General features: G+C 72.3%; 51 protein-coding genes, 1 tRNA gene and 1 pseudogene (1 of these 53 only partly in view). 20 read left to right on the forward strand and 33 right to left on the reverse strand.

Annotated elements, in window-relative coordinates; translation table 11 throughout:
- The 3 genes in view from ACWDX7_RS12815 to ACWDX7_RS12825 are tightly spaced (at most 28 nt apart) and all read left to right on the forward strand, a layout consistent with a single transcriptional unit that may run on beyond the window.
- On the forward strand, positions 1–500 hold the 3' portion of the coding sequence (locus ACWDX7_RS12815; protein WP_451490451.1) for a peptidoglycan DD-metalloendopeptidase family protein. It extends 1,639 nt beyond the left edge of the window; the window shows 500 of its 2,139 coding nt (coding positions 1,640–2,139); its start codon lies off the left edge, out of view; its stop codon occupies positions 498–500.
- A 28-nt stretch (positions 501–528) separates the two neighbouring features.
- On the forward strand, positions 529–2,001 hold the full coding sequence (locus tag ACWDX7_RS12820; protein WP_451490450.1) for a PQQ-binding-like beta-propeller repeat protein: 1,473 nt from the start codon (positions 529–531) through the stop codon (positions 1,999–2,001).
- Between the two features lies 1 nt (position 2,002).
- Positions 2,003–3,739 carry a type IV secretory system conjugative DNA transfer family protein gene (locus ACWDX7_RS12825; RefSeq protein ID WP_451490449.1) on the forward strand — a complete coding sequence of 579 codons (1,737 nt, stop codon included), beginning with the start codon at positions 2,003–2,005 and terminating at the stop codon, positions 3,737–3,739.
- 91 nt (positions 3,740–3,830) lie between these two features.
- On the opposite strand, the gene ACWDX7_RS12830 is transcribed toward ACWDX7_RS12825, so the two are convergent.
- Positions 3,831–3,908 (reverse strand) — tRNA-Thr (locus tag ACWDX7_RS12830).
- 314 nt (positions 3,909–4,222) lie between these two features.
- Between ACWDX7_RS12830 and ACWDX7_RS12835 the strand changes: the two genes are divergently transcribed.
- The 3 genes from ACWDX7_RS12835 to ACWDX7_RS12845 all read left to right on the forward strand — a co-directional run bounded on the left by ACWDX7_RS12835 (position 4,223) and on the right by ACWDX7_RS12845 (position 6,815).
- Entirely contained in the window at positions 4,223–5,311 is a 1,089-nt protein-coding gene (locus ACWDX7_RS12835; RefSeq protein ID WP_451490448.1) for an ABC transporter ATP-binding protein, read from the forward strand.
- 220 nt (positions 5,312–5,531) lie between these two features.
- Positions 5,532–5,945, forward strand: a complete 414-nt coding sequence (locus ACWDX7_RS12840; protein WP_451490447.1) for a hypothetical protein — start codon at positions 5,532–5,534, stop codon at positions 5,943–5,945.
- A 54-nt stretch (positions 5,946–5,999) separates the two neighbouring features.
- Positions 6,000–6,815 carry a nucleotidyltransferase family protein gene (locus ACWDX7_RS12845; RefSeq protein ID WP_451490446.1) on the forward strand — a complete coding sequence of 272 codons (816 nt, stop codon included), beginning with the start codon at positions 6,000–6,002 and terminating at the stop codon, positions 6,813–6,815.
- A 118-nt stretch (positions 6,816–6,933) separates the two neighbouring features.
- Here ACWDX7_RS12845 and ACWDX7_RS12850 read toward each other — a convergent pair whose 3' ends face one another.
- From ACWDX7_RS12850 to ACWDX7_RS12875, 6 genes are all read right to left on the reverse strand, one after another.
- Positions 6,934–8,448, reverse strand: a complete 1,515-nt coding sequence (locus tag ACWDX7_RS12850; protein WP_451490445.1) for a DoxX family membrane protein — start codon at positions 8,446–8,448, stop codon at positions 6,934–6,936.
- 133 nt (positions 8,449–8,581) lie between these two features.
- Positions 8,582–9,553 (reverse strand): 23S rRNA (guanosine(2251)-2'-O)-methyltransferase RlmB, encoded by a 972-nt coding sequence (gene rlmB, locus ACWDX7_RS12855; RefSeq protein WP_451490444.1) that lies wholly within the window; start codon positions 9,551–9,553, stop codon positions 8,582–8,584.
- Positions 9,554–9,675: 122 nt separating this feature from the next.
- Entirely contained in the window at positions 9,676–11,076 is a 1,401-nt protein-coding gene (cysS, locus tag ACWDX7_RS12860; protein ID WP_451490443.1) for a cysteine--tRNA ligase, read from the reverse strand.
- Positions 11,077–11,171: 95 nt separating this feature from the next.
- On the reverse strand, positions 11,172–11,774 hold the full coding sequence (gene ispF / locus ACWDX7_RS12865) for a 2-C-methyl-D-erythritol 2,4-cyclodiphosphate synthase (RefSeq protein ID WP_451490442.1): 603 nt from the start codon (positions 11,772–11,774) through the stop codon (positions 11,172–11,174).
- Complete coding sequence (gene ispD / locus ACWDX7_RS12870) at positions 11,764–12,528, reverse strand: 2-C-methyl-D-erythritol 4-phosphate cytidylyltransferase (RefSeq protein ID WP_451490441.1); 765 nt, start codon at positions 12,526–12,528, stop codon at positions 11,764–11,766. The genes ispF and ispD overlap by 11 nt, the downstream gene beginning before the upstream one ends.
- Positions 12,529–12,825: 297 nt before the next feature.
- Positions 12,826–13,308: a CarD family transcriptional regulator gene (locus ACWDX7_RS12875; RefSeq protein WP_003953493.1), complete on the reverse strand. Its 483-nt coding sequence runs from the start codon at positions 13,306–13,308 to the stop codon at positions 12,826–12,828.
- 741 nt (positions 13,309–14,049) lie between these two features.
- Between ACWDX7_RS12875 and ACWDX7_RS12880 the strand changes: the two genes are divergently transcribed.
- Positions 14,050–14,751, forward strand: coding sequence for a DUF461 domain-containing protein (locus ACWDX7_RS12880; RefSeq protein WP_451490440.1), 702 nt, complete (start codon positions 14,050–14,052; stop codon positions 14,749–14,751).
- Between the two features lie 156 nt (positions 14,752–14,907).
- On the opposite strand, the gene ACWDX7_RS12885 is transcribed toward ACWDX7_RS12880, so the two are convergent.
- Together ACWDX7_RS12885 and ACWDX7_RS12890 are read right to left on the reverse strand one after the other, a co-directional pair.
- Complete coding sequence (locus ACWDX7_RS12885) at positions 14,908–15,588, reverse strand: response regulator transcription factor (protein WP_355409496.1); 681 nt, start codon at positions 15,586–15,588, stop codon at positions 14,908–14,910.
- On the reverse strand, positions 15,585–16,823 hold the full coding sequence (locus ACWDX7_RS12890; protein ID WP_451490439.1) for a sensor histidine kinase: 1,239 nt from the start codon (positions 16,821–16,823) through the stop codon (positions 15,585–15,587). Before ACWDX7_RS12890 ends, ACWDX7_RS12885 begins: the two co-directional genes overlap by 4 nt.
- Positions 16,824–17,056: 233 nt before the next feature.
- Here ACWDX7_RS12890 and phoU point away from each other — a divergent pair, with 233 nt between their 5' ends.
- Positions 17,057–17,734 (forward strand): phosphate signaling complex protein PhoU, encoded by a 678-nt coding sequence (gene phoU, locus ACWDX7_RS12895; RefSeq protein ID WP_451490438.1) that lies wholly within the window; start codon positions 17,057–17,059, stop codon positions 17,732–17,734.
- A gap of 180 nt (positions 17,735–17,914) precedes the next feature.
- Positions 17,915–18,064 carry a hypothetical protein gene (locus tag ACWDX7_RS12900; protein ID WP_451490437.1) on the forward strand — a complete coding sequence of 50 codons (150 nt, stop codon included), beginning with the start codon at positions 17,915–17,917 and terminating at the stop codon, positions 18,062–18,064.
- 84 nt (positions 18,065–18,148) lie between these two features.
- Here the strand turns inward: ACWDX7_RS12900 and ACWDX7_RS12905 are convergent, their stop codons facing one another.
- Positions 18,149–18,910: a phosphoglyceromutase gene (locus tag ACWDX7_RS12905; protein WP_451490436.1), complete on the reverse strand. Its 762-nt coding sequence runs from the start codon at positions 18,908–18,910 to the stop codon at positions 18,149–18,151.
- 152 nt (positions 18,911–19,062) lie between these two features.
- Here ACWDX7_RS12905 and ACWDX7_RS12910 point away from each other — a divergent pair, with 152 nt between their 5' ends.
- Positions 19,063–20,457 (forward strand): MDR family MFS transporter, encoded by a 1,395-nt coding sequence (locus ACWDX7_RS12910; protein ID WP_451490435.1) that lies wholly within the window; start codon positions 19,063–19,065, stop codon positions 20,455–20,457.
- A 48-nt stretch (positions 20,458–20,505) separates the two neighbouring features.
- Here the strand turns inward: ACWDX7_RS12910 and ACWDX7_RS12915 are convergent, their stop codons facing one another.
- Together ACWDX7_RS12915 and mshA are read right to left on the reverse strand one after the other, a co-directional pair.
- Positions 20,506–21,057 carry a YbjN domain-containing protein gene (locus ACWDX7_RS12915; protein WP_451490434.1) on the reverse strand — a complete coding sequence of 184 codons (552 nt, stop codon included), beginning with the start codon at positions 21,055–21,057 and terminating at the stop codon, positions 20,506–20,508.
- Positions 21,050–22,432 (reverse strand): D-inositol-3-phosphate glycosyltransferase, encoded by a 1,383-nt coding sequence (mshA, locus tag ACWDX7_RS12920; RefSeq protein WP_451490433.1) that lies wholly within the window; start codon positions 22,430–22,432, stop codon positions 21,050–21,052. The genes ACWDX7_RS12915 and mshA overlap by 8 nt, the downstream gene beginning before the upstream one ends.
- A gap of 241 nt (positions 22,433–22,673) precedes the next feature.
- On the opposite strand from mshA, the gene ACWDX7_RS12925 reads away from it, so the two are divergent.
- From ACWDX7_RS12925 to ACWDX7_RS12935, 3 genes are all read left to right on the forward strand, one after another.
- Positions 22,674–23,492 (forward strand): class I SAM-dependent methyltransferase, encoded by an 819-nt coding sequence (locus ACWDX7_RS12925; protein ID WP_451490432.1) that lies wholly within the window; start codon positions 22,674–22,676, stop codon positions 23,490–23,492.
- A 268-nt stretch (positions 23,493–23,760) separates the two neighbouring features.
- Positions 23,761–24,882, forward strand: a complete 1,122-nt coding sequence (locus ACWDX7_RS12930) for an NlpC/P60 family protein (RefSeq protein ID WP_451490431.1) — start codon at positions 23,761–23,763, stop codon at positions 24,880–24,882.
- An 865-nt stretch (positions 24,883–25,747) separates the two neighbouring features.
- Positions 25,748–27,130 (forward strand): PP2C family protein-serine/threonine phosphatase, encoded by a 1,383-nt coding sequence (locus ACWDX7_RS12935; protein WP_451490430.1) that lies wholly within the window; start codon positions 25,748–25,750, stop codon positions 27,128–27,130.
- 162 nt (positions 27,131–27,292) lie between these two features.
- Here ACWDX7_RS12935 and ACWDX7_RS12940 read toward each other — a convergent pair whose 3' ends face one another.
- The 6 genes from ACWDX7_RS12940 to ACWDX7_RS12965 all read right to left on the reverse strand — a co-directional run bounded on the left by ACWDX7_RS12940 (position 27,293) and on the right by ACWDX7_RS12965 (position 30,728).
- Positions 27,293–27,631 carry a DUF2516 family protein gene (locus tag ACWDX7_RS12940; protein ID WP_451490429.1) on the reverse strand — a complete coding sequence of 113 codons (339 nt, stop codon included), beginning with the start codon at positions 27,629–27,631 and terminating at the stop codon, positions 27,293–27,295.
- Between the two features lie 143 nt (positions 27,632–27,774).
- On the reverse strand, positions 27,775–28,356 hold the full coding sequence (locus ACWDX7_RS12945) for a hypothetical protein (RefSeq protein WP_451490428.1): 582 nt from the start codon (positions 28,354–28,356) through the stop codon (positions 27,775–27,777).
- Between the two features lie 23 nt (positions 28,357–28,379).
- Entirely contained in the window at positions 28,380–28,754 is a 375-nt protein-coding gene (locus tag ACWDX7_RS12950; protein WP_451490427.1) for a helix-turn-helix domain-containing protein, read from the reverse strand.
- A 111-nt stretch (positions 28,755–28,865) separates the two neighbouring features.
- Positions 28,866–29,666, reverse strand: coding sequence for a putative protein N(5)-glutamine methyltransferase (locus ACWDX7_RS12955; RefSeq protein WP_451490426.1), 801 nt, complete (start codon positions 29,664–29,666; stop codon positions 28,866–28,868).
- A gap of 91 nt (positions 29,667–29,757) precedes the next feature.
- The gene (locus ACWDX7_RS12960) at positions 29,758–30,060 is read right to left on the reverse strand and encodes a hypothetical protein (protein ID WP_451490425.1); all 303 of its coding nucleotides are present in this window, start codon (positions 30,058–30,060) and stop codon (positions 29,758–29,760) included.
- Positions 30,061–30,152: 92 nt separating this feature from the next.
- Positions 30,153–30,728: an RsiG family protein gene (locus ACWDX7_RS12965; protein ID WP_451490424.1), complete on the reverse strand. Its 576-nt coding sequence runs from the start codon at positions 30,726–30,728 to the stop codon at positions 30,153–30,155.
- Between the two features lie 136 nt (positions 30,729–30,864).
- On the opposite strand from ACWDX7_RS12965, the gene dtd reads away from it, so the two are divergent.
- Positions 30,865–31,290 carry a D-aminoacyl-tRNA deacylase gene (dtd, locus tag ACWDX7_RS12970; RefSeq protein WP_451490423.1) on the forward strand — a complete coding sequence of 142 codons (426 nt, stop codon included), beginning with the start codon at positions 30,865–30,867 and terminating at the stop codon, positions 31,288–31,290.
- A gap of 41 nt (positions 31,291–31,331) precedes the next feature.
- Here the strand turns inward: dtd and ygfZ are convergent, their stop codons facing one another.
- The 13 genes from ygfZ to ACWDX7_RS13035 form a co-directional block, all read right to left on the reverse strand.
- Positions 31,332–32,297 carry a CAF17-like 4Fe-4S cluster assembly/insertion protein YgfZ gene (gene ygfZ / locus ACWDX7_RS12975; protein WP_451490422.1) on the reverse strand — a complete coding sequence of 322 codons (966 nt, stop codon included), beginning with the start codon at positions 32,295–32,297 and terminating at the stop codon, positions 31,332–31,334.
- Between the two features lie 39 nt (positions 32,298–32,336).
- On the reverse strand, positions 32,337–32,747 hold the full coding sequence (locus ACWDX7_RS12980) for a Fur family transcriptional regulator (protein WP_451490569.1): 411 nt from the start codon (positions 32,745–32,747) through the stop codon (positions 32,337–32,339).
- 281 nt (positions 32,748–33,028) lie between these two features.
- On the reverse strand, positions 33,029–33,601 hold the full coding sequence (locus tag ACWDX7_RS12985) for an FABP family protein (protein WP_451490421.1): 573 nt from the start codon (positions 33,599–33,601) through the stop codon (positions 33,029–33,031).
- 281 nt (positions 33,602–33,882) lie between these two features.
- Positions 33,883–34,893, reverse strand: coding sequence for a hypothetical protein (locus ACWDX7_RS12990; protein ID WP_451490420.1), 1,011 nt, complete (start codon positions 34,891–34,893; stop codon positions 33,883–33,885).
- The gene (locus tag ACWDX7_RS12995) at positions 34,890–35,726 is read right to left on the reverse strand and encodes a hypothetical protein (RefSeq protein ID WP_451490419.1); all 837 of its coding nucleotides are present in this window, start codon (positions 35,724–35,726) and stop codon (positions 34,890–34,892) included. The genes ACWDX7_RS12990 and ACWDX7_RS12995 overlap by 4 nt, the downstream gene beginning before the upstream one ends.
- Complete coding sequence (locus tag ACWDX7_RS13000) at positions 35,723–36,607, reverse strand: hypothetical protein (RefSeq protein ID WP_451490418.1); 885 nt, start codon at positions 36,605–36,607, stop codon at positions 35,723–35,725. The genes ACWDX7_RS12995 and ACWDX7_RS13000 overlap by 4 nt, the downstream gene beginning before the upstream one ends.
- Positions 36,608–36,720: 113 nt before the next feature.
- Positions 36,721–36,984: a DUF3099 domain-containing protein gene (locus tag ACWDX7_RS13005; protein WP_451490417.1), complete on the reverse strand. Its 264-nt coding sequence runs from the start codon at positions 36,982–36,984 to the stop codon at positions 36,721–36,723.
- A 141-nt stretch (positions 36,985–37,125) separates the two neighbouring features.
- Positions 37,126–37,416 (reverse strand): DUF1416 domain-containing protein, encoded by a 291-nt coding sequence (locus ACWDX7_RS13010; RefSeq protein WP_451490416.1) that lies wholly within the window; start codon positions 37,414–37,416, stop codon positions 37,126–37,128.
- A gap of 54 nt (positions 37,417–37,470) precedes the next feature.
- Entirely contained in the window at positions 37,471–38,319 is an 849-nt protein-coding gene (locus tag ACWDX7_RS13015; RefSeq protein ID WP_451490415.1) for a sulfurtransferase, read from the reverse strand.
- A gap of 223 nt (positions 38,320–38,542) precedes the next feature.
- A complete protein-coding gene (locus ACWDX7_RS13020; RefSeq protein ID WP_350206375.1) occupies positions 38,543–38,626 on the reverse strand; it encodes a putative leader peptide in 84 nt (27 codons plus the stop codon).
- Between the two features lie 192 nt (positions 38,627–38,818).
- On the reverse strand, positions 38,819–39,535 hold the full coding sequence (locus tag ACWDX7_RS13025) for an LmeA family phospholipid-binding protein (protein ID WP_451490414.1): 717 nt from the start codon (positions 39,533–39,535) through the stop codon (positions 38,819–38,821).
- 64 nt (positions 39,536–39,599) lie between these two features.
- Positions 39,600–41,264, reverse strand: a complete 1,665-nt coding sequence (locus tag ACWDX7_RS13030) for a hypothetical protein (protein ID WP_451490413.1) — start codon at positions 41,262–41,264, stop codon at positions 39,600–39,602.
- 10 nt (positions 41,265–41,274) lie between these two features.
- On the reverse strand, positions 41,275–41,529 hold the full coding sequence (locus ACWDX7_RS13035) for a MoaD/ThiS family protein (RefSeq protein ID WP_451490412.1): 255 nt from the start codon (positions 41,527–41,529) through the stop codon (positions 41,275–41,277).
- Positions 41,530–41,944: 415 nt separating this feature from the next.
- Between ACWDX7_RS13035 and ACWDX7_RS13040 the strand changes: the two genes are divergently transcribed.
- The 5 genes and pseudogenes from ACWDX7_RS13040 (at position 41,945) to ACWDX7_RS13060 (ending at position 47,758) form a co-directional block, all read left to right on the forward strand.
- The gene (locus tag ACWDX7_RS13040; protein WP_451490411.1) at positions 41,945–42,778 is read left to right on the forward strand and encodes a response regulator transcription factor; all 834 of its coding nucleotides are present in this window, start codon (positions 41,945–41,947) and stop codon (positions 42,776–42,778) included.
- Between the two features lie 24 nt (positions 42,779–42,802).
- Positions 42,803–43,825, forward strand: coding sequence for a LacI family DNA-binding transcriptional regulator (locus ACWDX7_RS13045; protein ID WP_451490410.1), 1,023 nt, complete (start codon positions 42,803–42,805; stop codon positions 43,823–43,825).
- A 305-nt stretch (positions 43,826–44,130) separates the two neighbouring features.
- Positions 44,131–45,445: pseudogene (locus ACWDX7_RS13050) on the forward strand (S1C family serine protease).
- 76 nt (positions 45,446–45,521) lie between these two features.
- Positions 45,522–46,253 (forward strand): response regulator transcription factor, encoded by a 732-nt coding sequence (locus ACWDX7_RS13055; protein WP_451490409.1) that lies wholly within the window; start codon positions 45,522–45,524, stop codon positions 46,251–46,253.
- Positions 46,250–47,758, forward strand: coding sequence for a sensor histidine kinase (locus ACWDX7_RS13060; protein ID WP_451490408.1), 1,509 nt, complete (start codon positions 46,250–46,252; stop codon positions 47,756–47,758). Before ACWDX7_RS13055 ends, ACWDX7_RS13060 begins: the two co-directional genes overlap by 4 nt.
- Here ACWDX7_RS13060 and ACWDX7_RS13065 read toward each other — a convergent pair.
- Positions 47,738–48,619, reverse strand: coding sequence for a phosphatidylinositol-specific phospholipase C (locus ACWDX7_RS13065; RefSeq protein WP_451490407.1), 882 nt, complete (start codon positions 48,617–48,619; stop codon positions 47,738–47,740). The genes ACWDX7_RS13060 and ACWDX7_RS13065 overlap by 21 nt on opposite strands.
- Positions 48,620–48,784: 165 nt before the next feature.
- Entirely contained in the window at positions 48,785–49,354 is a 570-nt protein-coding gene (locus ACWDX7_RS13070) for a TetR/AcrR family transcriptional regulator (protein ID WP_451490406.1), read from the reverse strand.
- A gap of 136 nt (positions 49,355–49,490) precedes the next feature.
- On the opposite strand from ACWDX7_RS13070, the gene ACWDX7_RS13075 reads away from it, so the two are divergent.
- Positions 49,491–50,285 (forward strand): alpha/beta fold hydrolase, encoded by a 795-nt coding sequence (locus ACWDX7_RS13075; RefSeq protein WP_451490405.1) that lies wholly within the window; start codon positions 49,491–49,493, stop codon positions 50,283–50,285.
- Positions 50,286–50,441: the final 156 nt, after the last annotated feature.

Below are 50,441 nucleotides of genomic sequence, written 5' to 3' on the forward strand. Positions count from 1 at the left end.
CGGTTCCCCCGGACGGCGCCGGCGTGACCGGCGTACTGCCGGCGGCCGACGACCCGGTGGTGCGGGCGGCGCTGCGCTGGGCGCAGCGCGGCATCGGCCAGCCGTACGTGTGGGGCGCGCCGCGGCTGCAGGGCGACAGCCCGGTCTCCTTCGACTGCTCCAGCTATACGCAGTGGATGTACTACCAGGCCAGCGGCGGCAAGATCAACATCGGGGCGACCACCTACGAGCAGGAGGACAAGCTCCGCGCCTACAAGATCGACATCAGCAAGGCCCAGCCCGGCGATCTGATCTTCTTCCGCCCCAGCAGCAGGGGCTCCGAGCACGTGGGCGTCATCTGGGACCCGGCCGGCAAGAAGATCCTGCACGCCCCCCGCGTCGGCAAGAACGTCGAGTTCAGCACCTGGGACGTGCAGGACCCGGTCACCGCCGTGTACCGGGTGCCGATCCCGCCGGGCACCGAGGCGGGCGAGGGCGACGGCGGCCACAAACATGCATGAGACATGCACAAGAGGAGCACGACTCAAGATGCACAAGCGCAGTGCGCTCTCGTTCGCGACCGGCGCCGTACTGGCCCTGACGCTGGCCACGGGATGCGGGCCCGAGGACAAGGACGGTTCCGCGTCAGCGCCGAAGCCGGCCGAGCCCACGGCCTCCGCCTCCGCCTCCCCGAAGGGCCCGGTCTACGAGGGCAAGCCCGTCCCGGGGCTTGCTGGGCAGCCCGTGTGGGCCCACGACACGAGCGGGGAGAACCGGCCGAACTGCCCCGGCGCGGCGGAGAGTACGGAGTCGGGCACCACCGGGGCGGCCCATTGCGTGGTCGGTGACGCCGTGGTGCTCACGGAGGAGGTACCGCATCGCGGCGCGAGCGACGATGCCGATACCCGCCGGTTCGTCACCCGTCTCCTCGACGCGGCGACGGGCAAGCAGCGCGCGGAGTTCGAGAGCCTGCTGCCCGGGCCGGGCCAGTCCGGTTCGGGCCCCGCACCGGGCACCGCGCCGGCCACCCTGTCGAACGACAGTCCCTCGGCCGTCGGCCGCTGGAAGGACGGCTCCCCGGCGCTGCTGATCCGGTCCCTGCCGGTACCGGCGGGGCCGTCCGCTGCGCCCGGGTCCGCGGGCTCACCGGGGTCGTCGCCGTCGTCGGGCGGGCAGGACGCGTCCACCGCCGTCTACACGATGTACAGCCCGGCCGGCGAGAAGCTGGGCAGCTCCGTCGTCCAGGGCGAGGCAGCCCTGCGCCGGCCCGTCGTGGACGGCCTCGTCCTCCAGCTCCGCGCCGAGTTCGGCAAGGTCACGTACGCCCCGATCGGAGGCGGCGCCGACGTCACGGTGGCCAAGGCCAGCACCTCCCCGGAGCCGGTCGGTCCGGGCTTCGGCTACGCCACCGCGTTCAAGGACGACTACGACGGCAAGGGCGTCTACCTCGTCGTCACCGACCGCCGTACCGGCAAGACCGCCTGGTCGACGCGGGATATGACCGCTCCCGCGGCGGTCGCGGCGGCGAACCGGCCGGGCACGCATGCCACCGCCCAGCTGCGCCCGCTCAGCGGCGGCAAGGGCATCCTGATGTGGAACGCGTCCACCTCGGACGAGGCGGTGATCACCGTCGTCGACCTGGCCACCGGCAAGCGTCTGACCGAGGGTCCCAAGGTCATGCTCGACATCACGATGGACGATGACCGCACCGCCGTGTCCCCGGACGGACGCAGCGCGGTCAGCCAGTTCGGCGAAGGGGTGGTGGCCTGGGACACCGAGACCGGTCGCGAACTGTGGCGCATGAAGGACGACAAGAGCCTGCGGCCGATGGCCCAGTCGCCCGGCGGAGTGCTGTACGCGGAGAAGGACGGCCGGCAGGCGTTCAACGCCCTCACCGGAGCGGCCCTCTCCCCGTACGAGGACATCCCGGAGTTCACCAGCGACGGATACGGCGTCGTCCGGGAGGAGCAGGGCCTCTTCGTCTTCCGCGCCGCGCCCGCCTCCTCGGAAGGAAAGTCCTGACATGACCGTCGAACAGCAGAAGAAGCCCCGCGCCGAAGACGACTGGACGATCGAGATCGTCGTGCTCGCCGTCTCGGTGCTGGCCCTCCTCGGCGGCGCCTGGCTCGCCGCGCGCCTCGGCGCGTCCTTCGAGGACCAGCCGGCGCCTCCGGGCAACCCCCTCTCCTTCGCCGTGGCGCTGGTCAAGGGTGACTACGCGTGGCCGGGCGGTGCGGCGAACGCGATGGCGGCCGGTGAGGCGCTGCTGCTCGCCGGGGCCGGGGTCGCCGTCTACCGGATCCGCCAGCGGATGCGCAACAAGCCCGACGTCGACGGCGCGGCCCGCCACCTCGCCAAGGGCGAGGAACTCGGCAAGCTCACCATGAAGGGCGCCGCCGCGACCGCCGAGCGACTCGGCGTGGACAGCACCGTGCCGGGCGTCTTCATCGGCCGTTCGCTGCGCGGCCGGCAGCCGCTCTTCGGCTCCTTCGAGGACATGCACGTCGACATCTGGGGCCCCCGTACCGGCAAGACGACCCGCCGCGCCATCCCCGCCATCCTCGACGCGCCCGGCGCGGTGCTCGTCACCTCCAACAAGCGGGACATCGTCGACGCGACCCGCGGACCGCGCCAAGCCCGCGGTCAGGTCTGGGTCTTCGACCCGCAGCAGGTGGCGCAGGAGCCGCCCGCGTGGTGGTGGAACCCGCTGTCGTACGTGACCGACGTCGCCAAGGCCCGCAAGCTGGCCGACCACTTCGCGTCGGGCTCGCGGGACGCCGACGCCTCCACGGACGCCTTCTTCGACCCGGCCGGACAGGACCTGCTCGCCAACCTCCTGCTCGCGGCGGCCACCGCCAAGTCCTCCATCACCCAGATCTACACCTGGCTGGCCAACCCGAAGGACGACACCCCGGAGCGCATCCTGCGCGGCGCGGGCCACCTCATGGCGGCCGACTCCGTGTCCGGCGTGATCACCGCCCCGGACAAGCAGCGCAGCGGCATCTACGGCGTCGCCCAGCAGATGGCGTCCTGCCTGATCAACCCCGCGGTCAACCGGTGGGTGACGCCGGCCTCCGCCGACGACGACCGTCCGGAGTTCGACCCGCGCGAGTTCGTCCGCAGCGACTCCACCCTCTACTCGCTCTCCCGCGAGGGCAGCGACTCGGCGGGCCCGCTGGTGACCGCCCTGACCGTGGCCGTCGTCGAGGCCGCCGAGGAGTACGCCACCACCCAGCGCGGCGGCCGGCTCTCGCGCCCGCTGGTCGGCGTCCTGGACGAGGCCGCGAACGTCTGCCGCTGGCGCGCCCTGCCCGACCTGTACTCGCACTACGGCTCGCGCGGCATCATCCTGATGACCATCCTCCAGTCCTGGGCCCAGGGCATCGAGGTGTGGGGCGAGCGCGGCATGGAGAAGCTCTGGTCGGCCGCGAACGTACGGGTCTACGGCGGCGGCGTCTCCGACACCCGCTTCCTCGGCGACCTGTCCGAGCTGGCCGGCGAGTACGAACTGCGCGAGTTCAGCACCACCCGTGAGTCGGAGACCGGCGGCTGGTCCGGCAACCGCACCATGAACGAGTCCGTACGCCGCGACCGCGTCCTGAAGGTGTCAGACCTGGGCGCGATGCCCCCCGGCCGGGCGCTCGTCCTGGCCTCCGGCACCAAGCCGGTCCTGGTGGAGACGATCCCGTGGTGGGAGGGCCCGTACGCCCGCGCGGTCAAGGCATCCCTGAGCCAGCACGACCCGGGCGCCCGCCCCTGACCCCGCCACCCCCGCCCGGCCCGTCCCGGCGCACGATGCGCTGAACGCGAAGATCCCCGGCTCAGACAAGTCCGAGCCGGGGATCTTCGCATGGAGCCCCCTGTCGGATTCGAACCGACGACCTACGCATTACAAGTGCGTTGCTCTGGCCGGACTGAGCTAAGGAGGCACGGCGCTCGCGCGGACCACTGCGCGGGGAGCCGCCATCACTCTACACAGCACCCGATTCTTCCAGCCATCACGTTCGCCCCCGCGTCCAGCCCGCTCCCGCAGCCGGGCTCGGTCGAAGGAGTGGCGGGCCACGGCCGGCCCCCGGGGGAGAAATCCGTCACCCGCTACTGACAGGGGCGCGCGCGCCGGGGTAGCGTCGGGCGGAAGTCCACTCAGTGGACTAGACCCGTGGGCCGGCCCTCGGGCCAGACCCGCTCTTCCTTCCACTCGGATCGTCCGGCACGTTCCTGCCGGTAGAAGGGATCCATCACCATGGCTTCTGTCACTTTCGACAAGGCGACCCGGCTGTACCCCGGCGGCGACACGCCCGCCGTCGACGAGCTGGAGCTGCACATCGAGGACGGCGAGTTCCTCGTCCTCGTCGGCCCGTCCGGCTGCGGCAAGTCCACCTCCCTGCGCATGCTCGCCGGTCTGGAGGACGTCAACGGCGGTTCCATCCGCATCGGTGACCGCGATGTCACGCACCTGCCGCCCAAGGACCGGGACATCGCGATGGTGTTCCAGAACTACGCGCTCTACCCGCACATGTCCGTCGCCGACAACATGGGCTTCGCGCTCAAGATCGCCGGTGAGGACAAGGCCACCATCCGCAAGAAGGTGGAGGACGCGGCGAAGATGCTGGACCTCACCCAGTACCTCGACCGCAAGCCGAAGGCGCTCTCCGGCGGCCAGCGCCAGCGCGTCGCCATGGGGCGCGCCATCGTGCGCAAGCCGCAGGTGTTCCTCATGGACGAGCCGCTGTCGAACCTCGACGCGAAGCTGCGCGTGTCGACCCGTACCCAGATCGCCGCGCTCCAGCGGGACCTGGGCATCACCACCGTCTACGTCACCCACGACCAGGTCGAGGCCATGACCATGGGCGACCGCGTGGCCGTGCTGAAGGACGGGCTGCTCCAGCAGGTCGACACCCCGCGCAACATGTACGACCGCCCCGCGAACCTCTTCGTCGCCGGCTTCATCGGCTCGCCCGCCATGAACCTGGTCGAGGTCCCGATCACCGACGGCGGCGTGAAGTTCGGCGACAGCGTCGTGCCGGTCTCGCGCGAGGCGCTGTCCGCCGCCGCCGACGCGGGCGACCGTACCGTCACGGTCGGCGTCCGCCCCGAGCACTTCGACGTCGCCGACACCGGCGGGCTGACCGTCGTCGTGAACGTCGTGGAGGAGCTCGGCGCCGACGGGTACGTCTACGGCTCCACCTCCGCCGCCGACGGCTCGCAGGACCTCGTGGTCCGCGTCAACGGCCGCCAGGTGCCGGAGAAGGGCTCGACGCTGCACGTGGTGCCGCGGGCCGACGAGATCCACGTGTTCTCGACCTCCTCGGGCGAGCGGCTCTCCGGCTGACACCGAGGCGCCTACCCAGCGCGGCCCCGACGACCGCGCACCCCCCGCGCGGCCCGGAGGGACGTCCCGTCAAGGGGCGTCCCTTCCGCGGGCGTTACCCCGGCAGAACGGGCCATTCGGCCCCGGTCGTCAACCCGGGATTCGAAAAGCCACGTCGAACCATCCCCCGTCAGAGTGACTAATTGTCGCCAGATCTTCACCGAGCGCTACGCTCGCCTTCGTGACCCATACTGCCCGCCGAATCGGCCGTTCCCTCGCCCTGGTCCTGCCCGTCGTCCTGGTCCTGTCCGGGACGCTGGCGGTCACCATGGTCCCCTGGGCGGACAACTCCCCCTCCCAGATCCTGACCGCCTCCGCCGAGGACGTCTCCGTTCCCGCGAAGCCTCGCGCCGCGCACGAGCTGCTGCGTGACAAGCTGCTCAGCGAGTTGCAGCAGGGGCAGACGCCGGGTGATGTCCTGACCCGCCTCCAGCAGGAGGTGGACCGGCGGCCGTCGCTCGCCGAGCACTGCGTGGGGATCGCGCGGGCGCTGGGCCGGGCCGCAGTCGACGTCTACGGTCCGACGAAGGCCCAGTCCTTCGCCCGTCCCGTCTGCGACACCTCGTACGCGGCCGGCGTCGCCTCCATGGGCTGACACGGCCGAGTCGCTCCCCGCCGCCGGAGACGGGTCCTCCCTACTCTGGCCGCCATGAGCGACGCTGACCCCGTACACCCCGCATCCCCGGCACGTCCCGCATCCTCCGTACGCCCCGCACCCCGATCCGCTCCTTCCGCAGCCGCTTTCCCCGCCACCAGCCCCACCCAGGCCGTCGTCCTGGCGGGCGGCCAGGGTTCGCGGCTGCGGCCGTACACGGACGACCGCCCGAAGCCGCTGGTCGAGATCCCGGGGACGGGGCTGCCTATCATCGGGCACCAGCTGGCCTGGCTGGCCTCCGAGGGGGTGACCGACGCCGTGGTCTCCTGCGGGCATCTCGCCGGGGTGCTCCAGGAGTGGCTCGCCCAGGCCTCGTTGCCGCTGCGGGTGACCACCGTGGTCGAGGAGGAGCCGCTGGGCCGCGGCGGAGGCCTCAAGTACGCCGCCCGCCACCTCCCCCATCCCGATGAGGCCTGGTACGCCACCAACGGCGACGTCTGGACCCGCTTCTCACTGCGCGACATGGCCGTCTTCCACACCGAGCGCGGGGCGGTGGCGACCCTGGCGCTGGCCCGGCCGCGGATTCCGTGGGGGGTGGTGGAGACCAACGAGTACGGGCAGGTACTGGACTTCATCGAGGCACCGCCGTCGCCTTATCCGATCAACGCCGGCGTGTATGTCTTCGAGCCCGAATTCGCGGCGCTCCTGCCCGACTTGGGCGACCACGAACGGACGACCTTCCCGCGCCTGGCCCGCGAACGCCGCCTGGCGGGCTTCCCGTTGCCGCAGGGCGCCTACTGGCGGGCGATCGACACGGCGAAGGACCTCATCGAGGCCGCAAGGGAGCTGGGGGCGCAGACAGGCCCCTGAGGCCACCCGGCGGGGCCCGGCCCGTTCGTACGCGCAGAGGCCGCGCGCTCACACGCGGCGGGGCCCGGCGCGTTCGTACGCGCCGGGCCCCGCCGTCCGTCCAGCCGGTCCGCCCGCCTCAGCCGAGGAGGCCTCCGACCAGGCCCGGCTGCTTCGTCGGGGTGGAGCCCCCGCCGCCGCCCGAGCCGCTGCCCGTGCTGGAGCTCGGCGGCCGCTGCGTGGCCGACTGCCGGGGCGTGCTGCGCGGCGTCTGCGTACCGGCGGTGCGCGACGCGCTCGGCGGCCCCGAGGTCCCGGCGGTCTCCCGCGGCGCGGGTCCGGCCGTCGGCCCGCGCCCGGACTTCGGAGCCGGTTCGGAGGGAGAGGCGGAGGGCTGCGGCGCCGTCCTGGACGGCTGCGGCGCGGGCTGCTGCCGGGCCGGCGTCTGCGGAAGCGGCTGCCCCGGCAGGTAGTTGCTGGGCGCCCGGCCGGGGCCGGGCACGGTGACCACGGTGGTGGAGCGGACGGCTCCGCCGAGGAGCGAGCCGATGAGCAGGGTGAGTCCGCAGACGACGGAGGCCATCAAGGCCCCGCGGCGCAGTACGCGCCGCCGCAGCCGCCAGATCTCGGAGCGCGGGCCGAGGGTGCGCCAGGCCTCGCCGGCGAGGCGCCCGTCGAGGGAGTAGACCGGCGCGCCCGCGATGATCAGCGGGCTCCAGGCGGCGAGGTAGATGATGTCGGGCGCGTCGTACGCGGGGACCGTCTTCCAGCTGACCGTCATCAGCAGCGCGGCGGACAGCAGGGCCCCGAAGGATGCGGCGAACCGCTGCCACAGGCCGAAGACCGTCAGCACGCCCACGATGACCTGGAGGAAGGCCACGCTGAGCCCCGCGCCGACCGGGTGCGCCAGCGCGAAGTCGCGCAGGGGCTCGGCGAGCGCCCACGGATGCAGTGTGTGCAGCCAGGTGACCATGGAGCCGCGCTCGCCGCCGTCGAAGTAGACGGGGTCGCACAGTTTGCCCATGCCGGCGTAGATGGAGATGAAGCCGAGGAAGACGCGCAGCGGGAGCAGCACGACGCCGAGGTTCATGCGGCGGCCGGGGTAGTACGAGGCCTGCCCCCGCGCGTCGGAGCCGCCGCGCCGGGAGTCCTCGGAGTCGCCCGGCCCGCCCGGGCGGGGAGCGCCCTGGGGCAGGTCCCGTACGGCGGCCAGGGGGCGCGTCTCGTCCGGGTCCCCGTAGGTGCGCTGGCCGATGACGGTCGGCGTGGCGAGGGAGTCGTCCGCGAGGTCATGGGCCAGGTCGAGGCGCGGGATGACCTGGGTGGCCCCGCCGTCGTACTCGTCGTGGCCGCGCCCCGATTCGCGTACGGCCTGGAGCAGTCCGCCCATGGCCGACGCGTCGCTGGAGTCCCCCTTTCCGCTCCAGACGACGGGGGCCCGGCGGCGCGCCGCTCCGGCGGCGACCGCGGCGCCACCGAGGACGGGCGCCCTGCCGGGGGCGTTCGCGGGCTTGGAACGCGCGCTCGGGCTCGGTGCGAGCCGCACGCGGAAGCTGGCGTGGTTGACGATGACCTGTGCGGGATCGCACGGCACCTTGACCATGCTCAGCGCGGGCTGGTCGTCGAACCCTGACGTTCTGGTGTCCACACTCATCTAACCGAGTGACCAGTGGATAGGACACTGCCTTGACATCAGGGATCTGTCCGAGACCCGTCAAGATCAAGCCACCCCGCCCACAACGGGCGGGGTGACACGCTCACGGGTCACTTTCCGTGAGCCAAGTGGATCAGGCGCGCCCGCGCTCGGCACGCCGGCGGGCGGCCTCGTAGAGCACGACGCCCGCGGCGACACCGGCGTTGAGGGACTCCGCGCCGCCCGGCATGGGGATGCGGACGAGGTAGTCGCAGTTCTCGCCGACGAGGCGGCCGAGGCCCTTGCCCTCGGAGCCGACGACGATGACCACCGGGCCGCCGAGCGCGTCCAGGTCGTTGACCGTGTGCGTGCCCTCGGCGGCGAGGCCGACGATGGTGATGCCCGCCTTCTTGTACTCCTGCAGGGCGCGGGTCAGGTTCGTCACGCGGGAGACCGGGGTGCGGGCGGCGGTGCCGGCCGAGGTCTTCCAGGCGCCGGCGGTCATGCCGGCGGCGCGGCGCTCGGGGATGACCACGCCGTGGCCGCCGAAGGCGGAGACGGAGCGGACGATCGCGCCCAGGTTGCGCGGGTCGGTGACCCCGTCCAGGGCGACGATCAGCGGGTCGTCGCCCTCGTCGTACGCGGCGGCGGTGAGCTCCTCCGGGTGCGCGTACTCGTACGGCGGGACCTGGAGGACCATGCCCTGGTGGTTGAGCCCGTTGGTCATCCGGTCGAGCTCGGGGCGCGGGGCTTCCATCAGGTTGATGTTGCCGCGCTCGGCCGCGAGCTGGAGGGCCTCGCGCACGCGCTCGTCGTTGTCGATGAACTGCTGGACGTAGAGCGTGGTGGCCGGAACCCCGTCGCGCAGCGCCTCGAAGACCGGGTTGCGGCCGACGACCATCTCGCTGGTGCCCTTGGGGCCGCCGCGGCGCGGGGCCGGGCGCCGCTTGGCCGCCTGCTTGGCCATGGCGTTCGTGATGCGGTTCTTCTTGTGCCCCTTGCGCTCGGACGCGGGCGGCGTGGGGCCCTTGCCCTCCAGGCCCTTGCGCCGCTGGCCACCGCTGCCGACCGTCGCGCCCTTCTTGTTGGACGTGCGACGGTTCCTGCGCTGGCTGTTCCCGGCCATGACTTCTACCTGTTTTCGTTGATGCTGCGGTATGTACGTATGAAGAGTGTGCCGCCCGGAGCGCCGGGCAGCACACCGTGCTCACCCTGGCCGGGGCGTTCCACCGGCCTCGGCCGCCGGGCTCAGCGGGGGCCGAGCGTCCAGCGCGGGCCCGTCGGGCTGTCCTCGATGACCAGCCCGGACTGCTGGAGCTGGTCTCGGATGGCGTCGGCGGTCGCCCAGTCCTTGCGGGCCCGCGCGGATTCGCGCTGCTCCAGCACCAGGCGTACGAGCGTGTCGACGGCGCCGTGCAGGTCCTCGCCCCGGTCCGCTTCACCGGCCCAGTGCGGATCGAGCGGGTCCAGGCCGAGGACGCCCAGCATGGCGCGTACCTCGGCCAGGGATGCGATGGCGGCGTCCTTGTCGTCGGCGGCCAGCGCGCTGTTGCCCTGCCGGACCGTCGTGTGGACGATGGCGAGCGCCTGCGGGACGCCCAGGTCGTCGTCCATGGCCGCGGCGAAGGCCGGCGGGACCTCGCCGGCGGCGGGGACGGGCTTGCCCGCCTTCTCGGTGACGCGCTGCACGAAGCCCTCGATCCGCGCGAAGGCGGACTCCGCCTCGCGCAGGGCCTCCTCGCTGTACTCGATCATCGACCGGTAGTGCGGGGTGCCGAGGTAGTAGCGCAGGACGATCGGACGCCACCGCTTGACCATCTCGGAGACGAGCACCGAATTGCCGAGCGACTTGGACATCTTCTCGCCGGACATGGTGACCCACGCGTTGTGGACCCAGAACGACGCGAAGGCGTCGCCGAAGGCCTTGGCCTGGGCGATCTCGTTCTCGTGGTGCGGGAAGATCAGGTCGAGTCCGCCGCCATGGATGTCGAAGGCCTCGCCGAGGTACTTGTGCGCCATGGCGGAGCATTCGAGGTGCCAGCCGGGCCGGCCGCGGCCCCACGGGCTCTCCCAGTCCGGCTCGCCGGGCTTGGAGGCCTTCCACAGGGCGAAGTCGCGGGGGTCGCGCTTGCCGGTGATGCCCGACTCGGCGGGCTGCTGGAGGTTGTCCAGCTCCTGGTTGGAGAGCTTGAGGTAGCCGGGGTACGAGCGCACGTCGAAGTAGACGCTGCCGTCGGCCTCGTAGGCGTGGCCGCGCTCGATGAGGCCGCGCATCATCTCGACCATCTCGGTGATGTGGCCGGTGGCGCGGGGCTCGTAGGTGGGCGGGAGGCAGCCGAGGGCGGCGTAGCCGTCGTTGAAGGCGCGCTCGTTCTCGTAACCGATGGACCACCACGGGCGGCCCTGCTCGCCGGACTTCGCGATGATCTTGTCGTCGATGTCCGTGACGTTGCGGATGAAGGTGACGTCGTAGCCCCGGTACTCGAACCAGCGGCGCATGATGTCGAAGTTCAGGCCCGACCGGATGTGCCCGATGTGCGGGGCGGCCTGCACGGTGGCGCCGCAGAGGTAGATCGAGACGCAGCCCGCGGTGAGCGGGGTGAAATCACGGATCTGCCGGGCGCTGGTGTCGTACAGGCGAAGAGTCACGGCATCCAGGGTAGTGCGCCCGTAGCAGTGCCCCGCGACCCTTTCGGGACGCGGGGGCGGTTTGTTGCCGAAGCGAGGTCGCCGCTACGTCGCGGTCAGGCCGTATGTGGCGGTGTACCCGGGTCCGTCGGGGCGCCCCGGTCCATCGCCGTACCCGGGTCCATCGGCGTGCTCCGGTACACCAGCGCGGTGGCGATGGCGGCGAGGCCTTCGGCGCGGCCGGTGAGGCCCAGGCCGTCGGTGGTGGTGCCGGAGACGGAGACGGGAGCGCCCGCGGCGGCGGCGAGCGCCTTCTGCGCCTCTTCGCGCCGTTTGCCGATCTTCGGGCGTACGCCGATCACCTGGATGGCGATGTTGCCGATCTCGAAGCCCTCGGCCCGGACGATACGGGCGGCCTCCGCCAGGAGGGTGACGCCGGCGGCGCCGGACCACTCGGGGCGGGAGGTGCCGAAGTGCGCGCCGAGGTCGCCGACGCCGGCGGCGGAGAAGAGGGCGTCGCAGGCGGCATGGGCGGCGACGTCGCCGTCGGAGTGTCCGGCGAGACCGTCCTCGCCCTCCCACAGCAGGCCGGCGCACCACAGCTCGCGGCCCGCCTCGAAGGCGTGCACGTCGGTGCCGATGCCGACGAGCGGGAGGAGGGGCGGCGGCGCGAGCGCGATGCGGCCGGCTTCCGCGGAACCGGACGGCTCAGTAGGCATCGGTGGCCCTCCTGCGGGCGAGTACGGCCTCGGCGAGGACCAGGTCGAGCGGGCGGGTGACCTTGAAGGCCTCTTCGTGGCCGGGGACCACTACGACTGTGACCCCGAGCCGTTCCACCATTCCGGCATCGTCGGTGGCGCCCTCGCCGTTGACGGCGATCTCCTCGTGCGCGCGCAGGAGGGTGGCGAGGTCGAATCCCTGCGGTGTCTGGACGGCGCGCAGCCGGGCCCGGTCCGGAGTGGCGACTACCGGTTCCGGCTCGCCGGGGCTGCGTGGCTCGACCTCCTTGACGGTGTCGGCCAGCGGCATCGCGGGCACCACGGCGGGTGATCCGTCACGGACGGCCTCCACGACGGAGTCCACCGTGTCGACGGGGACCAGGGGGCGGGCCGCGTCGTGGACGAGTACGGAGGTGATGTGTGGGGGGAGCGCGTCGAGACCGGCGCGTACGGACTCCTGGCGGGTCTGCCCGCCCGGGACGACCATGATGTCGGTGCGGTCGGGCAGCGCGTGCTCGTCCAGGAGGTGGCGTACCTCGGCGGCGCCCTCGGGCGGTGCGACGACGACCACGAGGCCGACCGCGCGGGAGCGGGCCATCGCGCGGACGGCGTGGATCAGCATCGGCGTGCCGCCGATGGACCGCAGTGCCTTGGGGGCGCCGGGGCCGAGACGGACCCCGCGGCCGGCGGCCGGGATGACCGCGGCGGTGTGGTGGGGGCGCGGGACGCCCTCGGGGCGCGATTGGTCAGACATCGTCAAGCTCCGGGTTGCGCAGCCAGGTTTGTGGCTTCGGCCGACATGGGTATGGCCTGAAGGGTGCCGGGTACGACGTCCTCGCCCCTGCCGTGACGACCGGTCGAGCCGGCCGCCCGGACCCGGCACGCCAGTGAGGTGATGGGTACGAAACGCACGGGCGTACAGAAGGCGCGGGTGTAGAGAAGGCAGTACAGGGCATGGGTACAGACATGCCGCAGCGCCCGGCAACCGCCCTCCCGTGGAGGAGAGGGCGTGTCATCGGGCACCGCGGCACAACTGTGAAGGTTCGCTGCGTCAGGACGCGAGAACCTCGTCGAGGAGGGCCTCGGCCTTGTCCTCGTTCGTGTTTTCAGCGAGCGCGAGCTCGCTCACCAGAATCTGGCGCGCCTTCGCGAGCATGCGCTTCTCACCCGCGGAAAGCCCACGCTCACGCTCACGACGCCACAGGTCACGCACGACTTCGGCGACCTTGATGACATCGCCAGAAGCGAGCTTCTCCAGATTTGCCTTGTAGCGCCGGGACCAGTTCGTCGGCTCTTCTGCATACGGTGCGCGGAGCACCTCGAAGACCCGGTCCAGCCCGTCCTGGCCGACTACGTCGCGAACGCCGACGAACTCCGCATTGTCCGCAGGCACACGAACCGTCAGGTCGCCCTGGGCGACCTTGAGCACCAAGTAGGTCTTGTCCACGCCTTTGATCTGACGAGTCTCAATGGCCTCGATCAGCGCGGCCCCGTGATGGGGATAGACCACGGTGTCGCCAACCTTGAACGTCATGTGACAGGTACCCCTTCCGTGGCTATCCAGGGTAACACGAGAACTGACTGTTATGAATGGCGTTTTCGCAGGTCAGGGCCCATCTCGGGGCTTGACAACACCAACAGGAACGTGCTGCGGAGAGCTTCTGGAAGAGGGTATTCGCAGGTCGGGGGCGCTGTGCGGACCGGGCGAAAGGGCCACGCTACACCCGTCCGACACCCCGATCGCAGTGACGTACGTCCCGTTTTGCCGGTTTCGAAGTCGGGAAACCGAACTACTCCGTTCGACTGGCGAGCACCCGGACGGGCCCGTTCCGGCCCAATCCGGAATTGATCGGCAAGCGGCGCCCGGAGGAATCCGGAAATTGATCACTGGAGGAGCGCGCGTTATATGCGGATGGCACATGATCGGCATGCGCGTCACGGGGGCGGCAGGGCACGGGTCACACGTGAGCGGCCCGGGTGGCAGGTGATCGGCGAGCGGAATGGGTGAGCGGGAACGAGCGGGCGGGGCCGCCGGCCCGGCGGTCCCTTCGGCGCGGCGCGGGAGGCGGGACCGTGGTGCGGGAGGCCGGACCGCGGCGCGCACCGGTTCCGCGCGCACCGGTCACAGGGTGGCGGCGCCCTGCGGAGGGTCGGGTGCGGGGGCGGGGCGGCGGCTCGGTAACCTAAGCCCGCTGACACACCCTTAGGACGGCTTCACCTCGCCGTTCCGAGCGCCCACCCTCCCCTTCCGTTCGTCCAAGGAGTTGCCGCCGCCGTGAGCCGCAGCCTTCGACGCGGCGCCCTCGCCGCCACCGCCGTCGTGTTCTCGATCGCCGCGCTCTCCGCGTGCGGTGCGGGCAACGACGCGGAAACCCTCCGGATCCAGCCGGACAACGCCGCCGTCACCAAGGGCGAGATCAAGATCCAGAACGCGGTCGTGATCACCCCGGCCGAGAAGGACAAGCAGGGCCCGGCCGCCGTCTCGGCGACGCTCTTCAACGCCGGCTCCCAGCCGCAGACCCTCGACGGCATCACCCTCCCGGGTGTCAAGTCCAAGGTCGTCGTGAAGGGCGCGGAGGGCGCGGGCAAGGTCACCGTCCCGGCCGGCGGCTCCCTGGTGCTCGGCGGCAAGGGCAATGCCTCCGCCGTGGTCGAGGGCGGCCGCGAGGCCGTCCAGGACGGCAACGTGCAGGAGGTCGTCTTCCAGCTCAGCCGCACGGGCGACGTCGCGCTGGAGGCCTTCGTGGTCCCGGCCTCGGGCATCTACGCGGGCTACGGTCCGACCGCGGCCCCGGCCGCCGGCCCCGCCGCTTCGGGCAGCCCCTCGGGCAGCCCGTCCGGCTCCCCCGCGGGTCCGGTGTCCGGTTCGCCCTCGGGTGCCGCCTCCGGTTCGCCGTCCGGCAGCCCGGCCGGGGCTGCCGCGGGCAAGGCCTCCGGTTCCCCGTCGGACGCCGCCTCGCACGGCGCGGGCCACTGAGACCCGAAGCCGCGTAGGACCGTACGTACGGGAAGGGCCCCCGGCCGCTGATGCGGCCGGGGGCTCTTCTCTCGTACCGCTGAGCGCGCGGCCGGCGTACGACGGGAGGCACCGCCGGGCGCGCCGTCACGGCGCGCCGCTGGGAAGCGTGGGGGCTTAGGGCTCGAACTTGTAGCCCAGGCCGCGCACCGTGACCAGGTAGCGCGGCGCGCCCGGGTCGGGCTCGATCTTGGCGCGCAGGCGCTTGACGTGGACGTCGAGGGTCTTGGTGTCGCCCACGTAGTCGGCGCCCCAGACCCGGTCGATCAGCTGCATACGGGTCAGCACGCGGCCCGCGTTGCGCAGCAGCATCTCCAGCAGGTCGAACTCCTTGAGCGGCAGGTCCACCTTGCCGCCGTCGACCGTCACCACGTGCCGGTCGACGTCCATCCGTACGGGCCCCGCCTCCAGCGCCGCCGGAGTGACCTCCTCGGGCTCCCCGCGGCGGCGCAGGACCGCGCGGATGCGGGCCACGAGCTCCCGCGAGGAGAAGGGCTTCGTCACGTAGTCGTCGGCCCCTATCTCCAGCCCGACGACCTTGTCGATCTCGCTGTCCTTGGCGGTCACCATGATGACGGGGACGTTGGAACGGCCGCGCAGCTGCCGACAGACCTCGGTGCCGGGCAGACCGGGCAGCATCAGGTCGAGAAGGACGAGGTCGGCGCCATTGCGCTCGAACTCGTCGAGCCCGTCGGGCCCGGTCGCGGCGATCGCGACCTCGAAGCCCTCCTTGCGGAGCATGTAGGACAGGGCGTCGCTGAAGGATTCCTCATCCTCGACGACGAGCACTCGGGTCACGGAAGGACCTCCGGGGCAGGGGTGGCTGGTTCTGACTCAGTGAGGGGTCGGGTGGGGGCAGGGGCCCGCGCCGGGGCCGGCGCGGCCGCTTCGGGAAGTCGCAGGGTGAAGGTGGAACCCTGGCCCTCCGAACTCCAGACCGACACCTCCCCGCCGTGTGAGGCCGCCACGTGCTTCACGATCGCGAGGCCGAGGCCCGTGCCTCCCGTGGCACGGGAGCGGGCCGGATCCACGCGGTAGAAGCGCTCGAAGATGCGCTCGCGGTCCTTCTCCGGGATGCCGATGCCCTGGTCGGTCACGGCTATCTCGATCAAGTCTCCCCCAGGTGCCGCCACCCTGCGCCCGGCTATGCCGACGCGGGTGCGGGCCGGACTGTAGTTGACGGCGTTCTCGACCAGGTTTCCGAGGGCGGCCGCGAGCTGTCCGCGATTGCCCCAGACGCGCAGGTCGGCGGTGCCTCCCGCGGCCATGGTGATCTGCTTGGAGGACGCCGTGTGGCGGCAGCGGTCGATGGCCTCGGCCACCAGCGTGTCCACGCGCACGGGCTCCGCGTCCTCCAGCGGGTTGTCGTTCTGGACCCGGGAGAGGTCGATGAGCTCCTGGACGAGGTTGATCAGCCGGGTCGACTCGATCTGCATGCGGCCCGCGAACCGGGTGACGGCCTCCGGGTCGTCCGACGCGTCCATGACGGCCTCGGAGAGCAGCGAGATCGCTCCCACCGGGGTCTTCAGCTCGTGCGACACATTGGCCACGAAGTCGCGCCGTACGGCCTCGATGCGGCGGGCCTCGGTCAGGTCCTCGACCAGGAGGAGCACGAGGCGGGAGCCGAGGGGGGCGACCCGCGCCGAGACCGCCAGGGCCTCGCCGCGGCCGGTGCCGCGCCGGGGCAGGTCCAGCTCGACCTGGCGTATCTCCCCGTCGCGCCGGGTGTCGCGGGCCATGTGCAGCATGGGCTCCACGGCCAGCTTGCCGCCGCGGACCAGGCCGAGGGCGTACGCCGCCGAGCTGGCCTTGACCACCGCGTCGCCCTCGTCCAGTACGACGGCGGAGGAGCGCAGGACGGACAGGACGGTGTCCACGCCGGGCGGGAGCACCGCATTGATGTCGGGGCGCATGGAGCTCCGGGTGGGGCGGGCCTGGTCGCGCTCGCTCCAGCGGAACGCCAACATGGCGATCACACCGGTACAGAGACCGGCAATCGCTGCAGCTGCGGCGACCGCCGCGTTCACGTCCATGCACCCAGGTTAAGCAGGCACGACGACACTTCCACAGCCGTTCGGGTGGCACCTCGAACAGTCGTCGCCCAGAGTTCACCGTGACGACGGGGTTGATTCACTTGGGATGACGGAGTCGGACGCGTTTGCGGCTCACCGTGTCACCGTGGGGCAAGAGGCCGCCCCGGCCCCCTGGGCAGCAGGCGCTCCGGGCAGTTGGCGAGTAGGGCAAGAGAAGGCAAGAGAGGGACATCATGCGGGACGCGTACCACGAGGAACTGGACTCGATCGGAGAAAGCCTGGTCGAGATGGCCCGGCTGGTCGGCTCCGCGATCGGGCGGGCCACGACGTCCATGCTCGACGCCGACCTGAAGCTCGCCGAGAGCGTCATCGCCGCCGACCAGAAGGTCGACGACCTCCAGCACGACCTGGAGGCCCGCGCCATCGCGCTGCTCGCCCGCCAGCAGCCGGTCGCCACCGACCTGCGCATCGTCGTGACCTCCCTGCGGATGAGCGCCGACCTGGAGCGCAGCGGCGACCTGGCCCAGCACGTGGCGAAGCTCGCCCGGCTGCGCTTCCCGGCGACGGCGGTACCGCGGGACCTGCACGCGACCATGCTGGAGATGGGGCAGCTGGCGCAGCGCCTGATGGCGAAGGCGGCCGAGGTGATCATCACCAAGGACGTCGACCTGGCGCTCCAACTGGAGCAGGACGACGACGAGATGGACCAGCTGCACCGCACGCTGTTCCAGCACCTGATGGACGACCGCTGGAAGCACGGCATCGAGACCGCGGTGGACGTGACCCTGCTGGGCCGCTACTACGAGCGCTTCGCGGACCACGCGGTGTCCGTGGCCAAGCGCGTGGTCTACCTGGTGACGGGCGAGCACGCGGACGAGCTCCAGCCGCCGACGCCGGTCGAGGGCGTCTGACGCTCTCTTCCCCCCTCCCGGCTGCCACCCGGGTTCACCCGCGTCCACCCGCGTTCCGCCGGCCCGTATTCCGCGGATCCTTGCCCCAGTGCGCCGTTGACGCGCCGGCGCGGGTGGGCATGAATGGGGCGAAGGCGGTCCGTCGTGCGAAGTCCCGTACGCCGCCTGCGAGGAGGAACCATGACCGATTCCCCCGTCCCCATCACCCCGGAGCAGGAGCAGCCGCCCCGGCCGGAGCCCCTGCGACTCCCGCTGCTCGCGGCCTGCGGCTGCGGCTCGGGCTGCGGCTGCGGCTGCCAGTCCGGCGCCCCCTGCCAGTGCGGCGGCTGACGGCCCGCGCCCTGCCCGACGCACGCGAAGGGGCCCCGTCCGATTCCCTCGGCCGGGGCCCTTCCGCGTTCCCGCGCGCTTTTCTTACTTCTTCTTGCCCTGGTTCTTGACGGCCTCGATGGCGGCCGCGGCGGCGGCCGGGTCGAGGTAGGTGCCGCCCGGGGTGAGGGGCTTGAAGTCGGCGTCCAGCTCGTAGGCGAGCGGGATGCCGGTCGGGATGTTCAGGCCCGCGATGTCGGCGTCGGAGATGCCGTCCAGGTGCTTGACCAGGGCGCGCAGCGAGTTGCCGTGCGCGGCCACCAGGACGGTGCGGCCGGCCAGCAGGTCCGGGACGATGCCGTCGTACCAGTACGGCAGCATGCGGACGACGACGTCCTTCAGGCACTCGGTGCGCGGGCGCAGCTCCGGCGGGATCGTCGCGTAGCGGGCGTCCCCGGACTGCGAGAACTCCGAACCGTCCTCAAGAGCCGGCGGCGGGGTGTCGTACGAGCGGCGCCACAGCATGAACTGCTCCTCGCCGAACTCGGCGAGGGTCTGGGCCTTGTCCTTGCCCTGGAGGGCGCCGTAGTGGCGCTCGTTCAGGCGCCAGGAGCGGTGGACCGGGATCCAGTGGCGGTCGGCGGCCTCAAGCGCCATCTGCGCGGTGCGGATCGCGCGCTTCTGGAGCGAGGTGTGCACGACGTCGGGGAGCAGGCCGGCGTCCTTGAGCAGCTCGCCGCCGCGGATCGCCTCCTTCTCACCCTTCTCGTTGAGGTTGACGTCCACCCAGCCGGTGAACAGGTTCTTGGCGTTCCACTCGCTCTCGCCGTGGCGGAGGAGGATCAGCTTGTACGGTGCGTCGGCCATGCGTACGAGCCTAATGGACGCTCCCGTCCCCTCGCGCGCGGCGTGGGGGCTGCGCCGATTGACGGTGCGCGTCAATCGGATGGCGCGCGGCAGCCGTTCGCTCGTAACGTGCGTCAAGCGATGGAGGCACTTACACCCCGGGGGGATCATCCATGTCCGTTGCCAGTGTGAGACAGGCCGCCCGGGAGAGTGTGTCGGGTCTGCCGCGGGAGTTCTGGTGGCTCTGGCTGAGCACGCTCGTCAACCGGCTCGGGGCCTTCGTCGCCACCTTCATGACCCTGTACCTGACCATGGACCGGGGCTACTCGGCCTCCTTCGCGGGGCTCGTGATCGCCCTGCACGGGCTCGGCGGCGTGATCTCCTCGCTCGTCGCGGGGGTGATGACCGACCGGCTGGGACGGCGGCCCACGCTCATGGCGGCGCAGGCGTCGACGGCCCTGTCGGTGGCGCTGCTGGGCTTCATGGAGCACCCCGCGGCGATCGCGGCGGTGGCGCTGCTGGTCGGCATGACCTCCAACGCGTCCCGGCCGGCCGTGCAGGCGATGATGGCCGACATCGTCCGCCCGGAGGACCGCGTCCGCGCCTTCGCGCTGAACTACTGGGCCATCAACCTCGGTTTCGCCATCTCCTCGACGGTGGCCGGCTTCGTCGCCGAGTACAGCTACCTGGCCGGTTTCCTGGGCGAGGCGGCGCTGACCCTGGTGTGCGCGGTCCTCGTGTACGTCAAGCTGCCGGAGTCGCGGCCCGAGAAGGGCGACGCCGCCGCGGTGGCCGCACAGGCCGAGGTCAAACTGGGCACGGTGGTGCGCGACGGGCGGTTCATGGGGGTCGTCGGGCTGTCGTTCCTGATCTCGCTGATCTTCATGCAGGGTTCGTTCGGCCTGCCGCTGGCGATGGGCGCCGCCGGCTTCTCCACGGGGGACTACGGTCTGGTCATCGCCGTGAACGGGGTGATGATCGTCCTGCTCCAGATCCCGGTCACCCGGTTCATCGAGCACCGGGACCCGCAGAAGCTGCTGGTGATCTCGGCCCTGCTGGCGGGCTACGGCTTCGGGCTCACGGCCTTCGGCGGTTCCCTCGGGCTCCTCGCGCTGTCCGTGTGCGTGTGGACGCTGGCCGAGATCATCAACTCGCCGACGCAGATGAGCCTGGTCGTCCGGCTGTCTCCGCTGCACGGGCGCGGGCGCTACCAGGGCATGTACACGATGTCGTGGGCGGTCGCCTCGCTGGTGGCGCCCCTGCTGGCCGGGACGGCGATCGACCGCTTCGGCGCGGAGTGGCTGTGGGGGACGACGGCGGTCATCGGAACGTTCGCGGGGCTGGGCTACTGGCTGCTGATGCGGAGCATGCCGGAGGCGTCGGTGATCGCCGAGGGGGAGACCGGGCCGACGGCTGAACCGAGGGCCGAAGCGAAGGCCGATGCGGTGCTGGTACCGGCCCAGCCGCCGGCCCAGGCACCGGCACCGGGTGCTATGGCGGCCACGGCTCCTGCCGCCGGTCCCGGTCCCGGTCCCGGTCCCGGTCCCGGTCAGGGTCCCGCGGTGTAGCGCCCATCGGCGGGCCCGGCGGGGACGGCTCCGGCCGCCCGCCCGGGGTCAGGACGGCTGCGTCAGGTGCTTGAACGCGTCGAGGTTGTAGGTCGGTTCGCCCCGCGAGACGCGCCAGTCGTACTCGCGCCGGATCGCGCTCGCGAAGCCCAGCTCCAGCAGGGTGTTGAAGGCGCCGTCCGCCGCCTCCAGGACCGTACCGAGCAGCCGGTCCAGTTCCTCGGGGGTGACGACCGCCAGGGGCAGACGGCCCGTCAGGTAGATGTCGCCGAGGCCGTCCACCGCGTAACTCAGCCCGTACAGCTTGAGATTTCGCTCCAGCAGCCAGCGGTGGACGGCCGCCTCGTTCTCGTCGGGATGCCGGATCACGAAGGCGTTGACCGAAAGCGAGTGCCGGCCGACCCGGAGCGAGCAGGTGGTGCTCAGCTTGCGGGTGCCGGGGAGCTGGACGACGTACGCGCCCGGGCCGGGGCTCTCCCAGCTCAGCTCGGCGCCGTCCAGAGTCGACTCGATGATCGCGGCGGCGTCGGCCGTGCCGGTGTCGGCGGCGTCAGCCGTCTCGGCGGTCTGGTCCGTATCGGTGTCGGCGGTGTCAGCCATGGTGGGAGCGTACGCGACGGCGGTGATCATGCATCGCCGCCGTGTACACGTCGGCCGTGCCGCTCGCCGCGGTGTCCCAGCCGAAGAACTGCGCGTGCCGCGCGGCCTCGCCGCCCATGCGCTCGGCGAGCGCCGGGTCGTCCACGAAACGCCGCAGCTCGCGCGCGTAGTCCACCGGGTCGTGTCCGGGTACGAGGATCCCCGTGACGCCGTCGTTGACGGCGACCGGCAGGCCGCCCACCTCCGCGGCCAGCACCGGGGTGCCGGTGGCCTGCGCCTCGATCGCGACGAGCCCGAAGGACTCGCTGTACGAGGGCATGACCAGTACGGACGCCGCCCGGAACCAGTCGGCGAGCCGGTCTTGGCCCACCGGCGGGTGGAAGTGGACGAGGTCGGTGATGCCGAGCCGGGCGGCGAGTTTCTGCAGGCCCTCCGGCTTGGTGAGGCCGCTGCCGCTGGGGCCGCCGACGACGGGGACGAAGAGGCGGCGGCGCAGCGAAGGGTCCCGGTCGACCAGCTCGGCGACGGCGCGCAGCAGGACGTCCGGGGCCTTGAGCGGCTGGATCCGGCCGGCGAAGAGCGGGATGACGGCGTCCTGCGGGAGGCCCAGGCGAGCGCGGGCGGCGGCGCGGCCGTCGCCCACGGTGAAGCGGTCGAGGTTCACGCCGGGGTGGACGACGGCCACCTTGCCGGGGTCGGCCTCGTAGTGCCGGACCAGCTCGTCGGACTCCTCGGTGGTGTTCGCGATGAGCCGGTCGGCGGCGGCGACGATCTGGGTCTCGCCGATGACGCGGGCGGCGGGCTCGGGCGTGTCGCCCTCGGCCAGCGCCGCGTTCTTGACCTTGGCCATGGTGTGCATGGCGTGCACGAGCGGGACCCCCCAGCGCTCGGCGGCGAGCCAGCCGACGTGGCCGGAGAGCCAGTAGTGGGAGTGGACGAGGTCGTAGTAGCCGGGGCGGTGGCCGGCCCAGGCCTGCATGACCCCGTGCGTGAAGGCGCACAGCTGGGCCGGGAGCTCCTCCTTGGCGAGGCCTTCGTACGGGCCCGCGTCCACGTGCCGTACGAGGACCCCGGGCGCCAGCTCGACCACGGGCGGCAGGCCGCCTGCGGTGGCGCGGGTGAATATCTCCACCTCGATGTTGATCGCGGCGAGGCGTTTGGCCAGCTCCACTATGTACACGTTCATACCGCCGGCGTCGCCGGTGCCGGGCTGGTGCAGCGGCGAGGTGTGCACGCTGAGCATGGCCACGCGGCGCGGCTTGCGGTGGTGGCCGACGGCCGGGAGGCGCAGTCGCGGCGGATCGTGGCGGGTGGAGCGGGCGGCTGCGATGCGGCCGCTGAGACTGCCTCCGAGGCGGGACACGTACTGGCTCAAGGGAGCAGTTCCTCTCGCTCGGGCGACGCTCGGGCGGCCTGGCGTAGGGCCTGGCGGACGGCACGGCGGCATGCCGGTCGGCATGACGGCAGGAGCGCGGTGTGTGCGCCCTGCAAGGAGTGCAACCCGGACGGCCGTGCCCCGCATTCCGGCGCACTGTCTTTTCCTCGATGTTTCTCGGTGGCCGCACGGGGAAAGCTCGGTTTTCATCCGGCGCGCGCCCTCCGCTTACCCTCGGCTCATGGCCTCCCGCAGCACCCCACCCCCGAGCCGCCCTGTGGGCACGGTGACGCGCGGGACGACGAACCCGAACCGGTTGCGCCGGATGGACCGCTGGATCGCGGCCACGCACGGGGCCGCGCTGCGGCGAGCGGCGGCGCCGGTCGCGGTGGACCTCGGCTACGGGGCCGCGCCCTGGACCGCGGTGGAGCTGCTGGCCCGGCTGCGGGCGGCGGCGCCGCGGGTACGGGTGGTCGGCATCGAGATCGAGCCGGCGCGGGTCGCGGGGGCGAAGCCGTACGAGCGGGACGGGCTGAGCTTCCGGCACGGCGGCTTCGAGGTGCCGCTGGAGGGGCCGGGCGGCGGGGAGCGGCCGGCCTTGATCCGCGCGGCGAACGTCCTGCGCCAGTACGACGAGGAGCGGGTCGCCGATGTGTGGCGGCGCCTGTGCGCGCGCCTGGCGCCGGACGGGCTGCTGGTGGAGGGCACCTGTGACGAGATCGGGCGCCGGCACGTATGGGTCGCGCTGGGGCCCGAGGGGGCGCGCACGGTGACCTTCGCGACCCGGCTGGGCTCCCTGGACCGCCCCTCGGACCTGGCGGAGCGGCTGCCGAAGGCACTGATCCACCGGAATGTCCCGGGTGAGCCGGTGCACGCCTTCCTGCGTGATTTCGACCGGGCGTGGGCGGCGGCGGCGCCGTACGCCTCGTACGGGGCGCGGCAGCGCTGGATCCGGACGGCGCGGGCCCTGGCGGGTGACTGGCCGCTGGCGGACGGGCCGGGGCGGTGGCGGCAGGGGGAGCTGACGGTGCGGTGGGAGGCGTTGCGCCCGACGGGGTGAATGCGGCGCGCGGGGGAACCGGGGCCGGAGACCGCCCGTTGAGTCGTCAGGGAGGGGCGTGGCGGGGTTCTGCGAAAGGGGTGGACGAGCTCGGACGGGGGCTGGACGCGGACGTCGACGTGGGGATGAACGCGGGGGGTCGACGCGGGGGTGTCGACGCGGGGGTGTCGCAATGCGCGGACTCGTGGCACCATCCCGGTGGCAGTGACAAGTTACTGATGGATAGTCAGATTCGATACGGGGTCTGACGGGTGTGTCTGGGGGGGCCATGGGGACCGTAAGGCGATGCCGGGGCGGGAGCATGCTCACACTGCTGTGCGCCCTGGCGATAGTGAGCACCCCGGCCTTGGCGGCGGGCACGGCACATGCGGCGCCGACGTTTCCCACGGCACCGGTCGCCCCCGTACTGCCCGCCGCACCGGCGGCTCCGGCCGCACCGGCACCGGAGCCGGGCGGCAAGTCGCTGGACCAGGTCCGCAAGGAGATAGAGGACCTCTACCGCCAGGCGGGCACCGCCACCGACGCCTACAACCTCGCCGAGAGCGAAACCAAGGCGCAGTCCGACAAGATCGTCGAGATCGCCGGCCTGATCGCCACCGGACGGGAGCGGATCGCCGCGCTCAAGAACCGCGCGGGCGCCGCCGCCCGCGCCCAGTACCGCTCGGGCGGACTGCCGCCGGGCGCGAAGCTGGTACTGAGCGAGAGCCCGAGCCAGTTCCTCGACGGGGCGAACCGGCTCCGCCAGGGCGAGAAGGCCACCTCGGACCTGCTCTCCGAACTGGACCGCACCCACAGCGACTTGCAGCGGTACGCGCAGGAAGCGAGCGAGCGCTGGGCGGCGCTGGAGGCCAACCGGGTCAAGCGGGAGGCCGCCAAGAAGCAGGTCGAGGAGAAGATCAAGGCGGCGGAGGCGCTGGAGAACAAGCTGGAGGCCGAGGAGAAGGCCCGGCTCATACAGCTGGAGCAGGAAGCCCAGTACAAGGCGCAGACCGCCTGGCTGTCGACGGGCGCGATGAAGGACGTCAGCGCCTCGGCGACGGAGGCCGGGAAGCGGGCCGTCCAGTTCGCCACCGCGCAGATGGGCAAGCCGTATGTCTGGGGCGCGGTGGGGCCGGACTCGTTCGACTGCTCCGGCCTGACCTCCCAGGCCTGGCGCGCGGCCGGCAAGGGCATCCCGCGCACCTCGCAGGAGCAGCTGCGGCTGCTGCCGAAGATCGCGCTGAAGGACATGCGCCCGGGCGACTTGATCATCTACTTCGACGACGCCAGTCACGTCGGGATGTACGTCGGCGACGGCGCGATGGTGCACGCCCCGCGCCCGGGCCGGAACGTGACGATGGCGGGCGCGGGCTCCATGCCGATCAAGGCGGTCGTCCGCCCGGACGCATAGCCGCCGGCCGACCGCCCGGACCGCGCCGCACGGGGCTCCTACGGGGGCGCCGGTACGGCAGCCCCGGGCCGGGGGTCCTGCGCCCGGGCGGCACCGCGGGCGGGGGGGGCGCCGGTACGGCAGCCCCGAGCCGGGGTCCGCACCCGGGCGGGGTCCGTACCGGAACTCGGGCCGGGTTGCCCGGCCTGCACCGGTGCAGGCGCGGGGTCCGCGCCTGCACCGGATCAAGGGCGGGGCTGCGCCCCGTACCCGTACCCTGCGGGTAGGGCCCGCTTCCGTACCGGAGACCCCGCCTGCGCGGTGAGCGGGGCGTGGCCGTGTCCGCACAGTGCAGGGACGTGGGCTCCGCGCCCGCGCCCGTGCCCATTCCGCGAGGGCGGCGCCGTACCGGAACTTGCGGCCGGGGCGTGCTGCGCCCCGTACCCGTCACGGACGGGTACGGCCGATGCCCGCACCGAGGGCCGAGACCGGCTGCCCGCCACCAACCCGTGCCGCGCGGGGCCCGCCTGCGTACCGCGGCATGGGCCGGGCCCGCACCCCGCCACGTACAACCCGTACCGAGGGCGGGCCGTACCGGAGTTCCGGTACGGCCCCGGCGGGGTGGGGGCGGGCGGGGGCAGTGACGGGCGGCGGGCGCGCTACCGTTCAGCCGGCTCAGGCAACCAACCGGCCACCCGCGACGTCTCGCTACACGGGACGGACCACGGCCCTGCCGTGACGTTGGTCATCCAGCAGACCGATTTTCCCCCGCGATAACGGCATATGACGGAGGCCCTGGCCCAGAACGGCATTCCGCTCGCCGGGTGGGGGCCGCTAGGGTCGGCGCACGAGCGCACCCTCGGGGGGAGGGAAGGAACCGGAAACGATGCCCGTACCCGTACCGCGGCAGAGGGACAATCCGGTCCCTGAGAGCGGTCAGGCCGTTCTGCAGGCCGCCGCCACCATGTCATCCACGTCGTCCACGTCATCCAGCTCCTCCACATCGGCGGCGACCCCGCTGACCCTGCTGGTGATCGAGGACGACCCCGCAGGCGGCCTGACCGTCCCCGAGATCCTCGACGCCGACGGCCACCGCATCCGGCTGCGCACCGCCCGCAACCTCACCGAGGCCGCGCGCCTGCTCACGCACGACGTGCACTGCATCCTGCTCGACCTGTCCCTCCCCGACGCCGCCACGCGCCCCTCGGCCACCGGAACGGCGACGGCGACGGCGACGGCCCCGCCCACGCCAGCCGAATCCGCCACCGGCACCGGCACCGGCGCTGGCGCCGTCGACCAGCTGGCCACCCTCCGCCAGGTCCTCCGCATCGCCCCCGCCCACGCCGTCCTCGTCCTCACCACCGAGGCCGACGCCGAGCGCGCCGCCGAGGCCGTCCGGGTCGGCGCCCAGGACTTCCTCTTCCGGGACGAGCTCGACGGCCGACTGCTGAGCCGCGCGATCCGCTACGCGGTGGAGAGAAAACGGGCCGACATCGCCCAGTACAAGCTCGCAGAATCGAAACTGCGCGCCCAGGAGAACGCCCGGCTCGAACGCGGTCTGCTCCCCACGCCCCTCCTGCACGGCTCCGATCTCCGCTTCGCCGCCCGCTACCGCCCCGGCCGCAGCCGCGCCCTCCTCGGCGGCGACTTCTACGACACCGTCCGCACTCCCGACGGGACCGTCCACGCCATGATCGGCGACGTCTGCGGCCACGGCCCCGACGAAGCGGCCCTCGGCGTCGAGCTGCGCATAGCGTGGCGCGCCCTCACCCTGGCCGGCCTCAGCGGTGACGATCTCCTCGCCACCCTCCAGCAGGTCCTGGAGGTGGAACGCCCCTGCGACGAGATCTTCGCGACGCTGTGCACCGTCGACATCGCCCCGGACGGCCGCCGCGCGGGCCTGTGCCTGGCCGGGCATCCCGCGCCGCTGATCTCCCGGCCGGGGGGACCGGCGCGGCTGCTGCCGTACGAGAACAGCGGCCCCGCCCTCGGACTGCTGCCGCGCGCCCGCTGGCCGCGCCGGCAGGTGGAGCTCGGCGGGACCTGGAGCCTGATGCTCTACACGGACGGCCTGATCGAGGGCCGCATCGGCGCGGGCAAGGAGCGCCTCGGCCAGGACGGCATGATCGAGATGATCAACCGCCATCTGGACAGCGGTCTCACCGGCGAGAGTCTCCTGGAGGCCTCGGTCACCGAGGCCCGCCGCCTCAACGGCGGCGAACTAGCCGACGACGTGGCCGTCGTCCTGCTCTCCCGCGCCGCGGGCTGAACAACGAGCGGCGCCGACGGCGAGGACTGACGGCCGGGCGCCAGGCCTGTCAGACACGCGGGGCGCCCGAGGCGAGCGCCGACCGGCGCATCAGCCGGCACGGCAACCGACGCGCCGCCCAGCGCGGCTACCGACACGGCAACCACGCTTCGACCGGGGCGGCTACCGGCCGCCGTTGTAGGGGCCGTACGGCCCGTCGCTGCTGCTGCCGCCCCGGCGCGGGCCGCCGCCCGAGACCCGCTTGAGGGCCGGCCGCACGTCCACGAGGAACACGATGGTCGCGACCAGGCCGGCGATCTGCAGGAACAGCATCCCCAGGAAGAAGTCCACCAGGACGGTGATGCCGAGGATGACCATCCAGAAGGTCTTGGTCTGCTTGTCGGCCGCCCGGTACGCGTCCTCGCGCGCCACCAGCGCCAACACGAAGGCCACCACGGCGAGCACCAGCATGGCGAGCCCGAGCAGCGGGATCACGCCTCGATCGAACCCGTCCATCAACATCGCTTCGACCGCCTTCTCCTGCTCCGCACGTGCCGCGCACGCCTCATGGCGCCTGCCTCCACGCTACCGGCACGGCAGGCCTTCACGAACGACAAACGGGCCGGACACCCCCAAGGTGCCCGGCCCGCCGTCGCTCATGCGGTTCAGCTCGCGTCGCCCTCGGAGACACCGGCCTTCTTGGCCGTGCTCTTGCGCGCGGTGGTCTTCTTGGCCGCGGGCTTCTCGTCGGCGGCGGCCCCGGTCACCAGCACGACCTCGGCCACCGGCTCCGCCTCGCGCTCGACGCCGCCTTTGGGCTCGACGGCCGCCGCGATGTCCACGATCTCCTCGGAGACCCCGCCGCGCCAGGCCCGTACGGCCTGCTCGCCGTGCTCGGCGACCTTGTCGTAGGTCTCCTTGGCCCGCACGGCGTACTCCGCGGCCACGCCGACACCGCGCAGCGCCAGGTCCTGGGCGGTCTCCCCGAGCTTCTTCGGGTCGATCGCGCCGAACACCTCGGCGACCTTGGCGGCGACCGCCTCCTGCGCCTCCTTGGCCTTCTCCTGCACGACCTTCGGGTCGGTGTTCTTCACGGCCTCGATGCGCGCGGGGGCCTCGGCACGCAGCTGCTCGATGAGCCCCGGCACCTTCTTGGCCTGCTGCACCGCGAGGTCGGCGGTGCCTGCGGCGAAGTAGAGGGGCGTCGGGTCGGTGAGGGTCTTCTTCAGGTCATCGGCGATGGCCATGTGGTGGTCCTCCCGGATCAAGTTCAGTTCTTCTTCGACGGCATCTCGTCGTCGAGCGCGTTCTCCTTGCGGAACGACTCGTAGACCTGGAGCAGCACCTGCTTCTGCCGCTCGTTGAGGGAGGGGTCGGCGAGGATGACGGCTCGCGTCTCCACCTCGTCCCGGTCCCGCTCATCCAGGATCCCGGCCTGCACGTACAGCGTCTCCGCGGAGATCCGCAGCGCCTTGGCCAGCTGCTGCAGGATGTCCGCGCTCGGCTTGCGCAGCCCGCGCTCGATCTGGCTCAGGTACGGATTCGACACCCCCGCCGCATCGGCCAGCTGCCGCAGCGAAAGCTGGGCCTGCCGCCGTTGCTCACGGAGGTACTCGCCGAGATTTCCGACGTTGAGCGATGCCATGCCCCGATTCTGCCCCACCCTGCTAACTATTGCAAGCATGCGCTTGCAATAACTCCCACCGCACGCCACGGGCGCGGGGCCCGCCCGGCGGTCTCGGGACGGGGTGGTGGGTCAGGCGGGGGTGTTGGGCTGGGGGTGGCCGGTGGGTGTACCGATTGCCACCGTTGCGTAGAGCTCCTGGGAGGCCGCCACCCGGACCGTGAGGCCGGCCGAGGTCAGGGCCGCGGCCGTCGCCCGGCGTTGGCGGGTGCTCGTCTCGATCAGCAGGTGGCCGCCCGGGGCCAGCCACGGGACGGCGCCCGCCGCCACCCGGCGGTGGACGTCCAGGCCGTCCGCGCCGCCGTCCAGGGAGACCAACGGCTCGTGGTCGCGGGCCTCGGTCGGCATGAGCCCGATCTCGTCCGTCGGGACGTAGGGCGCGTTGACCACCAGGACGTCGACCCGGCCGCGCAGGGACGTGGGCAGGGCCGAGTAGAGGTCGCCCTCCCATACTGAGCCCCCGTACGGCGCCACATTGCGCCGCGCGTACGCCAGGGCCGCCGGGTCGATGTCCGCCGCGTGCAGTTCCACTGCGCCCGGCACCCCGGCCGCGACCGCCGCGCCCAGGGCGCCGACTCCGCAGCACAGGTCCAGGACGACCGCGCCGGGCGGAGCCAGCGCCACCGCCTCCCGGACCAGGAACTCGGTGCGGCGGCGCGGCACGAAGGCCCCCTCGCCCACCTCCATGCGCAGCCCGCAGAACTCCGCCCAGCCGACGACGTGTTCCAGCGGTTCGCCCGCGAGCCGGCGGGCCAGCAGGTCCGCCAGGTGGCCGTCGTCCCGGGCGGCGGCGGTCAGCAGGTCCGCCTCCTCCTGCGCGAAGACGCAGCCCGCCGTGCGCAGTCGTTCCACAAGTGACGTCAGATCCGTCAAATAGCTCAGTCCTCGGCCCTCGGTGTTCAGTCGTCAGTCGTCATTCGTCAGTCGCCAGTGCTTCAGGCTCAGTTGCTTCCGGCGTCGCGGCTCAGAAGACGTCCGGGCACCACGGCCGGCGCGCGGTACGGAAGACCGCGAGCGCGAGCGCCCCCGGCCACTCCTGCGCCACCCGCCCGAGCGCGGCGCGGAAGGCCGCCACGCAGCGGCCGGTGCCGCTGCCGGTGCCGGTGCCGGTGTCGAAAGCCCCCTGGATACGGGTGAGATCGTTGTACTCGGCCCGCTGGGCGACATCGGACGGCGTCACCTCGGCCGGGCGGAGGAACCCGAGGTTCACCGTCCGGAGTCGTTCCGGGAGTTCGGATTCGGCGATCGGCCGGACGTCAGCACTCATACCCGTCACGCTAATGCGCCCGCCCCGGGCCGGTCGCCCCGTTTTTTCCCGCACCCGTCCCGCGCCCGGTCGCCCCACTTCCGCACCCGCCCTCACGCCAACAGGTCGTCCACCTGCGCCTCGCCCTCCCGGTACCGCCGGGTGATCTCCGCGCTGCAGTCGTCGGCCGTGCGCTGGAGCTGCTGGCGCCGCAGCGAGACCTGCCGCTCGTACCGCACCAGCCGGGCCAGCCCCTCGTGCAGCTCGCCGTCCGTGCGGGCCCCCAGGTCGAACAGCTCCACATCGGCCAGCATCTCCGCCGCCAGCAGCCGGGACTCCTCGCTGTGCGGGGTGCCCAGCGTGACGTGCCGGGCGGAGGCACTGCGGCTGGAGGGGGCGTCGGCGAGGATCTCCGAGAGCCGGTCCACCACCGGCGCCTCGGGGTCGGTACGGCGGGCCAGTTCGGCGCGCAGGATGTCGATGCGGCCCTGGAGCAGGCGGCGTACATAGCTCAGATCGGCCTCGTCGCGCTGCGCGTCCCGGCGCAGCGCGCGCAGCTCCGGGAGTCCGAGCGCGCTGGTCGGGCACCCCGGCTCCTGGCTCTCGGCCGTGCGCTGAGCGGGCGGCCGTCTCACCGCGGCCGACATGGAAACGGGTGATGCAGGTACGGAGGTACCAGAAGTATTCATACGAACGAGTCCGTCCCCTCGACCGGTGCGGCGCACCCGCACCGCCTGCGTGCATCGTGCCACTCTCCGTGGCCCCGACGCAGTCCCCCTCCACCCGATCGGCCCCGGACGGGTGCACGCCTGGTACACAGGTGGTATGCGAGCAGTGGTGCAGAGGGTGGACGGCGCGAGCGTCGTCGTGGCAGGCGAGAGCGTCGGCGAGATCGTCGGCGAGGGGCTGTGCGTACTGGTGGGGGTGACCCACGACGACACGCCCGAGAAGGCGGCGCAGCTGGCGCGCAAGCTGTGGTCCGTACGGATCCTGGACGGCGAGAAGTCCTGCAGCGACAACGGCGCCCCGCTGCTGGTGATCTCCCAGTTCACGCTGTACGGGGACGCCCGCAAGGGCCGCCGTCCCACCTGGAACGCGGCCGCCCCCGGCGAGGTGGCCGAGCCGCTGGTCGAGGAGGTCGTGGCGCAACTGCGCGCGCTGGGAGCGACGGTGGAGACGGGCCGGTTCGGCGCGGACATGCGGGTCTCGCTCACCAACCACGGCCCGTTCACCATCGTCATCGACGTCTGACCCTGCTGTTGGCGCCGTAACCCGGGCACACCGCCACGACGCTACGGCGCTACGACGACCTCCTGCGCGGCGGCCGTGGCCCCGGCCAGCAGCGGGGCGTCGACCGGCACGTTCCGCTTGACCAGCGCGAGCGCGATCGGGCCCAGCTCGTGGTGGCGGACGGCGGTGGTCACGAAGCCCAGCTGGCGGCCCTCCTCCCCGTCGGCCGCGAGCCGGACCGGCGCGCCGTGCGCCGGGAGGAGCACCTCGGAGCCGTCCAGGTGCAGGAAGACCAGGCGGCGCGGGGGCTTGCCCAGGTTGTGGACGCGGGCCACCGTCTCCTGGCCCCGGTAACAGCCCTTCTGCAGGTGCACGGCGGTGCCGATCCAGCCGAGCTCGTGCGGGATGGTGCGGTGGTCGGTCTCCAGGCCGAGCCGCGGCCGGTGCGCCTCGACGCGCAGCGCCTCGTAGGCGAGGAGGCCCGCGGCCGGGCCGTGCGCGGCGGCGAAGGCCTCCAGCTCGGCGCGGGGCAGGAAGACGTCACGGCCGTGCGCGGTCTCCCGTACGGCGTACTCCTTGGGGACCTCGGTGATCGAACCGGCCGGCAGGTGCACGACCGCGAACTCCTCGGTGCGGTCGGCGACTTCGACGCGGTAGAAGAACTTCATGGACTCCAGGTATGCGATCAGCTCGCCCTGGGTGCCCGGTTCCACGTGCGCCCACGTGGTCTCGCCGTCATCGACCAGGTAGAGCGCGTGCTCGATGTGGCCGTTGGCGGAGAGGATCAGCGCCTCGGTGGCCTGCCCGGCGGGCAGTTCGGTGAGGTGCTGGGTCAGCAGCAGGTGCAGCCAGCTCAGCCGCTCCGGGCCGGTGACGGTGACGACTCCGCGGTGCGAGAGGTCGACGAAACCGCGACCGGCCGCGAGGGCTCGCTGTTCGCCGTACAGCTCTCCGTAGTGGGCGGCGACGCCCTCGTCGCGGCCTTCGGCCTGCACGGCGCCGGGGAGATGGAGCAAGGGGCTGGTCATGGGACCAAGCCTACGACGACCTTGCTCAGGGCTGTCCGGTCATCCCTGAGCGGCACGGTGTTGAGCGGCACACTTCTTGCAGAGCCCGAAGATCGCGAAGTGCTTCATGTCGGTCTCGAAACCGAAGGTCGTACGCAGCTTCGCGGTGAACTCGGCCGCGATGTCCACATCCGCCTCGATCACCCCCGTGCAGTCACGGCAGACCAGGTGGATGTGGTGGTGCCGGTCGGCGAGGTGGTAGGTCGGAGCCCCGTGTCCGAGGTGGGCGTGCGAGACGAGCCCGAGCTCCTCCAGGAGCTCCAGGGTCCGGTAGACGGTGGAGATGTTGACCCCGGAGGCGGTCTTGCGCACCTGGGCGAGGATCTCGTCCGGACTGGCGTGCTCCAGGGAGTCGACCGCTTCCAGCACGAGCTGGCGCTGCGGAGTCAGCCGGTAACCGCGCCGGCGCAGGTCGGTCTTCCAGTCGGTGTCGGCGCCCTGTGGATCGGCGCCCTGCGGGTCGGTGCCCTGCGGGTCGGTGCCCTGGGTGTCCGCGCCCGGGGCGCCCGCAGTGCCTTCGGTGCCTTCGGTGCCGCCTGCGCTCTCGGTGCTCACCACCCGGCCAGTGTAAGCGCGTGAAGGGGACCGCGGTGGGCGGCCGCGGTCCCCTCTTGCACCACCTGTGGAGATGTACCGGTCCGGCGGACCGGCAGAAGACCGGAGGACCGGCGGCCGGAGGACCGGCGGCCGGGTCAGCGGAAGAAGGCGATGCCGTCGTCCGGCATGTCCGGGAGGTTGCGTGCCATCTCGGCGACCTCCTCGGGCGTGACGACCTTCTTCAGCTGGGCCGACATGTACGGACGCAGCTCGACCTCAGGGGTGGCCTTCTCGCCGACCCACATCAGGTCGCTCTTCACGTAGCCGTAGAGCCGCTTGCCGCCGCTGTACGGGCCCGAGCCGGCGGTGCGGGCGACCGCGTCGGTGGCCACGTCGATCTGGGGCTTCTGGTCGGCGAGCTCGCCGTACCAGACCTCGATGACGCCCTGGTCGCGGACCATGACGATCTCGACCTTGCGCTCCTTGTCGATGCGCCAGTAACCCGACTCGGACTCCAGCGGGCGCACCTTGTTGCCCTCGGGGTCGAGGACCCAGGTACGGGAGGTGTACTCCAGGAAGTCCCGGCCGTCGTGGCTGAAGACGACCTCCTGGCCGAAGTTGCACTTCTCTTCACCGGGGAAGTCGAAGACGCCCGCGCCCTCCCAGTTGCCGAGGAGGAAGGCGAGGGGGACGAGGCCGGGGTTCAGGTCGGACGGGATCTGGATCATGGGTGGCTGCTCAGCTCAGGCGATCTGTGGGAGGGGTTCCGGGGCGTTCGGCCGGGCGGCGCTCAGCGCTGGCCCTGGTACAGCTTCTTTACGGCCAGGACGGTGAAGGCCATCACGCCGACGCAGACCAGGACGAGCAGAGAGGTGAAGACTGCCTCAAGCACGGGGTGCTCCTCGGAGAGGGTTCGGATGCGGTGGTACGGGACCGGTCCCCAAGCCTACTGGCCCGGGGACCGGCGCACTCTGTGAGGTGGGCCGTACCGGTCACCTCCGGCCCGCGCTCAGCCCAGCAGCTGGCTCTGGAGGATCACCGTCTGGTGGAGGGGGACGGCTGCCACCTCGCCCTTGCGGGTCTGGAGGATCACGGCCTGGACGTCACCGGACCCGACGCAGCCGGCCCTGATCTGCTCGTCGCCGACGGGGGTGGACTCCTCGTGGACCGAGATGCCGGCGGTGTCCGGGGCGCTCTGGTGGATCCTGGCCTTGCCCCAGGTGGTGTCCGTCTCGATCCGGTTGACGCCGTTGAGGCTCATGTCGGCGCCGCAGCCCTCGAAGGTGTCCGTGAAGCCCGACGCGTGGAAGCGCAGCAGGTAGATCCGGGTACGGGTGCCGTCCGGGGTGGTCCAGCCGCGGGCCACGATCTGGCGCAGCCCGTTGTCGGTGAATCCCTGCCTCATCTCCTCGCGCGCGGTGGACTCGTACTCCTCCAGGAAGGTGTCGGTGGAGACCACCGAGTCCTTCTCCAGCTTCAGCGCGGTGTCCGGTGCGGAGCCCCGGGGAGCCGGCAGGAGCAGCTGGGTCAGAGCGGCGTAGTGGATGCCGTCCGGATTGTCCTCGGCGAAGGGCTGGGCCGCGCCGGGGGGCAGGGTGGGCTTGGCCAGGGCCGGGTAGGCCCAGCGGCCGTCGTGCTCGGTGGACAGACCCGGGATCGCCGTCCGCTCGGCCTGGACGATCCCGTACGCGGTACCCGTGCCGGCGGCGCCGAGGACGAGGACGGCGGCCGTCCACCGCAGGAGGGCGCGCACCGCGCGGCGGTCCTTCACCGGAGCGGCGGTGGCCTCGGCGGTGGCGGACGCCGGGACGCCGGCCTCGGCGGTGGCGGGCGCCGGGACGCCGGCCTCGGCGGTGGCGGACGCCGGGACGCCGGCCTCGGCGGTGGCGGACGCCGGGACGCCGGCCTCGGCGGTGGCGGACGCCGGGACGCCGGCCTCGGCGGTGGCGGGCGCCGGAGCGGCGGCGCCGACGGTGTCCTGCGGCGCCGGCGCGCATCCGGTGGTGTTCTGCTCGGTCACGCGGACTCCCCCGGGGACTTCAGGTGGCTCAGCTGGTTCTTGAAGAACGCGACGGCGTCGGACTGCGCGAAGGGCTTGGGCCCGTAGGCGCGGAAGTTGACCAGCACGTCACCCTCCACCGCCACGCAGGAGAGCGAATCGATCTTCTCCTCCTTCTCCTCGCCGATCGCGAGCAGCGAGCACTTGGCGTCCGGGAAGCCGTCCACCTTGGGTGCGTCGCGGTCGCCGCCGAGCAGCGCGAGGAGCTTCTTGGAGCCCTCCGAGAAGCTCCCCACGGCCTGCGGGTCGGCCTGCATGATGCGGACCTCCGCGACCATCTCACCGCGGCCCTTGGTGTAGCTGCGCCCCGCCAGGCCCTTCAGCTTGAGCTCTGTCAGCATGTCGTCGCGCTTCTTGCGCTCGGAGGTGGACAGCCCCTTGCGGGTCTCCTTGAAGCTCTGGAGCGCCTTGTCCCCGGAGACGACGAAGTTGTTGCCGTCTTCGGCCAGGTCGGGCCCCGGGGAGAACCCCTCCGGGACCGGCAGCAGCTTGCCCGAGAGGGCGTTCGCGGGAACCGGTTCGGGCTCCTGCGCCTTCTGCGGCTCGGCGCCGGCGGCGACCCAGTACGCGGTGGGCGCGCTCCGGTCGGCGGACGCGAGGGCGACGGACGCCCAGACGCCGCCGCCCACGAGGAGGGCGGCGGCCACGCCCGCGGCGACGAGGGAGAGCGTCTTACGGTTCACCGGGCGCGCGGGCTTCGCCGGCGCGGCGGGGACCGCCTCGGCGGCCGGAGCCGGGGCCGGCACCGCAGCCGGCACCAGCGCCGGCGTCGTCTCGTTCTGCGGCTCGGTCACAGTCGCTCCAGCTGTCGCTTGGCCAGGTCGATGACATCGCCCTCGGAAATCTTCTTGCCGCGCGTCTCGTAGTAGGAGATCTCCAGGACGATGTCGCCCCGGCGGGCGAGGGCCCGGGCCAGGCGCACCGGGTGGTAGCCGGGCTCCTCGTGGGCTTCCGTGAACACCCACACGTGGCCGAGGTCGCCGGAGATGCCGGGAATGGCCACGCCGTCATTGCCCGCGTACTTCTTCCCGGGCATGTACTCGGACTGGCTCCGCTGGAAGTCGTCCGCGCCCGAGAAGTCGTTGAACTGTACGAGCCGGACCTCGACGGCGCGGTCTCCTTGCGTCCACATCGTCACCGCGGCCCGCCGGAAACCTTCGACGGCGAGCGAGCGGAAGACTACGCCCGGCTCCTCGAATTCCGCGGAGTAGAGGTCGAGCGAGTCGTAACCGGTGCCCTCGGACTGCGCCCCGGCCGGTGCCTCGATCAGGAGCTTGCCGAGGTCGTCGTCGGTCTTGTGCCAGCGGTTGGCGTTGACCGTCTTGTTCGTCGTGCCGTCGTCCGGCGCGAGGGCCTTCGGCGTCACCAGCTTCGGCTGGGCCAGCGGCGGCAGCGGGGTGGGTTCGCGGTGGTACTGGACCGCGTAACCGGTGACCGTCCCGGCGAGTACACCGAGTACGGCCGCGCCCGCGATCAGGAACGTCGTACGGCCGCGGCGGCGGCGCGGTGCGGCGGCTATGGGCTCACCCTCGGCGGCGACGGAGACGGCGTCGGCGTCGGCGTCGGCCGGAGCAGCAGGACCGGGAGCCGGGGCCGGGGCCCGGTCCGGAGTGTCCCCTTCCGGGGTGGTCTCCCCGTCTTTCCGCTGCTCAGCGATGGTCTGTTCGTGTTCCAAGAGGGTCCCCCCACAGGACTGGAGGCGCCGGATGATGATCCGCGCGTACACATGACCCGTCCCGGAGGGGAGCAGTTGTACGAATACTTATTACGTTCTTATCTCACGGCGTCTCATTCCTCGCGACGCCGCTTTCCGTCCAGTTCGTCCCACCACTCGTCGGACTTCGGATCGCCCGAGGGGTCGTCCCACCAGCGGTCGTCCGGGCCGCGCCGGTTGGCGACCACCGCGGCGATCGGCGGGAGGGCCATCGCCACCACGCACAGCGCGACCGCCGCCTCGACCGACAGCAGGCGTACGAAGGACCAGGCGGAGACGAAGAGGACGAGACATCCGCCCATCAGCAGGAAGTAGAGGCGCCGGCGCCGGGCGTACATGCTTCCAGCGTAGAGCGCGGGTACCCCGGACGGCGCGAAGGGCCGCACCCCGTTCCAGTGGCGTCCAACCCCCGGGGGTGCGGCCCTTCGGCCGGTCGATCAGTGCGCGAGCACGGTAGGTCAGACGTCAGGCGTCAGACGTCAGACCGCGATCGCCACGTCCGTCACGCCGCCTGATTCGGCGACCACGACGGCACGGTCCGCCTGGCCGCCCGGGACGAGCGCCCGCAGCGTCCAGGAGCCGGTCGCCGCGTAGAAGCGGAACTGGCCGGTCGCCGAGGTCGGGACCTCGGCGGTGAACTCGCCGGTCGAGTCCAGCAGCCGCACGTAACCGCTGACGGGCTCGCCGTCGCGGGTCACCTGGCCCTGGATCGCGGTCTCACCCGGCTTGAGCGTCGCGAGGTCGGGCCCGCCGATCTGTGCTCCACACATGTTCTCTGTCCTGTCCTAGAGAGGTCTGCTACGAGGGCGTCGCGTGCCCGGGACTTACTTGTTGGGGCCGAGCTCGATCGGCACGCCGACGAGCGAGCCGTACTCGGTCCACGAGCCGTCGTAGTTCTTGACGTTCTGCTGGCCCAGGAGCTCGTGCAGCACGAACCACGTGAGCGCGGAGCGCTCACCGATGCGGCAGTAGGCGATGGTGTCCTTGGTGTCCAGCTCGACCTGCTCCGCCTCGTAGAGGGCCTTGAGCTCGTCGTCGGACTTGAAGGTGCCGTCGTCATTGGCGTTCTTCGACCACGGGATGTTGCGGGCGCTCGGCACGTGGCCGGGGCGCTGCGACTGCTCCTGCGGGAGGTGCGCCGGGGCGAGGAGCTTGCCGGAGAACTCGTCGGGCGAGCGGACGTCGACCAGGTTCTGCGTGCCGATCGCGGCCACGACGTCGTCGCGGAAGGCGCGGATCGAGGTGTCCTGCGGCTTGGCCTTGTACTGGGTGGCCGGGCGGTTCGGGACGTCCTTGCCGTCGACCAGGTCGCGGGAGTCGAGCTCCCACTTCTTGCGGCCGCCGTCGAGCAGGCGGACGTCCTGGTGGCCGTAGAGCTTGAAGTACCAGTAGGCGTACGAGGCGAACCAGTTGTTGTTGCCGCCGTAGAGGACGACGGTGTCGTCGTTGGAGATGCCCTTGGCGGAGAGCAGCTTCTCGAAGCCCTCCTGGTCCACGAAGTCACGGCGGACCGGGTCCTGGAGGTCGGTCTTCCAGTCGATCCGGACGGCATTGGTGATGTGGTTCTTGTCGTAGGCGGACGTGTCCTCGTCCACCTCGACGATGACGACGTTGGCGTCGTTCAGGTGGGCCTCGACCCAGTCGGCGTCTACGAGGACGTCGCTGCGGCTCATGGTGTTCTCCTCCGGGGCAGTGTGCGGCGGGCTGTGCTGGTACCGCGGCGGGCCCGCCGGCTGCGGGCTGTGCTGCGGGGTGGCGTCCTGCGGGGTGCTGCTGATGCGTGCGGCCGGGTGCGCTCACAGGTCCTGCGCGGGGAGGCGTCAGGGGGCAGGAGGCGGGGATTCGGTCACGCGGGGAAGGCCGTCGTCCGGCTGATGGAGCGGATGCGCTCACACGTCACATGGATCGACAGAGCATGGCGGCGACGCGACACAGGTCTACTGCCCGCCGCTTCGTGAGATCCGCCTGCTGATGCTTCATAGGGATGGATCGTAGGGACGAACCGGCGGCCCTGTCACCGGCGTGTCATATACCGAGACAGGATCGTCCGAATACTGGGATCCGAAGGCACCGGACCGCCGCCGCGCCGCTTCCGGAGCCCCGGGAGCGGCCCGTCCATCTGCGGATCGGACCGGCCGTCTCACGATGCGGCCGCCTTATGCTCCTGCCGCCTTATGACCCGGCCAGCACCACGTCCGAGCCGCTCAGCGTGAGGTGCACGCCCGCCGCGTCCGAGGTCAGGGCGGTCAGCTGGAGTCCGGCCGGGAGACCGCCGTCGATGCGGCGGTCGAAGTCGGTCTTCTTGCGGACCACTTTCTCGACGCCGGGGATGCCCTCGCCCGGTACTTCGTCGGCGCGCACCCGGACGAGTTTGCCCGGCTTGCCGTCCTCGGCCTCCTGGAGGGTGACGGTCGAGATCACGCTGCGCGTCAGCGACCTGCCGAAGACGTCCACCGTCGCGGCGACCCGCACCTTGCCCGGGGTGTCTCCGTAGGCGACGGTCACACCGGTCTGCGAGGCCTCGGTCAGATCCGCGTACGTGATGAGCGCGGTGCCCTCGGCTCGCTGGGCGGTGCCGCCGCTGTAGTCGTCCTTCAGCTTCACACCGCGAAAACTCGCGTCGAGCTGCGAGAGCCGTGTCTTGCGGCCGTCCGCGGTGGCCTCGACGCCCTTGAGCCGCACATCGACCCGCTCCAGGTCCTGGCTGAGCGCCTGCGTCAGGAACGGAAAGCCGTGGATCTCCACGTCCGTGCTGCCCGCCAGCCCCTGGCGGGCCTGGATCCGCTCGGCGAGCCGGTTCTCGGCGTAGCTCGCCGCCCAGCGGTCGACGCCGACGAACAGCGCCCCCAGAACCACACCCAAGATCACAACGACACGCAGGAAACGCACGCGCCCCTCCCCCTCTAGATCGGTACGTGCGTTCTAGTGGACCACGAGCCGCGTGTGCGGGCCGTCAGGCCACCACCCGGCCGATCAGATACACGGCGGGCGCGGCCGCCGCCAGCGGGAGCGCGACACCGGCCGTCATGTGGACGAACTTGGAGGGGTAGTCGTACGCCGCCACGCGCAGCCCCACCAGCGCGCAGACCCCGGCGACGAGGCCGAGCAGCGCCCCGCCCGCCCCGATGGCGGTGGGCACGCCGACCGCGATGCCGGCGCCCGCGGCCGCGGCCAGGGAGACGGCGACCGAGGGCGCGGTCGGCAGCGGCAGCGCGCGGGTGAAGACGGCGACCGCGACGGCGGCCGCGGCGACGGTGACGGCGGCGGCATCGGCGGCCAGGTAGCCGGCGCAGATGATGGCGAGCGCGGCCGAGGTCACCGAGGCCATCAGGCCGTACATCCGCTCGTCCGGATCGGCGTGGCTGCGCAGCTGGAGCACCAGCGTGAGCAGCACCCAGGCGCCGAGGGTGCCGATGATCGCCCCGGGCCCGTACGTACGGTCCACCGCGAGCACGGCGGCGTCGGCGACGACGGCTCCGGCGAAGGCGAGGGCGATGCCCTGGCGCGCGGGCCACATGCCGTTGAGGCGGAACCAGCCCGCCGCGGTGAGGGCCTGGAGGGCGATCAGCGGCACCAGCAGGGCCAGCTCGCCGACGGCCGCGGCCACGGCGAGCAGCACACCGAGGACGGCGGTCAGTATGGCCGGCTGCGGGCCCGGGTCGATGATCGGCGACCGGCCTTCGGCGCGGGCCTGGGCCGGGTCGACGGCGCGGAGGGTGTTGCCGGCGAGGGTCGGCGGAGAGTACGCGGGCTCCTCGCCGGACGCGTCGGGCCGGGGCCCGGCCGGAGCCGCCGGCGCGGTCCCCGCGGCGTCGGGGCCGGGGTACGGCGGCAGGTACGCGGTCTGCTCCGCCGCGGCGGCGTCCGGGGCGGCATGATCCGGGCCGGCAGGGGGGCCGGGGTAGGGCGGCAGGTAGGCCGTCTGCTCGGCGGCGGCGGGATCCGGGGCGGCTGCCTGGGGCGGGAGGTAGGCCGTGGTCTCGGCCCAGCCCGGCACGGGGGCCGGGGCGGGGGCCGGAGCGGGGGCCGGAGCTTCCTCGCGGAACCAGCCCTCCGGCGCCACCGGCTGCTGGTGCTGCGCCTGCTGCGGCTGTTGCGCCTGCTCCTGCGGCTGGGGGTCCGCCGCGTCGCGGTACGGCGGCAGGTACGCGGTCTCGGCCCACTCCGGCGCGGCGGCCGGGGCCGGGGCCGGGGCGGGAGCCTCCTCGCGGAACCAGCCCTCCGGCGCGGCGGGCCGCGGGCGCTGAGCCTGGGGCTCCGCCGGGCCGGGGTACGGCGGCAGGTACGCGGTCTCGGCCGCGTCCGCGGAGGAGGCGGGCCACGCCGGAGCCGGCCCGCCGGGGGACCAGTCCTGCGCGGGTGCGGGAGCGGGAGCCTCGTCCCGGAACCACCCCTCGGGCGCCGCGGGCTGCCCGGGCACACCGCCCAGCGGCGGATGCACCGGCTGATAACCGGTGTCCCAGGTGTCGGACTGCCAGGTCTGGGTCCCGTAGGGATCCTGTTGCTGTTGCTGTTGCTGTTGCTGTTCCTGCTGTGGCAGTTGCTGGTGCTCCTGCTGCGCAGGTTGCTGCTGCTGCGCCTGATGCCGTTGTTGCCGCTGTTCCTCAGGAGTGCTCATCGGTTTCCGCTCACCCGCCCGCGAACGGCGGAAGCACCTCGATGGTGCCCCCCTCGGTCAGCTCGACGGAATCGTGCGGGCGCTTGCCCACGGGCTCTTCGTTCACGAGGAAGGAGCAGCGCAGCAGGACCCGGGTCAGCTCCCCGGGGTGGCGTTCGCGCACGGCGTCGAGCGCCTCGGCCAGGGTCCGCGCCGAGTACGGCTCCTCCGCCGTCTTGGCCGCGGCCTTGGCCGCCGCCCAGTAGCGGATGGTTCCGGTTGCCACTGCAGCTCCTATCGTCGGCTCTCTACCGTCGGCCTCCATGATGACCCCTCCCGCCCGCCGCTCCCGAGCCGCCCGGGGTGGAAGCGTGGTGCGGACCACAGAAACGGGATCCGGAGAAGCCTCGGCCGGGAAAGCGCCCGTGGGCTATTCTGCTGGCGAGAGGATCCGGGCAATGTTGCCCCCGGGTCCTTTTGTGCTTTCAGCACGTTGAACACACCGAGAACAGTGGTATCCATCCGGACCTCAGGGCGCGGGGACCGGATGGCCGCCGCACGACACGACCGCGCACCGCTTACCGCGCACCCCGTACGAAGCAGTACCGCGCACGTCCTCGACGGGACCGAGGAGGAACCGACGTGATGGACCAGCGAACCGTGCTTGACCGGCCGACCGGAACAGGGCGAGGTGGTCGGGCATGAGCTCTCTCCTGCTGCTGACCAATGCCCTGCAGCCGTCCACCGAGGTGCTGCCGGCTCTCGGGCTGCTGCTGCACAACGTCCGGGTGGCCCCGGCCGAGGGCCCGGCCCTCGTGGACACCCCGGGCGCCGACGTCATCCTCGTGGACGGCCGCCGCGACCTGCCGCAGGTGCGGTCGCTGTGCCAGCTGCTGCGCTCGACCGGACCGGGCTGCCCGCTGATCCTCGTAGTCACCGAGGGCGGCCTCGCGGCCGTCACCGCGGACTGGGGCATCGACGACGTCCTCCTGGACACCGCCGGGCCGGCGGAGGTCGAGGCGCGCCTGCGGCTCGCCACCGGCCGCCAGCAGCTGGGCTCGGACGACTCCCCGATGGAGATCCGCAACGGCGACCTGTCGGTGGACGAGGCGACGTACTCCGCCAAGCTGAAGGGGCGGGTCCTGGACCTCACCTTCAAGGAGTTCGAGCTGCTCAAGTACCTCGCACAGCACCCGGGCCGGGTCTTCACCCGCGCCCAGCTGCTCCAGGAGGTGTGGGGCTACGACTACTTCGGCGGCACCCGGACGGTGGACGTCCACGTACGGCGGCTGCGCGCCAAGCTCGGTCCCGAGCACGAGTCGCTGATCGGCACCGTCCGCAACGTCGGCTACCGCTTCGTCACGCCGGAGAAGGTCGAACGGGCCGCGGCGGAAGCGGCCGCCCAGGCCGCGGCGCAGGCTGCCGCCACGGCGGCGGCCCAGTCGGTGCGGGCGGAGGGGGAGCGCACGGCCGTCGCCCGGACGGAGGAATCACCCGTGAGCGTCCACTCCGCAGGACGCCCTGCTGAGCGATAGGTCACCCCGCGTAGACTGCCGCGCGTGGCCAAGGTGACGCGGGATGACGTGGCGCGACTTGCGGGTACCTCTACCGCCGTCGTGAGCTATGTCATCAACAACGGACCCAGGCCGGTTGCCCCGGCCACGCGCGAGCGTGTCCTCGCCGCGATCAAGGAACTGGGCTACCGCCCGGACCGGGTCGCGCAGGCCATGGCCTCGCGGCGCACGGATCTCATAGGCATGATCGTTCCGGATGCCCGGCAGCCCTTCTTCGCGGAGATGGCGCACGCGGTCGAGCAGGCCGCCGCCGAACGCGGGAAGATGGTGCTCGTCGGCAACTCCGACTACCGCGACGAGCGCGAGGTCCACTACCTGCGGGCCTTCCTCGGTATGCGCGTCTCGGGCCTGATCCTGGTCAGCCAGGGCATGAGCGAGCGCGCGGCTTCCGAGATCGAGGCGTGGGACGCCCGCGTGGTGCTGCTGCACGAGCGTCCCGAGGCGATCGACGACGTCGCAGTCGTCACGGACGACATCGGCGGCGCCCAGCTCGCCACCCGCCACCTGCTGGAACACGGACACCCGTACGTCGCCTGCCTCGGCGGCGTCGAGAGCACCCCCGAGGTCGGCGACCCGGTCGCCGACCACGTCGAGGGCTGGCGCCGGGCCATGCTGGAATCCGGCCGCTCGGTGGAGGGCCGCCTCTTCAAGGCCCCGTACAACCGCTACGACGCCTACCGCGTGGCCCTGGAGGTGCTGTCCGGCCCGGACCGCCCGCCGGCCATCTTCTGCGCTACGGACGACCAGGCCATCGGCGTCCTGCGCGCCGCGCGGGAGCTGCGCATCGACGTGCCCGAGGATCTGGCCGTCGCCGGCTTCGACGACGTCAAGGAAGCCGCGCTCACGGATCCGCCGCTGACGACCATCGCCTCGGACCGCCCGGCGATGGCCCGCGCGGCGGTGGATCTCGTACTGGACGACGGCCTGCGCGTGGCCGGCTCCCGCCGCGAGCGCCTGAAGCAGTTCCCCTCGGCCCTGGTGGTCCGCCGCTCCTGCGGCTGCCGCTGACCGCGGCGCCGGGCGGGCGGCTCCTGGGGGCGGCCCGCCGCCCGCGCCGCCACGCCCGGCTCGGGAGGGCCACGCCGGGCTCCGCACGGCACCCGGATCCGGACGGCCACGCCGCCTCCGCACGTGCCCGGATCCGGACGGCCACGCCGAGTCGCATCCCGCCGGCCTGGTCACCCCGGCCTCGCACGCCGTCCTCGTCGCGCCGGCCTCGCCCCATCGGGTCTTATATCGGGCATACGCGGTTCTGCCGGGCTTCTCACGCCCGACTCAGACGGCTCTCATGATCCGGGATGAGAGTCGTAGCCATGACCGAGAGCTTCCGCCGCGAAGGCGAGTACCCGCAGGAGAACCTCCCGGCCCCGAGCGCCCCCTTCGGTGAGGACTGGGAGCGGGGCCGCGACCGGCCGGCGCGGGATGCCGGGGGCTACCCCCCGCCGCCGTCCTTCCCCCCGGCCGCCCCGGGCTGGCACGAGGCCCACCAGCCGCCGGTCATCCAGGGGGAGACCGTGCCGCCCACCGCGGCCGGAGCCGGGGCACACACCCGGCCCGTCGGCTCCGGGCCCGGCGACGGAGAGGGTGCCATCGACGGCGGTGGGACGACCGGCCCCACCGGCCCCGCCCACGCCAGCCACGCCGCCCGCGCCGGGAAGCCAGTGGCCCTGCTCGCCGCGGTGGCCCTGGCGGCGGCGCTGGTCGGCGGTGGTACGGCGGCCGCCGTCCAGCGGCTGCTGGGCGAGGGCGCCGGCGGCCCGGGCGGCGTCAACGCCGCCAACGTCTCGCGCTCCAGCGCCGGCAACCGTCTCCGGCGTGGCCGAGCAGGTCAGTCCCTCCGTCGTCCGTATCGACACCCGCACGTCGTCCGGCCAAGGCACCGGCACCGGCACGGGCGCGGGCACCAGCACCGGATCCGGCATCGTCGTCACCGCCGACGGCCAGATCGTCACCAACAACCACGTCGTCAACGGCGCCACCGAGATCCAGGTGACGCTGAGCGACGGCAAGAAGTACTCCGCCAAGATCGTCGGCACCGACCCGGACAAGGACCTGGCGCTCATCGCGCTGGAGGGCGCCAGTGGTCTCAAGCCCGCCGTGCTCGGGGACTCCGACGGCCTCAAGGTCGGCGACCAGGTCGTCGCCATCGGCTCACCGGACCGCCTCACCGGCACGGTCACGAGCGGCATCGTCTCGGCTCTCAACCGCGAGGTGAACGTGCCGAAGCCCGATCAACGCTCTCCCCGCAGCGGGCAGCAGGACGGCGAGAACTGGCCCTTCTCGTACGGCGGCCGGCAGTTCAACGGGGACACCGGCTCGCGTACCACCTCGTACCAGGCCATCCAGACGGACGCCTCCCTCAATCCGGGCAATTCAGGCGGCGCCCTCGTCAACATGAACGGCGAGATCGTCGGCATGCCCTCCGCGATCTACTCACCCTCCTCCGACAGCGCCGGTGCCGGCAGCGTCGGCCTCGGTTTCGCCATCCCCGTGAACACGATCAAGGCCGATCTGGACTCCCTGCGCAAGGGCGGGCCCGGCGGCGCCGGCGCCGGCTCCGGGTCCGGCTCCGGCTCCGGCACCGGCACCGGCACCGGCTACGGCACCGGCTTCGGTACCTCCCTCTGACCCGGCATGCGACGCTGGAGCGTGCCGTCCGCGGGAGGCATCCCGCGCGTACCACCGAACACGACTGGGGACCCACATGAATCCCGCCGAGGCCGAAGCGCGCATCCTCGTCGTCGACGACGAGCCGGCCGTACGTGAGGCCCTGCGCCGCAGCCTCGCCTTCGAGGGATACGCCGCGCAGACCGCGGTCGACGGCCTGGACGCCCTGGACAAGGCCGCCGCGTACGCCCCGGACCTGATCATCCTGGACATCCAGATGCCCCGGATGGACGGCCTGACGGCGGCCCGCCGGCTGCGCGCCGGGGGCAGCGTCACCCCGATCCTCATGCTCACCGCCCGCGACACCGTCGGCGACCGCGTCACGGGCCTCGACGCGGGCGCCGACGACTACCTCGTCAAGCCCTTCGAGCTGGACGAGCTGTTCGCCCGCGTCCGCGCCCTGCTGCGCCGCAGCTCCTACGCCGCCCCCTCCCCCGGCGCGGAGGGTCCCGAGGACACGCTGACCTTCGGCGACCTGCGCATGGACCTGACCACCCGCGAGGTGACCCGGGGCGGGCGGCCGGTGGAGCTGACCCGGACAGAGTTCACGCTGCTGGAGATGTTCCTCGCGCACCCCCGCCAGGTCCTGACGCGCGAGCAGATCCTCAAGACCGTGTGGGGCTTCGACTTCGAGCCGAGCTCCAACTCCCTGGACGTGTACGTCATGTACCTGCGCCGCAAGACCGAGGCGGGCGGCGAGCCCCGGCTCGTCCAGACCGTGCGCGGCGTCGGGTACGCGCTCCGCCAGGGCGAGGGCGGCCACGAATGAACCCGGCCGCGAGATTCCGCGCCCTCCCGCTGCGCTCACGGCTGGCGCTGCTGGTCACCGTGGCGGTGGCGCTGGCCGTCGCGGCGTGCGCGGCGGTGTCCTGGGTGATGGTGCGGGCCCAGCTGCGCGACCAGCTGGACAGTTCGCTGCGCGCCACGAACGCGGTGGCGCAGGCCGACCAGGTCTTCCGCCAGTTCGGCGGCTGCGTCTCGGGCCGCTCGCTGCCGGACCGGCCGGCCAACAACCTCAGCGCCCAGGTCCAGGTCGTGCTCCCGGACGGCCGCCAGTGCTGGGTCGACGGCAAGAGCACCCTCCGGGTCACCGGCACCGACCTGGAGGTCGCCCAGCGCCTGCGCGGCCCCGTCCTCTACGACGCGACCACCTCCGAGGGCATCGCCGTCCGGGTCTACACCCAGCCGGCGGTGGTGGGCGAGGTACCCGCCGCGCTGTCGGTGGCCAAGCCGCTCGCCGACATCGACAAGCCCCTGTCCACCCTGGCCTGGGTGCTGCTCCTGGTCTCCGGCATCGGCGTGGTGGGCGCGGGCGCGGCGGGCCTGTGGGTGGCCCGTACGGGGCTGCGGCCGGTGGACGAGCTGACCGGCGCCGTCGAGCACATCGCCCGTACCGAGGACCTCACCGTACGGATCCCCGACGAGGGCGACGACGAGATCGCCCGCCTGTCCCGGTCCTTCAACTCGATGACGGCCGCCCTCGCCTCCTCGCAGGAACGGCAGGCGCAGCTCATCGCGGACGCCGGGCACGAGCTGCGCACCCCGCTCACCTCGCTGCGCACCAACATCGAGCTGCTGGCGCGCAGCGAGGAGACCGGCCGGGCCATCCCGGCCGAGGACCGCCGGGAGCTGCTGGCTTCGGTCAAGGCGCAGATGACCGAACTGGCTTCGCTGATCGGCGACTTGCAGGAGCTGTCCCGGCCGGACGGCGCCGCGCCCGGCCCGCTCGGTGTGGTGGCCCTGCACGAGATCGCGGCGGCGGCGCTCTCACGGGTCCGGCTGCGCGGTCCGGAGCTGGGCTTCAGCTCGCGGCTGGAACCCTGGTACGTCCGGGGGGAGGCGGCCGCGCTGGAGCGGGCGGTCGTCAACGTCCTGGACAACGCGGTCAAGTTCAGCCCGCCGGGCGGTCTGGTCACGGTGACCTTGCGGGCGGGCGAGCTGACCGTACGCGACCACGGGCCCGGCATCCCGGCCGAGGACCTCCCGCACGTCTTCGAGCGGTTCTGGCGCTCCCCTTCGGCCCGCGCCCTGCCCGGCAGCGGGCTGGGCCTGTCGATCGTGGCCCGTACGGCGGCGCGCGCGGGCGGCAGCGCCGAGCTGCGGGCGGCGGCCGACGGCGGCCCGGGCACGGAGGCGGTGCTCCGCATCCCGGGAGCCCCGGCCCCGCCACCCACGGGCGGCCCAGTGGGCCCTTCGGCGGACACCTCCCCGAACACGGCTGCGCAGGTCGCCCCCGCCGCGACCCCGGACGGGTCAGTTGTGCCGGATCAGTGAGGCGACCAGTCCCGAGCGGGTGTTGGGGAAGTCCATCGGGACGATCCCCAGCCCGGTCCGCCCGGCCAGCTCCGCGCCGTCGACGAAGGAGTGCGCCTGCGGGTTGAGCCGGTCGGAGTTCCAGCGGGGCGGCATGTACGCCGAGGTGCTGATGTAGTTCACGAAGAGCTTGCCGGGCTGCTGGACGGCCCGCCGGAAGTGGTTCTCGATCCTGCCGCGCTTGGCGAAGGGCTCGGCCATGTAGTCGTCCTGGATGTCGAAGACGGCACCGTCGCCGTATCTGAGGCCCGGCAGGCCGCCGTTGTCGGCCAGCAGGACCACTTTTGCGCGCGCCTGACCGAGCGAGGGCAGCGTGTCGGCGATCCGGAACAGGGGGCGCCAGCCGCGGTGGTCGAGGTAGTCCTCGAAGACGGCGCGGAAGGTGGCGTCGGAGTCCTCGGAGTACTCCTGCTTGAGCCGCATCAGGACGGTCTCCGAGGGATGGGCGGCGAGGAAGTTCCAGCAGGCGGTGAGCACGTCGCCGAACATCAAATTCTGGTAGAAGGCGCCGTGGTGGATGGCGAACGATCCACCCGTGACCCGGCAGCGGACATCGAGGAAGCGGATGCCGGAGTCGAGCTGTTCGGCGATCGAGGTGTTCTGGCAGGCGACGTAGAGCCCGCCCTGCCGGGCGCCGGAGTCGTGCGTGCCGGGGATGGTCATCCGCTGCAGGGCCGTGGAATCGCCCAGGCCGGCCATCCAGTCCTGCGTGCCGAGCGTCCGCGCCGAAGCCGGAGCCGCCGCCGTGAGCCCCACCCCGACGGCTGCGCCCGTCGCCAACGCCCCCGCCAGGAACGCCCGCCGGTCCAGTCCCACGCCCATGCCCACCCCTTTGCCGACCCGGTGATGGGCCGGATTATGGCGTGCGGGACCCGCCTTTACTACCCATCGGTAGCAGGCAGTACGGCGAACGTACGGACCCTACGCGGAGGTTGACGGTCAGGCGAGGAAGCGCTCGACGGCCTCGCGGGCACGGGCATTCGCGCCCTAGCCGTCCAGCAACTCGGCCAGGCGGCGCAGCCCTTCGGCCAGCTCCCGCCCGGTCGGGGCGTGCTCCGGGTCCGTCAGGGCTTGCACCATCACCCCGGTCATCAGGGCCATCTGCACGGACCCGAGGGTCCGGGCGTCGGACTCGGTGACCGCCTCCTGCGGCACTCCGCGCAGCAGGGCGGCGATGTGCGGGCGGGCGGCGCGCTGGCCGGCGGCCAGGGTCGCGAGCAGCTCGGGCGAGGACTGCGCGTGCACGAACGCCTCCACGGAGGCGAGCCACAGCCAGCGCAGCTCCCCGAAGTTCTTGATCTTCCGGTTCCACATGTCGGCGTACCGCTCCTGCGCGGTGTCGCCCTCCCCGGCGAGGCCGCCGACCGCGTCGCTCCACTCGTCCATGGCGGCGAACAGGGCCTGGTTCAGCAGGGCCTCCCGCGAACCGAAGTGGTAGCCGATCGCGGCCATGCTCACCTGCGAGGCGCCGGCGATGTCGCGCACGGTCGTGCGCAGGTAGCCCTTCTCCTCCAGGCAGCGGCGCGCTCCGGCCAGCAGGTCCTCGCGATTTCCCATGGCGAAATCGTATCTACCCGACCGCGCATTGGGCGCTTGCCCTACACACATGTCTTGTGCAAGCGCCCAAACGCTGGCAGGGTGGAGCCGTCCACAGACCGCAGAACGCGATCCGCTCCACGGGGAGATGAGGGCCATGCGCCACGAGCTGACGACCGACGACGGCCGCACCCTGTCCTACCTGGACTTCGGCGGCCCCGGCCAACCCCTGCTCGCCCTGCACGGCGGCCTCTCCGAGGGCGCGCACTTCACCGCCCTGGCCGCCGCACTCGGCGCGGAGTGGCGGGTCATCGCCCCCGACCAGCGGGGCCACGGCGACTCCGACCGCGCACCCGAGTACAGCCGCGCCGGCTACGTCGCCGACGCCGTCGCCCTGCTCGAACACCTCGGCCTCACCGGCCCGGTGGCCGCCGTGGGCTTCTCCCTCGGCGGACTCAACGCCTACCACCTGGCCGCCGCCCGCCCCGACCTGGTCCGCGCGCTGGTCAACATCGACGCCCCGGTGGAGATCCCGCGCGTCAGCCCCAGCCCTTACACCTTCCTCCTCGACCTCCCGTACACGGCGCCGACCCGCGAGGAGCTCATCGCCGCCTGCGGCCCGTACGGGGAGTTGGCCGCCCCCTCGCTGCGCCCGCTCCCCGACGGCAGCGGCTGGCGCCTGCCCTTCCACCCGCGGGACACCTTCGACACCGTGGAGGAGGGCTACGGCGTCCACTGGGACGCCTGGCTCGCCAGCGACTGCCCGGCGCTGCTCGTCCACGGCCTGCGCAGCGAGGTGCTCCCGCAGGAGCAGGCCGACGCGATGGTCTCCCGGCGGCCCGGGACCTCGTACGCCGGACTCGACACCGAACACCCCGTGCCCTTCCAGGACCCCGACGGCCTCGCCGGGGCCGTCAGGTCGTTCCTGGCCACGATCCGGCCGGCGGTCTGACCCGTACGGCGCGTGCGACGCCGAAGGGGCGGCGGGCCGGTGGCGGTTTCTAGCGGTCGTTGCAACACGTGGTTGGTTTGATCAAGCTGCGAGTAGTTTATGCAGGCGCTCGGCTGGGGTTTCCCAGCCGAGCGTTTTGCGTGGGCGGCCGTTGAG

The sequence above is a fragment of the Streptomyces sp. NPDC003034 genome (assembly GCF_053591375.1).

What these genes read in the sequence shown, in the direction of transcription:
- ispD (WP_451490441.1), bottom strand. Translation starts at nt 12,528, where the DNA reads ATGTCTGACCAATCGCGCCCCGAGGGCGTCCCGCGCCCCCACCACACC.
- ACWDX7_RS12925 (WP_451490432.1), top strand. Translation starts at nt 22,674, where the DNA reads ATGGCCTCCCGCAGCACCCCACCCCCGAGCCGCCCTGTGGGCACGGTG.
- ACWDX7_RS12850 (WP_451490445.1), bottom strand. Translation starts at nt 8,448, where the DNA reads ATGAGTGTGGACACCAGAACGTCAGGGTTCGACGACCAGCCCGCGCTG.
- ACWDX7_RS13065 (WP_451490407.1), bottom strand. Translation starts at nt 48,619, where the DNA reads ATGGGCGTGGGACTGGACCGGCGGGCGTTCCTGGCGGGGGCGTTGGCG.
- ACWDX7_RS13020 (WP_350206375.1), bottom strand. Translation starts at nt 38,626, where the DNA reads ATGAAGCATCAGCAGGCGGATCTCACGAAGCGGCGGGCAGTAGACCTG.
- ACWDX7_RS12905 (WP_451490436.1), bottom strand. Translation starts at nt 18,910, where the DNA reads ATGGCCGACGCACCGTACAAGCTGATCCTCCTCCGCCACGGCGAGAGC.
- ACWDX7_RS13015 (WP_451490415.1), bottom strand. Translation starts at nt 38,319, where the DNA reads ATGAGCCGCAGCGACGTCCTCGTAGACGCCGACTGGGTCGAGGCCCAC.
- ACWDX7_RS13055 (WP_451490409.1), top strand. Translation starts at nt 45,522, where the DNA reads ATGAATCCCGCCGAGGCCGAAGCGCGCATCCTCGTCGTCGACGACGAG.
- ispF (WP_451490442.1), bottom strand. Translation starts at nt 11,774, where the DNA reads ATGCCTACTGAGCCGTCCGGTTCCGCGGAAGCCGGCCGCATCGCGCTC.
- ACWDX7_RS12950 (WP_451490427.1), bottom strand. Translation starts at nt 28,754, where the DNA reads ATGGCATCGCTCAACGTCGGAAATCTCGGCGAGTACCTCCGTGAGCAA.
- ACWDX7_RS12945 (WP_451490428.1), bottom strand. Translation starts at nt 28,356, where the DNA reads ATGGCCATCGCCGATGACCTGAAGAAGACCCTCACCGACCCGACGCCC.
- dtd (WP_451490423.1), top strand. Translation starts at nt 30,865, where the DNA reads ATGCGAGCAGTGGTGCAGAGGGTGGACGGCGCGAGCGTCGTCGTGGCA.
- ACWDX7_RS12910 (WP_451490435.1), top strand. Translation starts at nt 19,063, where the DNA reads ATGTCCGTTGCCAGTGTGAGACAGGCCGCCCGGGAGAGTGTGTCGGGT.
- ACWDX7_RS13060 (WP_451490408.1), top strand. Translation starts at nt 46,250, where the DNA reads ATGAACCCGGCCGCGAGATTCCGCGCCCTCCCGCTGCGCTCACGGCTG.
- ACWDX7_RS12985 (WP_451490421.1), bottom strand. Translation starts at nt 33,601, where the DNA reads ATGATCCAGATCCCGTCCGACCTGAACCCCGGCCTCGTCCCCCTCGCC.
- ACWDX7_RS12965 (WP_451490424.1), bottom strand. Translation starts at nt 30,728, where the DNA reads ATGAATACTTCTGGTACCTCCGTACCTGCATCACCCGTTTCCATGTCG.
- ACWDX7_RS12825 (WP_451490449.1), top strand. Translation starts at nt 2,003, where the DNA reads ATGACCGTCGAACAGCAGAAGAAGCCCCGCGCCGAAGACGACTGGACG.
- ACWDX7_RS12845 (WP_451490446.1), top strand. Translation starts at nt 6,000, where the DNA reads ATGAGCGACGCTGACCCCGTACACCCCGCATCCCCGGCACGTCCCGCA.
- ACWDX7_RS13005 (WP_451490417.1), bottom strand. Translation starts at nt 36,984, where the DNA reads ATGTACGCCCGGCGCCGGCGCCTCTACTTCCTGCTGATGGGCGGATGT.
- ACWDX7_RS12890 (WP_451490439.1), bottom strand. Translation starts at nt 16,823, where the DNA reads ATGGACGTGAACGCGGCGGTCGCCGCAGCTGCAGCGATTGCCGGTCTC.
- ACWDX7_RS12935 (WP_451490430.1), top strand. Translation starts at nt 25,748, where the DNA reads ATGCCCGTACCCGTACCGCGGCAGAGGGACAATCCGGTCCCTGAGAGC.
- ACWDX7_RS13070 (WP_451490406.1), bottom strand. Translation starts at nt 49,354, where the DNA reads ATGGGAAATCGCGAGGACCTGCTGGCCGGAGCGCGCCGCTGCCTGGAG.
- ygfZ (WP_451490422.1), bottom strand. Translation starts at nt 32,297, where the DNA reads ATGACCAGCCCCTTGCTCCATCTCCCCGGCGCCGTGCAGGCCGAAGGC.
- rlmB (WP_451490444.1), bottom strand. Translation starts at nt 9,553, where the DNA reads ATGGCCGGGAACAGCCAGCGCAGGAACCGTCGCACGTCCAACAAGAAG.
- ACWDX7_RS12820 (WP_451490450.1), top strand. Translation starts at nt 529, where the DNA reads ATGCACAAGCGCAGTGCGCTCTCGTTCGCGACCGGCGCCGTACTGGCC.
- ACWDX7_RS12940 (WP_451490429.1), bottom strand. Translation starts at nt 27,631, where the DNA reads ATGTTGATGGACGGGTTCGATCGAGGCGTGATCCCGCTGCTCGGGCTC.
- ACWDX7_RS13075 (WP_451490405.1), top strand. Translation starts at nt 49,491, where the DNA reads ATGCGCCACGAGCTGACGACCGACGACGGCCGCACCCTGTCCTACCTG.
- ACWDX7_RS12960 (WP_451490425.1), bottom strand. Translation starts at nt 30,060, where the DNA reads ATGAGTGCTGACGTCCGGCCGATCGCCGAATCCGAACTCCCGGAACGA.
- ACWDX7_RS12930 (WP_451490431.1), top strand. Translation starts at nt 23,761, where the DNA reads ATGGGGACCGTAAGGCGATGCCGGGGCGGGAGCATGCTCACACTGCTG.
- ACWDX7_RS13030 (WP_451490413.1), bottom strand. Translation starts at nt 41,264, where the DNA reads ATGAGCACTCCTGAGGAACAGCGGCAACAACGGCATCAGGCGCAGCAG.
- ACWDX7_RS13010 (WP_451490416.1), bottom strand. Translation starts at nt 37,416, where the DNA reads ATGTGTGGAGCACAGATCGGCGGGCCCGACCTCGCGACGCTCAAGCCG.
- ACWDX7_RS12915 (WP_451490434.1), bottom strand. Translation starts at nt 21,057, where the DNA reads ATGGCTGACACCGCCGACACCGATACGGACCAGACCGCCGAGACGGCT.
- ACWDX7_RS13040 (WP_451490411.1), top strand. Translation starts at nt 41,945, where the DNA reads ATGAGCTCTCTCCTGCTGCTGACCAATGCCCTGCAGCCGTCCACCGAG.
- ACWDX7_RS12875 (WP_003953493.1), bottom strand. Translation starts at nt 13,308, where the DNA reads ATGACGTTCAAGGTTGGCGACACCGTGGTCTATCCCCATCACGGGGCC.
- ACWDX7_RS12835 (WP_451490448.1), top strand. Translation starts at nt 4,223, where the DNA reads ATGGCTTCTGTCACTTTCGACAAGGCGACCCGGCTGTACCCCGGCGGC.
- phoU (WP_451490438.1), top strand. Translation starts at nt 17,057, where the DNA reads ATGCGGGACGCGTACCACGAGGAACTGGACTCGATCGGAGAAAGCCTG.
- ACWDX7_RS12900 (WP_451490437.1), top strand. Translation starts at nt 17,915, where the DNA reads ATGACCGATTCCCCCGTCCCCATCACCCCGGAGCAGGAGCAGCCGCCC.